This window comes from Kluyvera sp. (assembly GCF_047971185.1).
Taxonomy (GTDB): Bacteria; Pseudomonadota; Gammaproteobacteria; order Enterobacterales; family Enterobacteriaceae; genus Kluyvera.
In genome coordinates this window covers 1-57671 of sequence record NZ_JBKDZH010000046.1, presented here as the reverse complement: position 1 = coordinate 57671, position 57671 = coordinate 1, and the positions used below count along the sequence as shown (strand labels likewise).

Annotated in this window: 52 protein-coding genes and 1 riboswitch (1 of these 53 running past the window's edge); of the genes, 26 read left to right on the top strand and 26 right to left on the bottom strand. The window is 57.1% G+C overall.

What is annotated here, in order from left to right; translation table 11 throughout:
- Window positions 1-450: the 3' portion of a PKHD-type hydroxylase YbiX gene (ybiX, locus tag ACK5JN_RS12955; RefSeq protein WP_416870561.1), read on the top strand. Its footprint begins 228 nt before the window's first position; the window shows 450 of its 678 coding nt (coding positions 229-678); the start codon falls outside the window, past its left edge; the stop codon is at window positions 448-450.
- A 461-nt stretch (window positions 451-911) separates the two neighbouring features.
- Window positions 912-1172, top strand: coding sequence for a DUF1471 family protein YbiJ (gene ybiJ, locus ACK5JN_RS12950; protein ID WP_416870560.1), 261 nt, complete (start codon window positions 912-914; stop codon window positions 1170-1172).
- Window positions 1173-1384: 212 nt separating this feature from the next.
- Here the strand turns inward: ybiJ and ybiB are convergent, their stop codons facing one another.
- The 3 genes from ybiB to rhlE all read right to left on the bottom strand — a co-directional run bounded on the left by ybiB (window position 1385) and on the right by rhlE (window position 5992).
- Window positions 1385-2353, bottom strand: coding sequence for a DNA-binding protein YbiB (ybiB, locus tag ACK5JN_RS12945; protein WP_416870559.1), 969 nt, complete (start codon window positions 2351-2353; stop codon window positions 1385-1387).
- A gap of 42 nt (window positions 2354-2395) precedes the next feature.
- Window positions 2396-4534 (bottom strand): ATP-dependent DNA helicase DinG, encoded by a 2139-nt coding sequence (gene dinG / locus ACK5JN_RS12940; protein ID WP_416870558.1) that lies wholly within the window; start codon window positions 4532-4534, stop codon window positions 2396-2398.
- A 96-nt stretch (window positions 4535-4630) separates the two neighbouring features.
- Window positions 4631-5992 carry an ATP-dependent RNA helicase RhlE gene (gene rhlE, locus ACK5JN_RS12935; RefSeq protein ID WP_416870557.1) on the bottom strand — a complete coding sequence of 454 codons (1362 nt, stop codon included), beginning with the start codon at window positions 5990-5992 and terminating at the stop codon, window positions 4631-4633.
- Window positions 5993-6220: 228 nt separating this feature from the next.
- Here rhlE and cecR point away from each other — a divergent pair, with 228 nt between their 5' ends.
- The 5 genes from cecR (at window position 6221) to ACK5JN_RS12910 (ending at window position 11936) form a co-directional block, all read left to right on the top strand.
- Window positions 6221-6898: a transcriptional regulator CecR gene (gene cecR, locus ACK5JN_RS12930; RefSeq protein WP_416870556.1), complete on the top strand. Its 678-nt coding sequence runs from the start codon at window positions 6221-6223 to the stop codon at window positions 6896-6898.
- Window positions 6895-7890, top strand: a complete 996-nt coding sequence (gene hlyD, locus ACK5JN_RS12925; RefSeq protein ID WP_416870555.1) for a secretion protein HlyD — start codon at window positions 6895-6897, stop codon at window positions 7888-7890. Before cecR ends, hlyD begins: the two co-directional genes overlap by 4 nt.
- Window positions 7883-9622 carry an ATP-binding cassette domain-containing protein gene (locus ACK5JN_RS12920; protein WP_416870554.1) on the top strand — a complete coding sequence of 580 codons (1740 nt, stop codon included), beginning with the start codon at window positions 7883-7885 and terminating at the stop codon, window positions 9620-9622. Before hlyD ends, ACK5JN_RS12920 begins: the two co-directional genes overlap by 8 nt.
- The gene (locus tag ACK5JN_RS12915; protein WP_416870553.1) at window positions 9612-10745 is read left to right on the top strand and encodes an ABC transporter permease; all 1134 of its coding nucleotides are present in this window, start codon (window positions 9612-9614) and stop codon (window positions 10743-10745) included. Before ACK5JN_RS12920 ends, ACK5JN_RS12915 begins: the two co-directional genes overlap by 11 nt.
- 84 nt (window positions 10746-10829) lie before the next feature.
- Window positions 10830-11936 carry an ABC transporter permease gene (locus tag ACK5JN_RS12910; protein WP_416870552.1) on the top strand — a complete coding sequence of 369 codons (1107 nt, stop codon included), beginning with the start codon at window positions 10830-10832 and terminating at the stop codon, window positions 11934-11936.
- Here the strand turns inward: ACK5JN_RS12910 and ACK5JN_RS12905 are convergent.
- From ACK5JN_RS12905 to moaA, 9 genes are all read right to left on the bottom strand, one after another.
- The gene (locus tag ACK5JN_RS12905; RefSeq protein ID WP_416870551.1) at window positions 11898-12308 is read right to left on the bottom strand and encodes a YbhQ family protein; all 411 of its coding nucleotides are present in this window, start codon (window positions 12306-12308) and stop codon (window positions 11898-11900) included. The genes ACK5JN_RS12910 and ACK5JN_RS12905 overlap by 39 nt on opposite strands.
- A 138-nt stretch (window positions 12309-12446) precedes the next feature.
- Window positions 12447-13100 (bottom strand): Bax inhibitor-1 family protein, encoded by a 654-nt coding sequence (locus ACK5JN_RS12900; protein ID WP_416870550.1) that lies wholly within the window; start codon window positions 13098-13100, stop codon window positions 12447-12449.
- A gap of 513 nt (window positions 13101-13613) precedes the next feature.
- On the bottom strand, window positions 13614-14123 hold the full coding sequence (locus tag ACK5JN_RS12895; protein ID WP_416870549.1) for an SMI1/KNR4 family protein: 510 nt from the start codon (window positions 14121-14123) through the stop codon (window positions 13614-13616).
- A gap of 148 nt (window positions 14124-14271) precedes the next feature.
- Entirely contained in the window at window positions 14272-14976 is a 705-nt protein-coding gene (locus ACK5JN_RS12890; RefSeq protein ID WP_065355569.1) for a Bax inhibitor-1 family protein, read from the bottom strand.
- Between the two features lie 42 nt (window positions 14977-15018).
- A complete protein-coding gene (gene moaE, locus ACK5JN_RS12885; protein WP_064548441.1) occupies window positions 15019-15471 on the bottom strand; it encodes a molybdopterin synthase catalytic subunit MoaE in 453 nt (150 codons plus the stop codon).
- 1 nt (window position 15472) lies between these two features.
- The gene (moaD, locus tag ACK5JN_RS12880) at window positions 15473-15718 is read right to left on the bottom strand and encodes a molybdopterin synthase sulfur carrier subunit (protein WP_064548439.1); all 246 of its coding nucleotides are present in this window, start codon (window positions 15716-15718) and stop codon (window positions 15473-15475) included.
- On the bottom strand, window positions 15711-16196 hold the full coding sequence (gene moaC / locus ACK5JN_RS12875) for a cyclic pyranopterin monophosphate synthase MoaC (protein ID WP_416870548.1): 486 nt from the start codon (window positions 16194-16196) through the stop codon (window positions 15711-15713). The genes moaD and moaC overlap by 8 nt, the downstream gene beginning before the upstream one ends.
- A 3-nt stretch (window positions 16197-16199) precedes the next feature.
- Window positions 16200-16712, bottom strand: a complete 513-nt coding sequence (gene moaB / locus ACK5JN_RS12870; RefSeq protein ID WP_416870547.1) for a molybdenum cofactor biosynthesis protein B — start codon at window positions 16710-16712, stop codon at window positions 16200-16202.
- Between the two features lie 22 nt (window positions 16713-16734).
- Entirely contained in the window at window positions 16735-17724 is a 990-nt protein-coding gene (gene moaA, locus ACK5JN_RS12865) for a GTP 3',8-cyclase MoaA (protein ID WP_416870546.1), read from the bottom strand.
- Window positions 17712-17848, bottom strand: a riboswitch (molybdenum cofactor riboswitch). It overlaps the preceding gene by 13 nt.
- Window positions 17849-18089: 241 nt before the next feature.
- Between moaA and yvcK the strand changes: the two genes are divergently transcribed.
- From yvcK to pmrB, 4 genes are read left to right on the top strand one after another with little or no spacing between them, the layout of a single operon-like run.
- Complete coding sequence (gene yvcK, locus ACK5JN_RS12860) at window positions 18090-19013, top strand: uridine diphosphate-N-acetylglucosamine-binding protein YvcK (RefSeq protein ID WP_416870545.1); 924 nt, start codon at window positions 18090-18092, stop codon at window positions 19011-19013.
- 58 nt (window positions 19014-19071) lie between these two features.
- Window positions 19072-20703: a phosphoethanolamine transferase EptA gene (gene eptA / locus ACK5JN_RS12855; RefSeq protein ID WP_416870544.1), complete on the top strand. Its 1632-nt coding sequence runs from the start codon at window positions 19072-19074 to the stop codon at window positions 20701-20703.
- A 10-nt stretch (window positions 20704-20713) separates the two neighbouring features.
- On the top strand, window positions 20714-21385 hold the full coding sequence (pmrA, locus tag ACK5JN_RS12850; RefSeq protein ID WP_416870543.1) for a two-component system response regulator PmrA: 672 nt from the start codon (window positions 20714-20716) through the stop codon (window positions 21383-21385).
- A gap of 3 nt (window positions 21386-21388) precedes the next feature.
- A complete protein-coding gene (gene pmrB, locus ACK5JN_RS12845; protein WP_416870542.1) occupies window positions 21389-22468 on the top strand; it encodes a two-component system sensor histidine kinase PmrB in 1080 nt (359 codons plus the stop codon).
- A 260-nt stretch (window positions 22469-22728) separates the two neighbouring features.
- On the opposite strand, the gene uvrB is transcribed toward pmrB, so the two are convergent.
- The 5 genes from uvrB to bioB form a co-directional block, all read right to left on the bottom strand.
- Window positions 22729-24753 (bottom strand): excinuclease ABC subunit UvrB, encoded by a 2025-nt coding sequence (gene uvrB / locus ACK5JN_RS12840; protein ID WP_416870541.1) that lies wholly within the window; start codon window positions 24751-24753, stop codon window positions 22729-22731.
- 639 nt (window positions 24754-25392) lie between these two features.
- Window positions 25393-26070, bottom strand: coding sequence for a dethiobiotin synthase (bioD, locus tag ACK5JN_RS12835; RefSeq protein ID WP_416870540.1), 678 nt, complete (start codon window positions 26068-26070; stop codon window positions 25393-25395).
- On the bottom strand, window positions 26063-26818 hold the full coding sequence (bioC, locus tag ACK5JN_RS12830; RefSeq protein ID WP_416870539.1) for a malonyl-ACP O-methyltransferase BioC: 756 nt from the start codon (window positions 26816-26818) through the stop codon (window positions 26063-26065). The genes bioD and bioC overlap by 8 nt, the downstream gene beginning before the upstream one ends.
- The gene (gene bioF, locus ACK5JN_RS12825) at window positions 26802-27959 is read right to left on the bottom strand and encodes an 8-amino-7-oxononanoate synthase (protein WP_416870538.1); all 1158 of its coding nucleotides are present in this window, start codon (window positions 27957-27959) and stop codon (window positions 26802-26804) included. The genes bioC and bioF overlap by 17 nt, the downstream gene beginning before the upstream one ends.
- Window positions 27956-28996 (bottom strand): biotin synthase BioB, encoded by a 1041-nt coding sequence (bioB, locus tag ACK5JN_RS12820; protein WP_416870537.1) that lies wholly within the window; start codon window positions 28994-28996, stop codon window positions 27956-27958. Before bioB ends, bioF begins: the two co-directional genes overlap by 4 nt.
- Before the next feature lie 84 nt (window positions 28997-29080).
- Here bioB and bioA point away from each other — a divergent pair, with 84 nt between their 5' ends.
- The 6 genes from bioA to ACK5JN_RS12790 all read left to right on the top strand — a co-directional run bounded on the left by bioA (window position 29081) and on the right by ACK5JN_RS12790 (window position 36757).
- Entirely contained in the window at window positions 29081-30370 is a 1290-nt protein-coding gene (gene bioA, locus ACK5JN_RS12815) for an adenosylmethionine--8-amino-7-oxononanoate transaminase (RefSeq protein WP_416870536.1), read from the top strand.
- Between the two features lie 70 nt (window positions 30371-30440).
- On the top strand, window positions 30441-30917 hold the full coding sequence (locus tag ACK5JN_RS12810) for a kinase inhibitor (protein WP_416870535.1): 477 nt from the start codon (window positions 30441-30443) through the stop codon (window positions 30915-30917).
- 443 nt (window positions 30918-31360) lie between these two features.
- On the top strand, window positions 31361-33337 hold the full coding sequence (locus ACK5JN_RS12805) for a PTS mannitol transporter subunit IICBA (RefSeq protein ID WP_416870534.1): 1977 nt from the start codon (window positions 31361-31363) through the stop codon (window positions 33335-33337).
- A gap of 54 nt (window positions 33338-33391) precedes the next feature.
- On the top strand, window positions 33392-34549 hold the full coding sequence (locus tag ACK5JN_RS12800) for a mannitol-1-phosphate 5-dehydrogenase (protein ID WP_416870533.1): 1158 nt from the start codon (window positions 33392-33394) through the stop codon (window positions 34547-34549).
- A 166-nt stretch (window positions 34550-34715) separates the two neighbouring features.
- The gene (locus ACK5JN_RS12795) at window positions 34716-35273 is read left to right on the top strand and encodes an MltR family transcriptional regulator (protein WP_416870654.1); all 558 of its coding nucleotides are present in this window, start codon (window positions 34716-34718) and stop codon (window positions 35271-35273) included.
- Between the two features lie 200 nt (window positions 35274-35473).
- Window positions 35474-36757, top strand: coding sequence for a putative acyl-CoA thioester hydrolase (locus tag ACK5JN_RS12790; protein ID WP_416870532.1), 1284 nt, complete (start codon window positions 35474-35476; stop codon window positions 36755-36757).
- A 137-nt stretch (window positions 36758-36894) separates the two neighbouring features.
- On the opposite strand, the gene pgl is transcribed toward ACK5JN_RS12790, so the two are convergent.
- A complete protein-coding gene (gene pgl / locus ACK5JN_RS12785; RefSeq protein WP_416870531.1) occupies window positions 36895-37890 on the bottom strand; it encodes a 6-phosphogluconolactonase in 996 nt (331 codons plus the stop codon).
- Window positions 37891-38007: 117 nt separating this feature from the next.
- On the opposite strand from pgl, the gene ACK5JN_RS12780 reads away from it, so the two are divergent.
- On the top strand, window positions 38008-38826 hold the full coding sequence (locus ACK5JN_RS12780) for a pyridoxal phosphatase (RefSeq protein ID WP_416870530.1): 819 nt from the start codon (window positions 38008-38010) through the stop codon (window positions 38824-38826).
- Here the strand turns inward: ACK5JN_RS12780 and modC are convergent, their stop codons facing one another.
- From modC to ACK5JN_RS12760, 4 genes are all read right to left on the bottom strand, one after another.
- Window positions 38827-39885 carry a molybdenum ABC transporter ATP-binding protein ModC gene (gene modC / locus ACK5JN_RS12775; RefSeq protein WP_416870529.1) on the bottom strand — a complete coding sequence of 353 codons (1059 nt, stop codon included), beginning with the start codon at window positions 39883-39885 and terminating at the stop codon, window positions 38827-38829.
- Window positions 39886-39888: 3 nt separating this feature from the next.
- Entirely contained in the window at window positions 39889-40578 is a 690-nt protein-coding gene (gene modB, locus ACK5JN_RS12770) for a molybdate ABC transporter permease subunit (RefSeq protein ID WP_416870528.1), read from the bottom strand.
- On the bottom strand, window positions 40578-41351 hold the full coding sequence (gene modA, locus ACK5JN_RS12765) for a molybdate ABC transporter substrate-binding protein (RefSeq protein ID WP_416870527.1): 774 nt from the start codon (window positions 41349-41351) through the stop codon (window positions 40578-40580). Before modA ends, modB begins: the two co-directional genes overlap by 1 nt.
- A 177-nt stretch (window positions 41352-41528) precedes the next feature.
- Window positions 41529-41678 (bottom strand): AcrZ family multidrug efflux pump-associated protein, encoded by a 150-nt coding sequence (locus ACK5JN_RS12760; protein WP_064548379.1) that lies wholly within the window; start codon window positions 41676-41678, stop codon window positions 41529-41531.
- 130 nt (window positions 41679-41808) lie between these two features.
- Between ACK5JN_RS12760 and modE the strand changes: the two genes are divergently transcribed.
- From modE to gpmA, 7 genes are all read left to right on the top strand, one after another.
- On the top strand, window positions 41809-42597 hold the full coding sequence (modE, locus tag ACK5JN_RS12755) for a molybdenum-dependent transcriptional regulator (RefSeq protein WP_416870526.1): 789 nt from the start codon (window positions 41809-41811) through the stop codon (window positions 42595-42597).
- 67 nt (window positions 42598-42664) lie between these two features.
- Window positions 42665-44134, top strand: coding sequence for a molybdate ABC transporter ATP-binding protein ModF (gene modF, locus ACK5JN_RS12750; RefSeq protein WP_416870525.1), 1470 nt, complete (start codon window positions 42665-42667; stop codon window positions 44132-44134).
- Window positions 44135-44375: 241 nt separating this feature from the next.
- Window positions 44376-45392: a UDP-glucose 4-epimerase GalE gene (gene galE / locus ACK5JN_RS12745; RefSeq protein WP_416870524.1), complete on the top strand. Its 1017-nt coding sequence runs from the start codon at window positions 44376-44378 to the stop codon at window positions 45390-45392.
- Window positions 45393-45402: 10 nt separating this feature from the next.
- Entirely contained in the window at window positions 45403-46449 is a 1047-nt protein-coding gene (gene galT, locus ACK5JN_RS12740; RefSeq protein WP_416870523.1) for a galactose-1-phosphate uridylyltransferase, read from the top strand.
- Between the two features lie 2 nt (window positions 46450-46451).
- On the top strand, window positions 46452-47600 hold the full coding sequence (galK, locus tag ACK5JN_RS12735; RefSeq protein ID WP_416870522.1) for a galactokinase: 1149 nt from the start codon (window positions 46452-46454) through the stop codon (window positions 47598-47600).
- Window positions 47594-48634: a galactose-1-epimerase gene (gene galM / locus ACK5JN_RS12730; protein ID WP_416870521.1), complete on the top strand. Its 1041-nt coding sequence runs from the start codon at window positions 47594-47596 to the stop codon at window positions 48632-48634. The genes galK and galM overlap by 7 nt, the downstream gene beginning before the upstream one ends.
- A gap of 275 nt (window positions 48635-48909) precedes the next feature.
- Entirely contained in the window at window positions 48910-49662 is a 753-nt protein-coding gene (gpmA, locus tag ACK5JN_RS12725; RefSeq protein WP_020884954.1) for a 2,3-diphosphoglycerate-dependent phosphoglycerate mutase, read from the top strand.
- 14 nt (window positions 49663-49676) lie between these two features.
- On the opposite strand, the gene ACK5JN_RS12720 is transcribed toward gpmA, so the two are convergent.
- Window positions 49677-53252 carry a restriction endonuclease gene (locus ACK5JN_RS12720; RefSeq protein ID WP_416870520.1) on the bottom strand — a complete coding sequence of 1192 codons (3576 nt, stop codon included), beginning with the start codon at window positions 53250-53252 and terminating at the stop codon, window positions 49677-49679.
- Between the two features lie 129 nt (window positions 53253-53381).
- Window positions 53382-54434 carry a 3-deoxy-7-phosphoheptulonate synthase AroG gene (aroG, locus tag ACK5JN_RS12715; protein WP_416870519.1) on the bottom strand — a complete coding sequence of 351 codons (1053 nt, stop codon included), beginning with the start codon at window positions 54432-54434 and terminating at the stop codon, window positions 53382-53384.
- 334 nt (window positions 54435-54768) lie between these two features.
- Between aroG and zitB the strand changes: the two genes are divergently transcribed.
- On the top strand, window positions 54769-55713 hold the full coding sequence (gene zitB / locus ACK5JN_RS12710; RefSeq protein ID WP_416870518.1) for a CDF family zinc transporter ZitB: 945 nt from the start codon (window positions 54769-54771) through the stop codon (window positions 55711-55713).
- On the opposite strand, the gene pnuC is transcribed toward zitB, so the two are convergent.
- The gene (gene pnuC / locus ACK5JN_RS12705) at window positions 55710-56429 is read right to left on the bottom strand and encodes a nicotinamide riboside transporter PnuC (protein WP_416870517.1); all 720 of its coding nucleotides are present in this window, start codon (window positions 56427-56429) and stop codon (window positions 55710-55712) included. The genes zitB and pnuC overlap by 4 nt on opposite strands.
- Before the next feature lie 24 nt (window positions 56430-56453).
- Window positions 56454-57497, bottom strand: a complete 1044-nt coding sequence (gene nadA / locus ACK5JN_RS12700) for a quinolinate synthase NadA (RefSeq protein ID WP_416870653.1) — start codon at window positions 57495-57497, stop codon at window positions 56454-56456.
- Window positions 57498-57671: the final 174 nt, after the last annotated feature.

Below are 57671 nucleotides of genomic sequence, written 5' to 3'. Positions count from 1 at the left end.
AAGACGATCTCAAGCCCGCTGTTCAACCGCTATCAGCAGCAGGAAACCTACGGTTTTCACGTCGACGGCGCGGTACGCCAGCATCCCCATAGCGGCTGGATGCGCACCGATCTATCGGCGACGCTATTTTTGTCTGCCCCGGAAAGTTATGACGGCGGCGAACTGACGATTAACGACACCTATGGGCAGCATGCGGTAAAGCTCCCGGCTGGCGACTTGGTGCTCTACCCCTCCAGCAGCCTGCACTGCGTCACGCCGGTGACGCGCGGCGTACGCGTGGCGTCATTTATGTGGATTCAGTCGATGATCCGCGACGATAAGCGCCGCGCGATGCTATTCGAGCTCGACCGTAATATTCAATCGCTCAAGAGCCGTCACGGTGAGTCGGAAGAGGCGCTTTCGCTGCTCAATCTGTACCACAACCTGCTGCGCGAATGGTCTGAGATCTAAAACCCGCGAATATTTCTCAAAATATATGAAAAAGATGGGCGAAAGAAAACAGACGCAGCGCTAATGCTCGCCGCTTCGCTTCCGCCCGTTAAACAAGCAAGATAAAAGCTTACGGTAAACACGCGAATCAGGATATAATCCCAATCAATCGCGGAATTTACAGGTTTTATTACAAATCTATACCGCAACATACAGAGCAATCGGTTATCTTTACGAGTACACTTTTCTGGAAAAAAAGTGGCAAATTGTGCCTTCGCGTCCCCCTCTTCCGACTGATTCAGCGCAAACCCATTCATACCGTGAATAATTTATTAATAATCAATAAATTAATAATCATTCAATTTTTTTGATTGTGGTCATCAATTCTCTTCGATTTATTCCGTCGAATAAAAACGTGATACTTATCACATCGACGAAGACATCGTCCCCCTGAACAGAACCACCTGCGAGAGATGAATATTATGAAAAACGTTAAATATGCTGTTGCTGCCATCGCCCTGTCTGCCCTGTCTTTTGGTGCTTTCGCTGCACAACCTGTCACTCAGGCTCAGGCGCAGGGTATGAATGAAATCGGTACTGTGTCCGTAGACGGCGCAAGCACCCTGGATGGTCTGGAAGCTAAGCTGGCGCAGAAAGCGGCCGATGCTGGCGCTACCGGCTACGCCATCACTTCTGCTAACACCAACAACAAAGTTAGCGGTACTGCGGTTATCTACAAATAATCGCCACCCTCTGTTATACCCCGTGAGCTGACCTCTCGCGGGTGCTCCAACCCTCATTGAACTTGTTGATACCCTTTTTTGCCCGGCTGCCACGCCGGGCTTTTTTTTGCGTAGAATTTAGGAGGACGGAGAAATAGCGTATTGGCACGGTGTGCCCCCTCTCCCTTTTTAGGGGAGAGAGGACTGAGCGGTGGGTTTTTTAAGCCGGGGGGCTAATAAGCCTGCGCGATGCGGGCCAGGCCCGCTTCGATGGAACTAACTTCCCCGGTCGCCAGCAGACAGCAGGCGATCTGAATCTTCAGCGACTGCGGCACCGGCTCGACGCCCGCCACGCAGCGTTCAATCCACAGCGCGGTCGTTTGCGGATCTTTACCCGCGGGCAGCACCACCGTTTCATCCGCCTGCTCGCTCTGGCGCGCGTTCACCACCCGCGCCCCTTCGCCGTCAATCAGGGTAATTTGCGGGCAGCGCAGCGGGTTGGCATACACCTCACCTTCCGTGCCGTGCATCAGCAGGCTGCGCCCGCCGATATCGCCAAAGAACTTCGCGACTTTGCCCACGTATTCCGGGTGCGAGACACTGGACAGACGCAGCGCCGCATCCTCGGCAAAAGGCGTCGCCAGCTTGGCTAGCGTATGCGCGCTGTTGCGTACCCCAAGCTGCCAGCGCAGGTTAAGCTGACGCTCCAGCGGCGGGCAAAGCGCGCCAACCGGGATATAGACCGGCTGATGGCCGTCGAGCTTCGCCTGCGCCTGCCCGGCGTGGCGGGTAGGCTCAATGCCCATCAGCTCAAAAATGGTTTCGGTAATCACGCGCGTCGGATCTTCACTGACCCCGTGTACTACCACCGGGAAGCCCAGCTTATGCAGCAGCATCGCCAATAGCGGCGTCAGGTTGGCCTGCTTGCGCGCCCCGTTATAGCTCGGGATCACGATCGGCATTGGTTTGCCAACCGGTGGCGTCAGGCGCATCATTTTCTGCTGCATCGCTTCATAAAAGCCGAGCATTTCCGCTTCGCCTTCGCCTTTAATGCGCATAGAGAGCAAAATCGCGCCCATTTCCAGATCCGCAACGTCACCATCAAGCATTCGGGTGTACAGGCCGCGCGCGGTGTCCTGATCAAGGTCGCGGGCATGATTTTTACCACGTCCGATTTCTTTGATGATTTTGCGATAATCCATTTTCTGCTCCTTTGCTCGTCGTCGTGCACAACGCAGGCCAGGCTACCGTTTTTTACGGCGTGGCGCTTTGGCTTTCTTTTTGACTTCCGGCACTTCCGGACGTTCGATCGGGAAAACCGGTAACGCATTCAGTAAACGCTGACCGTAGTTTTTGGTCAACAACCGTTTATCGTAGATGACCACCTCGCCCCAGCAGCCATGGCTACGAATCAGGCGCCCGACCTGCTGAATCAGGTTAAACGACGCGCTGGGTAAACTCTGCACCTCAAACGGGTAGCGGTTAAGACTCTTGAGCCACTCGCCTTCGGTAATCACCACCGGGCTGTCGATGGGCGGAAAGGCGATTTTATGAATATGTACCTGACTGAGGAGATCGCCTTTCAGATCCAGCCCCTCTGCGAAAGATTGTAGCCCAACCAGCACGCTGTATTCACCGTTCTCTACCCGCTTGCGGTGAAGCTCGACCAGCCGATAGCGCGGCTGATCGCCCTGCACCAGCAGCATCAGCCGCAGGTCGGTTACGCACTCGAGGAAGCGCTGCATTGCGCGACCGCTGGCAAACAGCACCAGCATGCCGTGATGTTTTTTACGCTCAACCTGCTCGCGGAAATAGGCCGCCATTTCGGCGATATGCTGCTCTTCGTTCTCCATCAGCGGCTCGTACTGCATCTGTGGAATAACGATTTTTCCCTGCTCGACGTGGTTAAACGGCGAGTCCAGCGCCACAAACCGATCGCCGGCTTTTTCTTTCAGCCCGCTCATCTCCTGCAGGCGCGAGAAGCTGTTGAGCGAGCGTAGCGTGGCCGACGTCACTACGATATGCGGCACGCTGCGCCACAGCAGACGCTCAAGCTGATCGCTCACGCGAATACCGACACAGTGGAACCAGACGTGCATCTGCCCGTCGCGCACGTCGCGGGTCGCCCACTTGGTGACCGGCGCGCCCGACGCCTGAGAAAGCGACGCCAACCGCCACAGCTTGCTCTGAGACTCAAACATGCCCAGCGCGCGGTTCATTTGTAAAATCACGCGATGCAAACGCACAATATCGTGGCTGCCGGTTTTCTCGCTGAGATCGTTTAAGAACAGCTCCGCCAGCCCGCGCAGCATTTCGGTAAGCTTCGCCAGGCGCTGGCAAATCTCCATCACTTCGTCGGGCAGCTCGCCCATCGGGAAACGGTGCTCGGCTTCCTGGGTGGCGGGCAGATACAGATTAAGAATGTTATTCAGCGAAGCGATAAGCTCATACAGCTCTTCGCAGTGCGCGGTCAGCCGCTCCGGCAGCGCCAGCGGCGGCGTGGTTTTCGGGCGGAACTGCTCCATGCAGGTCGCCACCAGCTTGCTGAACAGATCGAGCTGGAGCCGATACCACGGCGCGGTAATCTCGGCGCTCATCTCCAGCGCGTCGCGAGCGACGTCCGGCAGGTGATGGCCTTCATCGAGCACCAGCAGCAGGTTTTTCGGCTCTGGCAGCACCGCTTCGCTCTCCATCGCCGCCATCACCAGCGCGTGGTTAGCCACCACCACTTCCGCTTCCTGAATTTCGCGGCGGGCGACAAAGAATGGGCATTCGCGATAATAGTGACAGTTGCGGTTCAGACAGCTGGCTTTATCGGTGCTGAGCCGCCGCCAGAGATCGTCGTTAATGGCAATATCGGTATGGTCGCGCAGGCCGTCCCACTTGTAACCGTCAAGATCGCCCTTCAGCTTTGCGCAGCGCTTTTGTTCTTCCTGGCTGCTCGGCGTCAGCTCATCATCCAGAAACGCGAGCAGATCCTGCTGATTTGGCTCGGTGCTGGCCAGCGCCGCGAGGTTGCGCGGGCACACATAGCGGCCACGACCGAAGGCGGCGGTGAAACGAAGGTCGGGAATGATTTTGCGCAGCAGCGGCAGGTCTTTACTGTAGATCTGATCCTGCAACGCCACGTTGGCGGTGCTGACCACCAGCGTTTTTTGCTCTTCACGGGCAATGGCGATGCCGGGAATCAGGTAGGACAAGGTTTTCCCGACGCCGGTCGGCGCTTCAATCGCCAGATGCCGCCCCTCTTCCCCGGCCAGCGTTTTGGCGACGTCCGCAATCATCTGCCGCTGCGGCGCGCGGGGGATAAAATCGGGGATCTGTTCCTGAAGCGCCTTGTACCAGGCGGCGATTTGCGCTTTCAGCGCAGCGGTCAAAGCCATGAGAAAACCTGAGATACTGTATAAACAGCCACTATTGTGGCATTTTCTGTACGCGGTCGCAAAAAAGAAAGCCCGGCTTTCGGCCGGGCTCGCAATTTACTGTGCTGCTGCGGGTTTACGCGGGCGGCGAGGCGGGCGTGGCTTATCGCCAGCCGGTTTTCCCTCCGCGCTGCGCGGTTTGGCTTTCGGCGCGCCGCCGTCGTTACGACGCGGCGGCTGCTGGCCGCGACCCGCCCCCTGGGCTTGCCCCTGACCGCGGCCACGACCACCGCCGCCGCGCTGCTGACGACCGTTCTGAATCGGCTCCGCTTTAATTGACGGGTCCGGCTCATAGCCCGGCAGCGCAATACGCGGAATTTCTTTCTTCAGCAGGCGCTCGATATCGCGCAGCAGCTTATGTTCATCAACGCACACCAACGACAGCGCTTCGCCGGTCGCCGCCGCACGGCCGGTACGGCCAATACGGTGCACATAGTCTTCCGGCACGTTCGGCAGCTCGTAGTTCACCACGTGCGGCAGCTCTTCGATATCGAGGCCGCGTGCGGCAATGTCGGTGGCCACCAGCACGCGAATATCGCCGGATTTAAAGTCGGCCAGCGCACGCGTACGCGCGCCCTGCGATTTATTACCGTGAATGGCGGCGCTGCGGATGCCGTCTTTATTCAGTTGCTCCGCCAGATGGTTCGCGCCGTGCTTGGTGCGGGTGAACACCAGCACCTGCTGCCAGTTGCCCTCGCCAATCATCTGCGACAGCAGCTCGCGCTTACGCTTTTTATCCACCATATGAACGTGCTGCGTCACCTGCTCGGAGGCGGTGTTACGGCGCGCCACTTCAATTTCCAGCGGGTTGTGCAGCAGTTTTTCCGCCAGACCTTTAATGTCGTCGGAGAAGGTAGCGGAGAACAGCAGGTTCTGACGCTTAGCCGGCAGCCTGGTCAGCACCCGGCGAATATCGTGGATGAAGCCCATATCAAGCATACGGTCCGCTTCATCGAGCACCAGAATTTCCACCTGATCGAGCTTAACAGCGTTCTGGTGTTCCAGATCCAGCAGACGACCCGGCGTGGCCACCAGCACGTCAACGCCGCCGCGCAGCTTCATCATCTGCGGGTTGATGCTCACGCCGCCGAACACCACCAGCGAGCGGATGTTCAGGTATTTGCTGTAATCACGGACGTTTTCGCCAATCTGCGCCGCCAGCTCACGAGTGGGGGTGAGGATCAGCGCGCGCACCGGGCGACGGCCCTTCACGTGCGGCTCGCGGGAAACCAACAGCTGCAGCAGCGGCAGCGTAAAACCAGCGGTTTTACCGGTGCCGGTTTGCGCGCTGGCCATCAGATCGCGGCCCTGCAGTACCGCAGGGATCGCCTGCTGCTGGATGGGGGTGGGTTCGCGGTAGCCTTGCTCAGCAACGGCACGCAGAATATCGGGGTTCAGTCCGAGGGAATCAAAAGACATAAGTACTCCACACCCACCCCGACCGCATGCGGTGTAGTTTTCGAGGGGATAAAAAAACAGGTAATGACAAAAACCACAATGTCATGAAGGGGCGGAGTGTAGCAGTTTTTGTGATACACCGCATAAATTATCCCCTTACGGCGGGAAAACAAGATTATTCACCAGACTGGACAAGCTCAAAATAGCGGCATAATCTTAATCAATCGTTTGATTAATTTTGGCGGTGCCATGATAACCACACCGATAACCAGCAAAGGCGAGCAGGCCAAAAGCCAGCTGATTGCCGCCGGGCTCGCCCAGTTTGGCGAGTACGGGCTGCACGCCACCACCCGCGATATTGCCGCCCAGGCGGGGCAGAATATCGCCGCCATTACCTACTATTTTGGCTCAAAAGAAGATTTATACCAGGCCTGCGCCCAATGGATCGCCGACTTTATCGGCGAGAACTTTCGCCAGCACGCCGAGGCCGCCGAGGCGCTGTTTGCCGCGCCGCAGCCGGATAGAGCCGCCATGCGCGCGCTAATCCTTCACGCCTGCCAGAATATGATCCTGCTGCTGACCCAGGACGACACCCTCAATCTCAGCAAATTTATCTCGCGCGAGCAGCTGTCGCCGACCGCCGCCTATCAGCGGATTCACGATCAGGTGATCGCCCCGCTGCACGCGCACCTGACCCGGCTGATTGCCGCCTATACCGGCTGCGATGCCAACAGCACGCAAATGATTCTCCACACTCACGCCCTGCTCGGCGAGGTGCTGGCGTTTCGCCTCGGGCGGGAAACCATCCTGATGCGCACCGGCTGGACGGGGTTCGACGCCGATAAAGCCGAGCAAATTTTCCAGGTAGTCACCTGCCATATCGATCTGATTTTGCAAGGATTAACCCAAAGGAGTCTGACGTCATGAAAAAACCGGTGGTCCTTATTCTGGCGGTGGTCATCATCGTCGCGCTGATTGGCGGCGGCACGTGGTGGTATCAGAGTCAGCAAAACAACGGGCTGACGCTGTACGGCAACGTGGATATTCGCACCGTGAATATGAGTTTCCGCGTCGGCGGCCGCCTGCAATCTCTGACGGTCGATGAAGGCGATGCCATCAAGCAGGGCCAGACGCTCGGCCAGCTGGATCGGGCGCCGTATGAAAACGCGCTGATGCAGGCCAAAGCCAACGTGGCGACGGCGCAGGCGCAGTACGATCTGATGATGGCCGGCTACCGGGCGGAAGAAATTGCCCAGGCCGCCGCCTCGGTCAAACAGGCACAGGCGGCCTACGACTATGCGCAAAGCTATTTACAGCGCCAGCAGGGGCTGTGGAATCGCAAACTGCTGTCGGCCAACGATCTGGAAAACGCCCGTTCGTCCCGCGACCAGGCGCTGGCGACATTGAAATCCGCGCAGGATAAACTCAGCCAGTACCGTGCGGGCAATCGTCCGCAGGAAATTGCCCAGGCGAAGGCCAATCTGGAACAGGCGCAGGCACAGTTGGCGCAGTCCACCCTCGATTTGCATGACACCGTGCTGACCGCCCCTTCCGACGGCACCCTGCTCACCCGCGCGGTTGAGCCGGGCAGCATGCTGAGCGCGGGCAGCACCGTGCTGACGCTCTCCCTCACCCGCCCGGTATGGGTTCGCGCCTATGTGGATGAGAAAAACCTCAGCCAGGCGCAGCCGGGCAGGGAAATTCTGCTCTACACCGATGGGCGTCCGGATAAGCCGTACCACGGCAAAATTGGCTTCGTCTCCCCCACCGCCGAGTTCACGCCAAAAACGGTAGAGACCACGGACCTGCGTACCGATCTGGTTTATCGCCTGCGCATTATCGTCACCGACGCCGACGACAGCCTGCGTCAGGGGATGCCGGTGACGCTGCAGTTTAACGACGAGCCGCGCCATGAGTGACGAGCAGATTCAACTCCGCGGGCTGATCAAACGCTTCGCCGGGATGGATAAACCGGCGGTCGCCCGGCTGGACTGCACCATCAATGGCGGCTACGTAACCGGGCTTGTCGGCCCGGACGGCGCGGGGAAAACCACCCTGATGCGTATGCTCGCCGGGCTGCTGAAGCCGGACGAAGGCAGCGCCAGCGTGCTGGGGCTGGACCCGATTGCCGACGATAGCGCGCTGCATTCGGTGCTGGGCTATATGCCGCAGAAATTCGGCCTGTATGAAGATTTAACGGTCATGGAGAACCTCAATCTCTACGCCGACCTGCGCAGCGTCACCGGCGAGGCGCGGGAGAATACCTTTGCCCGGCTGCTGGAGTTCACCGCGCTGGGGCCGTTTACCGGGCGTCTGGCAGGAAAACTCTCCGGCGGGATGAAGCAGAAGCTGGGGCTGGCCTGCACGCTGGTCGGCGAGCCGAAGGTTTTACTGCTAGATGAACCGGGCGTCGGCGTTGACCCCATCTCGCGGCGCGAGTTGTGGGAGATGGTGCACGAGCTGGCGGGCGACGGCATGTTGATCCTGTGGAGCACCTCTTACCTCGATGAGGCCGAGCAGTGCCAGGACGTGCTGCTGATGAACGAAGGCGAACTGCTGTATCAGGGTGAACCCACCGCCCTCACCCGTACCATGGCTGGACGCAGCTTTTTGATGCACAGCCCGGCGGAAAATAACCGCAAGCTGCTGCAAAGGGCGCTGAAACAGGAGATGGTCAGCGACGGCATGATTCAGGGGCGTTCGGTGCGCGTGATCCTCAAAAAATCGGCCAGCGTCGAGGATTTAACCGGTGCGCCGGGGATGCCCGAGCTGGAGATCGCGGAGACCACGCCGCGCTTTGAAGATGCCTTTATCGACCTGCTGGGCGGCGCGGGCACGTCGGAGTCGCCGCTGGGGGCGATTCTGCACACCGTCGACGGTTCGCCGGATGAAACGGTGATTGAAGCCAGACAGCTGACCAAGAAATTTGGCGATTTCGCCGCCACCGATCATGTCAACTTCGCCGTCAAGCGCGGCGAGATCTTCGGCCTGCTGGGGCCAAACGGCGCGGGGAAATCCACCACCTTTAAGATGATGTGCGGGCTGCTGGTGCCCACCTCCGGCAACGCGCTGGTGCTGAATATGGACCTGAAAGTCGGTTCGGGTAAGGCGCGCCAGCACCTGGGCTATATGGCGCAGAAGTTTTCGCTGTACGGCAACCTCACCGTCGAGCAAAACCTGCGCTTCTTCTCCGGCGTGTACGGCCTGCGCGGCCGGGCGCAGAATGACAAAATCGACAGCATGAGCAACGCGTTCGGCCTGAAGGCGATTGCCCGCCATACCACCGACGCCCTGCCGCTGGGCTTCAAGCAGCGGCTGGCGCTGGCCTGCTCGCTGATGCACGAGCCGGATATTCTGTTTCTTGACGAACCGACCTCGGGCGTCGACCCCCTCACTCGTCGCGAGTTCTGGCTGCATATCAACAGCATGGTGGAAAAAGGGGTGACGGTGATGGTGACCACCCACTTTATGGACGAGGCGGAATACTGCGACCGTATCGGGCTGGTCTATCGCGGCAAGCTGATTGCCAGCGGCACGCCGGACGATTTAAAAGCTCAGGCGGCGGATGACCAGCAGCCGGATCCGACCATGGAGCAGGCGTTTATTACGCTAATCAACGACTGGGATAAGGAGCATGCCGATGAGCGCTAGAATGCTGTCCTGGCGGCGGGTGCGCGCGCTGTGCGTGAAGGAGACGCGGCAGATCGTTCGCGACCCCAGCAGTTGGCTGATTGCGGTGGTGATCCCGCTGCTGCTGCTGTTTATCTTCGGCTACGGTATTAACCTCGACTCCAGCAAGCTGCGGGTCGGCGTGCTGCTCGAGCAGCAGAGCCAGGAAGCGCTGGATTTCACCCATACCCTGACCGGCTCCCCTTATATCGACGCCACCATCAGCGATAACCGTCAGCAGCTAATTGAGATGATGCAGGCCGGGCGCATTCGCGGGCTGGTGGTGGTGCCGGTAGATTTTGACCGCAAGATGGCCCGACCCGGCGACGACGCGCCGATTCAGGTGATTACCGACGGCAGCGAGCCCAATACCGCTAACTTCGTGCAGGGCTACGTCGAGGGCATCTGGCAAATCTGGCAGCAGCAGCGCGCGGAGGACAACGGTCAACAGTTTGAGCCGCTGATCGACGTGCAGACCCGCTACTGGTTTAACCCGGCGGCCATCAGCCAGCACTTTATTATTCCCGGCGCGATCACCATCATCATGACGGTGATTGGCGCGATTCTCACCTCGCTGGTGATTGCCCGCGAGTGGGAGCGCGGCACGATGGAGGCGCTGCTTTCTACCGAGGTGACCCGCGTCGAACTGCTGTTGTGCAAGCTGATTCCCTACTATTTCCTCGGCATGCTGGCGATGCTGCTGTGTATGCTGGTGTCGGTGTTTATTCTCGGCGTACCGTATCGCGGCTCGCTGCTGATCCTGTTTTTCATCACCAGCCTGTTTTTGCTCAGCACGCTGGGGATGGGGCTGCTGATTTCGACCATCACCCGTAACCAGTTTAACGCCGCCCAGGTAGCGCTGAACGCGGCGTTTCTGCCGTCGATTATGCTGTCCGGATTTATTTTCCAGATAGACAGTATGCCCGCGGCCATCCGGGTGGTGACCTATATCATCCCGGCGCGCTATTTCGTCAGCACCCTGCAAAGCCTGTTTCTGGCGGGCAATATTCCGGTGGTGTTGATGGTGAATACGCTGTTTTTGATCGCCTCGGCGGTGATGTTTATTGGCCTGACGTGGATGAAGACCAAACGTCGGTTGGATTGATTGCTTTTCCCGGGGTCGCTGCGCTCGCCCGGGCTACATTCGTGCCCTGGTAGCGCAGCGACCTCGGGACAACGGAGAACTAACATGCTGTACCGCTTATGGACGCTTATCCGCAAAGAGCTACAGTCGCTGCTGCGCGAGCCGCAAACTCGCGCCATTCTGATTATGCCGGTGCTGATTCAGGTGCTGCTGTTCCCGTTCGCCGCCACGCTGGAGGTGACCAACGCCACCATCGCCGTCTATAACGAAGACAACGGCAAGCACGCCGTCGAGCTGACCCAGCGCTTCGCCCGCGCCAAAGCCTTTACCCACGTGCTGCTGCTGAAAAGCCCGCAGGAGATCCAGCCGACGCTCGATACCCAGAAGGCGCTGCTGCTGGTACGTTTCCCGGCCGACTTTTCGCGCAATCTCGACACCTTCCAGACCGCGCCCATGCAGCTGATACTCGACGGGCGCAACTCTAACAGCGCGCAGATTGCCGCTAACTACCTGCAACAGATCGTCAAAAACTACCAGCAGGAGCTGATGGAAGGCAAAGCGAAGCCGAACAACAGCGAACTGGTGGTGCGTAACTGGTACAACCCGAATCTCGACTACAAGTGGTTTGTGGTGCCGTCGCTGATCGCCATGATCACCACTATCGGGGTGATGATCGTCACCTCGCTGTCGGTAGCCCGCGAGCGCGAGCAGGGCACGCTCGATCAGCTGCTGGTGTCGCCGCTCGCCACCTGGCAGATTTTCGTTGGCAAGGCGGTGCCCGCGCTGATCGTCGCCACCTTCCAGGCCACTATCGTGCTGGCCATCGGCATCTGGGCCTATCAGAGTCCCTTCGCCGGTTCGCTGGCGCTGTTCTACTTCACGATGGTGATTTACGGGCTGTCGCTGGTGGGATTCGGGCTGCTGATTTCTGCGCTGTGCTCTACCCAGCAGCAGGCGTTTATCGGCGTGTTTGTCTTTATGATGCCGGCGATTCTGCTGTCCGGCTACGTGTCGCCGGTTGAGAACATGCCGGTATGGCTCCAGCACTTAACGTGGATTAACCCAATCCGCCACTTTACCGATATTACCAAGCAGATTTATTTGAAGGATGCGAGCTTGTCGATTGTCTGGGGGAGTTTGTGGCCGCTACTGTTCATAGCGGCCACGACGGGATCAGTGGCGTACGCGATGTTTCGCCGCAAGATCGCCTGAGGATTTGTCTTTTACCAGCAGCGAGAACACGGCTGGACCGGCAAGGATAGCCAGCCCGGCCAGCGCCAGCAGGTAGTTGTTGTGCAGCACGCGAGACAGCAGCCACAGGGCAATCATCGCCGCGCCAAAATACCAGGTGGTGGTCAGTTCCTCCAGCACGTCGGCGACCTCGCGCCAGCGCTGCTCATGGTGACGCTGTAGAGCCAGCATCAATAAAACGGTGACGGCGTACAATACGCACAGTCCTAAGCCAACACGCACCAACGCGCCGCTCATCCAGCCCATCACCAGCACGGCGACGACCAGCAAATGCAACATAATCTGCCAGCAACTTAGCCCCGTTGCGACACGAACTCGTTGTTGCCACTTCATGGCTTCTCTCCTGAAGAATTTTATTTGCTTATTCAGAGTACCCGAGTGTACGGAAAATTCCGTAAATGTGGTGCTTTTTGTGACATTGGTGTCACTATTTCGCTCAGGAAGAGAGCGATTTGTTTGTTTTTAGCGCAATCAAGGTATCCAGAAACCGGATAAAATATTCATTACGCCCATTATCAGCCGACGGAAAAAGGCAATCACGCCAAGATAGATCGTCATCGCACCCAGAACGATGCAGCGAGGAAGGGTGTAAAATTCGGCAGCGTACAGTTTACGTGCGTAGCCGTGCAGCGTCTCTTTTTCACAACCGGCCGTGACCGCCCATAGCACGGCGGTGAATAAGCTGTAAAACCAGCGCGATGGTCGGCTATCCAGCAGGCTGTTTACGCCAATTGCAATCAACGTGCCGCAGACGATCATGATGATAATTTGCCTGACGCTGCCTGGATTCATATCAACACACCAGCACAGGCAGGCGCTGACGGCAAACATCGCGCCGGTAATCCCCAGTACGACTACAACTCCCTGCCATGTAAAGATATTTCCCGAAAAAATGCCCGCCAGCGCAATAAATGCCAGATAAAAAACAACCGCTGCGGCCGTGCTTAATCGATGGAGTGGTTCCATTAAATAGTAGCCACCCACGATCAGTAGTAAAAACGCGCCAAAAATCGCGACGGGATGGAGTTCAAGCGCAAAAGCCTCGCAGTAGATGACCGTTGCCCACGTCACTGCTGCCGTTGCCCATAAACCGGCGGCGGTGAGCAGCCAGACGCCGATCATCATTCTGGCGGGGATAACGGTGATTTGATGCTGCCGGATGGCGGAGAAGATGGGCATAAGGGGCTTCCGTGTCGATTTGGCTGATGGCTTAATCTGGCACGGTTGCCCATCGGCAAGCTGCTTTTAATGTGCGTTTGGCATCTGAATGAAATCCGAAAAAAATCCCGGAACTAGTCCGGGATCGTTCAGAAAAATCAGTTATGTTAAATACAGCGTTAGAAATCGCAGATAGACAACCATCGGCCCGCAGTTGAAATACGCCGAAATACCCGCTAAGTTGTGTTGAAAACATCATACTCCATATGGCAAATATTATTTGCGGCTACTGAAAATCATTTTATCGATTAAATCAGGATTAAGACAAAATAATGAAAAAAGAGGCAACTACGTCTTTCAGAAAGTATATCCGGAAACTTTCTAGCATTAAGTTCAACATCAGTTGCTCTTCCATTATGCATAGTGACAATGTACTAGCAATGAGTTAGATAAACTTCCCCCCTGTAAAACTGCTGTATTCTAAAGGCATTGCGTGACAATACTTATATCTCCCCCTACATTCCTCATTATCAGTTTATAAAATCCATTAAAACTATTGGATAATTTATAAATATTTCCTTCTTCATTACCTTCAGGGTAATCATAGCAATGTTCAAAGTGAATATGAGCTCTATCCCAGTAATAGACAGCATCATCATCCTGATTACCGCTAAAGAGAAAAAAATTGCCACCAGGGTCCCCAGCGATAATTAGCGGATTTTGGAAAGCCATAATATCATCTCTAAACCTATTAATATTATCAAGATCAAACTCAACATTCCTGGCTCTAACGCCATAAATCTCTTGAATACTAATTTCTTTAGAATCTACTTTGCTGAATGGTATAACGCAATAGGAATCGCCATTAATAAACATGCCGTTTGATTGTGATAGAAAATCGATGTAACTATCAGGCACCCAAGAATTGTACTTCCCTAAAGTATTCTTAATATCTTCCTTATCAAAAGCACATGACATTTGAATTGACATAAAATCATATCTCCGAACATTTAATTCATTGTTCTAGATTCTAACATTTTCTCCCTGATTTATTTGATGAAAAAGAAACTTTTCTTCTTAATTAATTCCGAAAAAAATCCCGGAACCAGTCCGGGATTTTTTAACTCACTTAGCCTACCTAGCGCCGGTTACCAAAAATCCGCAGCAGCATCAGGAACAGGTTGATAAAGTCGAGGTACAGCGTCAGCGCGCCGAGAATGGCGTATTTGCGCAGGTTCGACGAGTCGCGCACGTCAATCTGCTCGCCGATGTTTTTCAGCTTCTGGGTGTCGTAGGCGGTCAGGCCGACGAAGATCACCACGCCGATATAGGTAATGGCCCACATCAACGCGTCGCTTTTCAGCCAGAAGTTGACCAGCGAGGCCAGCACGATACCAATCAGCCCCATAAACAGCATGCTGCCGAGGCCGCTTAAATCACGTTTGGTGGTGTAGCCGTACAGGCTCATGATGCCGAACATCCCGCCGGTGACCACGAAGGTGCTGGCGATAGATGAATAGGTGTAGACGATAAAAATGCTGGATAGCGTCAGCCCGGTAAGCGCCGAGTAGAGCATAAACAGCGTCGTGGCCATGCCGGCGCTTAAACGCTGCACCATGCCGGAAAGCACGAACACCAGCGCCAGCTGGGCGATGATCAGGCCGAAAAAGGTGATTTTGCTGGAGAAAACAAACATCATCACCGCCGGCGTGTTCGCCGCGTACCACGCAATAAACGCGGTCAGCAGCAGCCCGCAGGTCATCCAGCCGTAAACCTGCGCCATATAGGTTTGCAGACCGCTACGGGCCTGCACGATTGAATCAGAGCGAGGGAATCGATCCATGACGTTCTCCTGAATTGATGAAAGCCTGAAGTAAGTGTAACGCTACCAACGCTCGGCTGCCTGTTTATCGCTGTCGCGCGCTTCCACCCAGCGCTCGCCTTCCGGCGTGGCTTCACGCTTCCAGAACGGCGCGCGGGTCTTTAGATAGTCCATGATAAATTCACCGGCGTCAAAGGCGCTGCCGCGATGGGCGCTGGTGACGCCGACGAAAACAATCTCCTCGCCCGGCCACATCTCGCCGATGCGGTGAATCACGGTGACGCGGCCCAGCGGCCAGCGTTCACGGGCGGCGTCGACGATTTCCGCCAGCGCTTTTTCGGTCATACCCGGGTAGTGCTCAAGGCTCAGCGCCTTCACGCTATCGCCAAGATTATGGTTACGCACTTTGCCGGTAAACGTCACCACCGCGCCATCTTCATCGCGTTCAGCCAGCCAGGGATATTCATCGCCAACGCTAAAGCGTTCATGGCGAACGATAATACGGGTTTCGCTCATGTTACCCTCCCGTCACCGGCGGGAAAAACGCCACTTCATCACCATCGGTAACCGGGTGATCGAAGCTGACCAGCGTCTGGTTCACCGCCGCCAGCAGCTTGCCCTCTTCAAGGGCCAACGACCAGCGCCCTTCCTGCGCGGCCAGATGCTGACGCACGGCTTCCACATTGGCAAATTCAGGCGCCAGCGCCAGCGAGTCCACGCCCACCAGCTCACGAACCTGAGCAAAAAACAGCACATTAATCATGAGTATCCGCCTTGAAATCACCCGATTTACCGCCGCTTTTCGCCAGCAGGCGAACCGGGCCAATCACCATATCTTTTTGTACCGCTTTACACATGTCGTAGATGGTCAACGCAGCGACCGACGCGGCGGTCAGCGCCTCCATCTCAACCCCGGTTTTACCGGTCAGTCGGCACAGCGATTCAATACGCACCCGGTTATGCTCCGGCTGCGCCTGTAAATTCACTTCTACCTTGCTGAGCATCAGCGGGTGGCACAGAGGAATCAGCTCCCAGGTGCGCTTGGCGGCCTGAATACCGGCAATACGCGCCGTGGCAAACACGTCGCCCTTGTGGTGGCTACCGTCGATGATCATCGCCAGCGTTTCCGGCAGCATGGTGACAAACGCTTCAGCGCGCGCTTCGCGGACGGTTTCCGCCTTGGCGGAGACATCCACCATATGGGCTTCACCCGCCGCGTTGATATGGGTTAGTTGCGACATCGGTTATTTCTTCAGATGAGGGTGGAAGTTACACGGACGCGTACGGGCATCCAGCTGCGGGGCGATAATGTTGTCCCACGCGGTACGGCAGGCTTTGGTCGAGCCGGGCATGGCGAAGATCAGCGTGCGGTTGGCCATACCGGCGACGGCGCGCGATTGCAGCGTGGCGGTGCCAATCTCTTCAAACGACAGCATGCGGAACACTTCGCCAAAGCCTTCGATTTCACGGTCAAACAGCGGCAGCAGGGCTTCCGGGGCCTGATCGCCGTCGGTCAGGCCGGTGCCGCCGGTAATCAACACCACCTGCACGTCGTCGCGGGCAATCCAGGCGGAAACCTGGGCGCGGATCTGGTAGCGGTTCTCTTTCACAATCGCCTTATCGACGATCTGGTGACCTGCCTCAAGGGCGGAGTCGCGCAGGAAATGGCCTGAGGTGTCATCCTCTTCGCCGCGGCGGCTGGAAACGGTAAGAATAGCAATGCGTGTCGGGATAAATTCAGCGCTCACCTGACTCATTTGATAGCTCCTTGATGACCAATCATCCACCAATATAGGATAAATTCTGGGTAATTCCGGTATTGCCCTGATGCAGGAAGTGGGTCTGTTTTTTATGGGTTAAGGCTTCGGCAATGCGGTCTTCCAGCGCCTGCTGCTGGGCGTCTTCGGCCAGCAGTTCGCGCAGGTCTACGCCGCCGTCGCCAAACAGGCACAGATGCAGCTTCCCAACGGACGATACGCGCAGACGGTTACAGCTGGCGCAGAAGTCTTTCTCATACGGCATGATTAAGCCGATTTCCCCTTCGTAGTCGGGGTGGCAGAAGACCTGCGCCGGGCCGTCGCTGCGCTGACGGATCTGATGGATCCAGCCGCGTTTGAGCAGCTCGTCGCGCAGCACCATGCCTGAGATATGGTGCTTACGGAACAGCTCGCTGCCCTCGCCGGTTTCCATCAGTTCAATAAAGCGGAGTTGAATGCGGCGCGGTTTGATCCACGCCAGAAAGGTGTCGAGCTGGTGATGGTTGACGTCGCGCATCAGCACGGTGTTAACCTTCACTTTTTCAAAGCCGGCGGTAAAGGCGGCATCGATGCCGTCCATCACCTGGCGGAATTTATCCTGCCCCGTGATCGCGTAAAACTGGCGCGCGTCGAGGCTATCGACGCTAACGTTGAGCGCCGTTAACCCGGCATCACGCCAGGCCGCAACGTCACGCGCCATGCGGTAACCGTTGGTGGTTACCGCAATCTGGCGGATAGAGGCATTTTCTTTCACTGCGGCAATGACGTCGGTAAAGTCGCGGCGCAGCGACGGTTCGCCGCCGGTCAGGCGCACTTTTTCCGTCCCCAGCGCCGAGAAGGCGCGCGTCACCCGACGAATTTCGTCCAGCGACAAAAAGCCGTTGTTGGTGACCCCGTTGGGCTGGTAGCCGTTCGGCAGGCAGTAGGTGCAACGGAAGTTGCAGACGTCGGTAATCGACAGACGCAGATAGAAGAACCTGCGCGCAAACGCATCAGTGAGTTGTGAAGCCATAGACACCTTTCCAGATACGGGAGGCGAGATCATTTCTTCCTTCGCCCTGGCGACAGTGGAAACCGTCGCGGCCAAAGCGCCCTATTTTTCAACTTAGGCGCAGAGGCTAGAGTGTTTTGTTCAGCCAGAAGTATACCGCGTGCTGAACCAGGTTATGCCGAATAGTAGCGCGAGAATAACAGTTTCGCCATTTTCGCTTTCGCTGTATAAACTTATATATAGCGACATGATCGTGCACTTTCCCTACAGAATACGTAAAAATCACGTTTTTGCATTGATATACATCATTTTGCCCGGGACAGAGCATCGTCTTTTAGTGGTAGTTAAGATAATGTAAGCCCATTTTCAGGACATAAGGAAGTTCTATGCGCAATCGCACTTTTGCCGATCTCGACCGCGTTGTGGCGCTGGGCGGCGGGCACGGCCTTGGACGCGTGATGTCATCCCTGTCATCGCTCGGCTCGCGCCTTACCGGTATCGTCACCACCACCGATAACGGCGGGTCTACCGGGCGTATTCGTCGTTCAGAAGGCGGCATCGCCTGGGGCGACATGCGTAACTGCCTCAACCAATTAATTACCGAACCGAGCGTGGCGTCGACCATGTTTGAGTATCGTTTTGGCGGTAACGGTGAACTTTCCGGGCATAACCTCGGAAATCTGATGTTAAAGGCTCTCGATCACCTGAGCGTGCGGCCTTTGGAGGCCATCAATTTAATCAGAAATCTGTTAAAGGTTGAGGCGTCTTTGATTCCGATGTCTGAACAGCCGGTCGATCTGATGGCGATCGACAGCGAGGGGCATGAAATTTACGGCGAAGTGAATATCGATCAGCTGAAGCAACCGCCGCAGGAGCTGATGCTGACGCCGTCGGTCTCCGCCACGCGTGAAGCGGTGCAGGCCATCGCCGAGGCGGATTTAATCCTCATTGGCCCCGGCAGTTTCTACACCAGCCTGCTGCCGATCCTGCTGCTGCCGGAAATTGCTCAGGCCATGCGCCGCACGCCCGCGTCGATGGTGTACATCGAAAACCTCGGCCGCGAGCACAGCCCTGCGGGCAACCTGACGCTCAACGACCGTCTTAACCTGCTGGAGCACGCTATTGGCAAATCGGTGATTGATGCCGTCGTTGTCGGTCCGAAAGCAGACATTAGCGGCGTCGCGGGAAAAGCGATTATCCAGCAGCCGCTGGAGGCCAGCGATATACCGTATCGCCACGATCGCACCCTGCTGCGCGCAGCGCTGGAAGAGGCGCTTCAGGCCATTGGCCAGGTTCCCTTAAAATCTTAAGGTTGTCTTAAAATACCTCAGGCAGCATAGCGAGCATCAATCTTATTAGGTTACCGTTATGCTTCACCTGTTACGTCAACGTCCAACCGTCAGTCGACTGACCTACATTGTGCTGTTCGCGCTCTATATTGCGCTGGCGCTGAACGTCGTTTTTTATCGCCAGGCGTTTAGCCTGCTACCGGTAAACAGCCTGCACAACGCGCTGGTCTTCCTGACCATGCCGTTCGTCGCTTTTGCGGTGATGGCCATTTGCCTGACGCTCGCCTCCGTTATTCGGCTTGAGAAAGTTCTCGTCACGCTATTTATTTTGCTGGGCGCCAGCGCGCAATATTTCATGATGAACTTCGGCATTATTGTCGACCGTTCCATGGTGACCAATATTTTTGATACCACGGCGGCAGAAAGCTATGCCCTGCTCTCCGGACAAATGATCGTCGTGCTGGGCTTTACCGCCCTGCTGTTTATTGCGCTGGCGTGGTGGATTAAAATTAAACCGGCAGCCAGCCTGTGGCGCGGTACTTTAATGCGCGTAGGCACCGTGCTGGTTTCAGCCCTGATTATCGTGCTGGTTGCCGGCCTGTTCTATAAGGATTACGCCTCGCTGTTCCGCAATAATAAAGAGCTGGTGAAATCACTGAACCCCTCAAACAGTATTGTGGCGCTCAACTCCTGGTATTTTCATCACGAGATGGACAATCTGCCGCTGGTAAAAATTGGCGAAGATGCGCAGCAAAAAGCGGCCATGAAAAACGGCCCGCGTAAAAATCTGACCATTATTGTTCTCGGGGAAACCTCGCGCGCCGCGGATTTCTCGCTGGGCGGTTACGATCGCGATACTAATCCGCGCTTAGCCAACGATAACGTGGTCTATTTCCCGAAAACGACCTCCTGCGGTACCGCCACCGCGGTTTCCGTGCCCTGCATGTTCTCCAATATGCCGCGCGCGCGTTACGATGAGTCTCTGGCGCACCATCAGGAGGGCCTGCTGGATATTATTCAGCGCGCGGGGATTCAGGTGCTGTGGAATGATAACGACGGTGGATGCAAAGGTGCCTGTGTCCGCGTGCCGCACCAGGATATGACCGCCATGAAGTTACCCGGCCAATGCATTGACGGCGAGTGCTATGACGAGGTGCTGTTCCACGATTTAGAAAAAACCATCGATAGCCTGCAGGGCGATGGCGTGATTGTGCTGCACACCATCGGCAGCCACGGCCCGACCTATTACAACCGTTACCCGCCGCAGTTCCGCCGCTTTACGCCAACCTGCGATACCAGCGAAATTCAGTCGTGTTCTCAGGAGCAGCTGAAAAATAGTTACGACAACACCATTCTGTACGTCGATTATATTGTGGATAAAGCGATTAAACTGTTACAGGCCAAACAGGATAAATTCACCACCAGCCTGGTTTATCTTTCCGACCACGGTGAGTCGTTGGGTGAAAATGGCGTTTATCTGCACGGTCTGCCGTATTCTATTGCGCCAGAAACGCAAAAACATGTGCCAATGCTGTTATGGTTATCCGATGATTACCAAAAACGTTACGGCGTAAATTACGCTTGCCTGCAACAACAGGCTAAAAAGAATGACTACTCGCAGGATAATCTGTTCTCAACCGTGCTGGGGATGACCGGCGTAGAGACCAGGGAATATCACGCAGCGGATGATATATTAGCCACCTGCAAATAGAGGCGAACGGATGAAAATATTAGTCGTTGAAGATGACACCCTATTGTTACAGGGGCTCATTCTGGCCATGCAGAGCGAAGGATACGCCTGCGACGGTGTCGCCACCGCGCATCAGGCCGCACTGAGCCTCGCCAACGGGCATTATAGCCTGGTGGTGCTGGACCTCGGTTTGCCGGATGAGGACGGGCTGCACTTCCTGCAGCGTATGCGCCAGGAAAAAATGAGCACCCCGGTACTGATCCTCACTGCCCGCGATACCCTGGAAGATCGCGTCAGCGGTCTGGACACCGGCGCCGACGACTATCTGGTCAAGCCGTTCGCGCTGGAAGAGCTGAACGCCCGCATCCGCGCGCTGCTGCGGCGGAACCTGAACCAGGGGGATAACGAGGTCACGGTGGAAAACCTGCGCCTGAACGTCACCCGCCGCCAGGTGTGGCTGGATGACCAGCTGCTTGACCTGACGCCAAAAGAGTACGCCCTGCTCTCGCGCCTGATGCTCAAAGCCGGTAGCCCGGTACACCGCGAGATCCTCTACAACGATATCTATAACTGGGATAACGAACCGGCAACCAACACGCTGGAAGTGCATATCCACAACCTGCGCGACAAAGTCGGCAAAGCCCGAATTCGCACGGTACGCGGGTTTGGCTATCAGCTGGTCAACACCCTTAAGGCAGAGTAACGCATGGCGCTTTTCTCCGTTCGTCAATGGCCGATGCGCCACCAGCTGCTGCTGGCGATTGGCCTGATTCTGGTGGTATTCCAGCTCATCAGCGTGTTCTGGCTCTGGCATGAGAGCAAAGAGCAGATCGAGCTGGAAGTGGCGATGCTGATGCATAACCATAATAACGTCAAACACATTCGCCACGAGGTACGGGAAGCGATCGCCAGCCTGCTGGTGCCAAGCCTGGTGATCATCGGCCTGGCGCTGTACCTGTGTCTACAGGCGGTTAAACGCATCACCCGCCCGCTGGCCGACCTGCAAAAAGAGCTGGATGCGCGTACGCCGGGAAATTTGCAGCCCATCTTTCTCCTGCAGACCACCGTGGAGGTTGAAGCCGTCACCCGCGCCATCAACCAGCTGGTCGAAAACCTGACGCAAACGCTGGATCGCGAACGTCTGTTCACCGCCGACGTGGCGCACGAACTACGCACGCCGCTGGCGGGGCTGAAGCTGCATCTGGAGCTGCTGGAGAAAACCCAGAAACTGAACCTTGCGCCGCTGATTCAGCGCTTAGATCAGATGACCGAAAGCGTGGCGCAGCTGCTGCTGCTGGCGCGCGTCGGCCAGTCGTTCTCGGCGGGAAGCTACCAGCAGGTTAACCTGCTGAGCGACGTGATTGAGCCGCTGAAAGGCGAGCTAGAGACGATGCTGGCGGCGCGGGAACAAACCCTCGCCGTTAACGAGCCGACGCCGACGGTGACGGTTTCCGGTGATGCCACGCTGCTGCGCCTGCTGGTAAGGAATCTGGTGGAAAACGCGCATCGCTATAGCCCGGCGTCATCGACCATCACGCTGTCTCTGGCGGTGGCAAATAAGCCGATGCTGATTGTGGAGGATGAAGGGCCTGGCATTGATGAGTCGAAGGTCGGCGAGCTTAGCCAGGCGTTTGTGCGCATGGACAGCCGCTACGGCGGTATTGGCCTGGGGCTGAGCATCGTCACGCGCATCGCTCAGCTGCATGAGGCGGCATTCTTCCTGCAAAACCGCGACGCCGCAGCCGGGACGCGAGCATGGGTCGAGTTTCAGCCAACGAAGCGCTAAGGCGCTTCAGAAGGTCAGCATCCAGTGGCTCAGGAAGCCGGCAACAATGGCAACGGAAATAAGTAAGGTCAACAGCTGCTGGAAATTCAGATTCGACATAATGCAACCCTCAATGATTTTACCGATAGTATCAGTTGAATTTATTAAGTGAACCTTAAGGCTGACCCACCGCGCGTGATGTCAGCCACATTTCCAGAGAAATGGCGGCGCTGCCGGGCAAAGCGACGCCAGGCAGCGCCGCCGCACACCGCCGACGGCAATCAGGAGGCGGCGATAAACAGCTCTCGCAGCTGATGCAGGCGGTCGCGAATTTCTGCCGCTTCTTCAAACTCAAGGTTCTGTGCGTGCTTCAGCATCTGCGCCTCCAGCGTTTGAATCTGCTGCTGAAGCGCCTTCGGCGTCAGCGCCTGAACGTCCGGCTCAACGATCGTCGCGGCGGAACGCGACTTGCCGCGGCCCTTCGCTCGGGTTTTCGCCAGCCCTTCGCCCATCGCCAGGATATCGACAACGTCTTTCACCAGCCCCTGCGGCACAATGCCGTGCTCTTCGTTGTAGCGCTCCTGCTTCTCGCGACGGCGCTCGGTTTCGCCAATGGCCTTCGCCATCGAGGGGGTAATCTTGTCGCCGTACAGAATCGCCTTGCCGTTGATGTTACGCGCGGCGCGGCCAATGGTCTGAATCAGCGAACGCTCGGAACGCAGGAAGCCCTCTTTATCGGCGTCGAGAATCGCCACCAGAGAGACTTCCGGCATGTCCAGACCTTCACGCAGTAAGTTGATGCCCACCAGCACGTCAAACTCGCCCAGACGTAAATCGCGGATGATCTCCATACGTTCCACGGTGTCGATGTCGGAGTGCAGGTAACGAACCCGCTCGCCGTGTTCTTCAAGGTATTCGGTCAGGTCTTCGGCCATCCGTTTGGTCAGGGTGGTGACCAGCACGCGTTCGTTGATCGCCGAGCGTTTGCGGATTTCCGACAGCAGGTCGTCGACCTGCGTCGACACCGGGCGCACTTCGATAATCGGATCGAGCAGCCCGGTTGGACGCACCACCTGATCGATCACTTCGCCGCCGGATTTCTCCAGCTCGTAGTTGCCCGGCGTTGCCGAAACGTAGATGGTCTGCGGCGCCAGCGCCTCAAACTCTTCAAACTTCAGCGGACGGTTGTCGAGCGCCGACGGCAGGCGGAAGCCGTACTCCACCAGCGTCTCTTTACGCGCCCGGTCGCCGCGGTACATGCCGCCGATTTGCGGAATGGTCACGTGCGATTCATCAATCACCAGCAGGCCATCGGCCGGCAGGTAGTCAAACAGCGTCGGCGGCGGCTCGCCCGGCCCGCGCCCGGAGAGGAAGCGCGAGTAGTTTTCAATGCCCGAGCAGTAGCCAAGCTCGTTCATCATTTCAAGATCGAACTGGGTACGCTGGCTCAGGCGCTGCTCTTCGAGCAGCTTATTGTTGGCCAGCAGCACCTTGCGGCGGTCCGCCAGCTCCTCTTTGATCTCTTCCATCGCCTGTACGATACGCTCGCGCGGGGTCACGTAGTGAGATTTGGGGTAGATGGTAAAGCGCTGGATGGTCGACTCAACGTGCCCGGTCAGCGGATCAAACAGCGAGAGACGCTCGACTTCTTCGTCGAACAGCTCGACGCGCAGGGCCAGGTCATCCGACTCTGCCGGGAAAATGTCGATCACCTCGCCGCGTACGCGGAAGGTGGCGCGCTGGAACGCCTGATCGTTACGGGTATACTGCAGCTCCGCCAGACGCCGCAGGATCGAACGCTGGTCGATAATCATGCCGACCGTCAGGTGCAGCATCATTTTCAGATAGAGATCCGGATCGCCCAGGCCGTAAATCGCGGATACCGAAGCCACCACCACCACGTCGCGGCGTTCGAGCAGCGCTTTGGTGGCCGACAGACGCATCTGCTCGATGTGTTCGTTCACCGAAGCATCTTTTTCGATAAAGGTGTCGGAGCTGGGAACATAGGCTTCCGGCTGGTAGTAATCGTAGTAGGAGACGAAATACTCCACCGCGTTTTCCGGGAAGAACGCCTTCATTTCGCCGTACAGCTGCGCGGCCAGCGTTTTATTCGGCGCCAGCACCATCGTCGGGCGCTGGAGGTCGGCAATCACGTTGGCCACGGTAAAGGTCTTCCCCGAGCCGGTTACGCCCAGCAGCGTCTGGTGCGCCAGGCCGTCCTCCAGCCCCTCTTTCAGGCGTGAAATAGCAACCGGCTGATCGCCGGAAGGACTGAACGCGGAATGTAACTTAAAGGGTTTACTCATGGGCAACGCTACCTGATAACGGATGGGCCGGGCTGGAGATTAATTCTACTCGTCGTCTGGCGAATTGCCAATAAAAAATACTGGATATAAAAACAGTAATGCACTATCGTCGTTCGGGTAAATCACGCTGCGCTAAGCGCAATAGGCGGAAATTTATCCTCTGACGACATAAAACACCAGCGGTACCGGGTTATCCCCAGAACTTTTTCTCTTTTAACATTTGTCAATATCGGTCATGAAAGTTTTATGGCAATCCCCAGCACTTTTTATGACGCCATTGCTTTTATTTATCTTACTGATTATTAAAGGAAAGACAGAAAAGCCGCCTTTCGCATCAATTCAGGCGCAGGCCGCATGTTCTCTCGTTTACCGCTAGTTTTCTAACTCTAATACACAGGGTTATCCACAGGAATAGTGGATAACTGCCGCTAGCCCCTATCCCCCGCCACCCGGCGGTTTGCGCAACTTCGTGTCAACGTCAGGACAAAAAAATATTTTCTCTCCAATTTTGATATGCATCAGCGAAAAAGCGCGCCCGTTTTATCCATAACAGCGCGCGTTTCCCTTACGTTTTCTGCGGCTTAGCGCTTACGAATGAAGACAGACGATGACGCAAAAATCAGCGTGAGGCAGAGAGATTTAGAGCACGCTCAGATCGAGATAGCCGCCAAGCGGCTGCGCGTCGACCGCCTCACCGAGCCACGGAATTTCGCCCAGGCAAGGCGCTGGCAGCATTCGCTGGAGGGTGCTGAGATACTCGGCGTGACGGCGACCCGGCGGCGTCACGTCATTGGCAATCCAGCCCGCCAGACGCAGCCCGGCCTGCTGTACCGCCTGAGCGGTTAACACAGCGTGATTGATGCAGCCAAGCTTCACGCCCACCACCAGAATCACCGGCAGCTGCTCGTCGCGGACCCAGTCGGCAAGCGTCAGCGTGGGCGACAGCGGCGTAAACCAGCCGCCCGCCCCCTCCACCAGCACCCAGTCCGCCTGCTCCTCCAGGGCGCGCAGCCCGGCAGACAGGACGCTGGCCTCAATGGGCCGCCGTTCGTCGGCGCTAACGATATGCGGCGAGGTGGGTTCGGCAAAGGTGTACGGATTCACCTCTTCATAGCGCAGCGGCAGCACGCTATTGCGCTGTAGCGCCAGCGCGTCGCTGTTGCGCAACCCTTCGTCGGTCATTTCGCTGCCCGACGCCACCGGCTTGTAGCCCGCGGTGCGTCTGCCAAGCAGGCGAGCGGCCTGCAGCAGCGCGATGCTGGCGACGGTTTTCCCCACTTCCGTATCGGTTCCGGTTACATAAAAACGTTCAGTCACGTGTGATGATTCCTGTGAAAAGATGGTAGGTCAGCGGGTAGGTACCCGCCTGCAACGGCCACGCCAGCTGTAGCTGCTGGAGCCTGCCGCGCGTGAGCGGCTGGCGGCTGCGCCCCTGATGCAGGTGCGTCGCGCCGATGCCCTTCAGCGAGCGCATGGCGCTTAACGCGTCGGGAAAAGGCAAGGTGATGGTGGTGGCCGCGCCATGCCCGGCATACGCCGCCAGCGCCTCGCGCAGCGTCGGCTCGGGCAGGAAACGGTTGGCGTGCGGGTGGCTGTCAATCGCCTGCCAGGCCTGATTCAGCTCCGGCAACGATCCCGCCGTCAGCGTGGTAAACGCCAGCGTGCCGCCGGGGGCGAGCTGCCGATAAAGCCCCGCCAGCGCCGCCTGCAGATCGCTGCACCACTGAATCGCCAGATTGCTCCACACCAGATCGAAGCCGCCGCCGCTCAGAGGAATGGCTTCGATATCCGCCAGCAGGTAGTCATCCGCCACCTGCTGTACACGCGCCTGTTGCAGCATTTCCGCGCTGAGATCCAGCGCCGTAACGTGACTGCCCCGTTCGCGCCAGTAGCGGCTGTAGCTGCCCGGTCCGCACCCGGCGTCCAGCACGCGGGAAAACGCCCGCGCCGGCAGCTGGGACAGCAGCTGCGCGGCGCTGAGGCGCTGTAACGCATCGTGTTGTTGATACGACGCGGCCGCGCGGCCAAAGGCCGCCGCGACCGCCTGTTTATCCACGCTCGCCATGCAATACCTCCAGCAACTGCACAATATCCTGCGCGTCATGCGCGGCGGTCAGCGTCAGGCGCAAACGCGCGCTACCCACAGGTACCGTCGGCGGACGAATAGCCGTCGCCCAGCAGCCCCGCTCGCGCAGGCGCTCAGCCAGCCGTAGCGTGTGCCCGTTATCACCCACAATCAGCGGCTGGATGGCGCTCTGCGAATCGGTCAGCGCATAGGCCAGCCCGCGCGCGCCGCGGCGGAAATCAGCGATATGCTGCGCCAGTTTCTCCCGCCGCTGCTGGCCGTCATCGCTGCGGATCACCGCCAGCGCCGCCTGCAGCGCCTGCGCCTGGGCGGGCGGCATGGCGGTGCTGTAAATCAGATGGCGGGCGAACTGGACGAAGTAGTCAGCCACCGCCTGGCTGCACAATACCGCCGCCCCGCTCAGGCCAAAGGCTTTGCCGAAGGTGACAACCAGCAGCTCCGGCTTCACGCCTTGCTGATAACAGCTGCCGCGGCCGTTTTCGCCCACCACGCCGATGCCGTGCGCGTCGTCGACCATCAGCCATGCCCCGGCGTGACGCGCCTCGGCGGCCACCTCGGCCAGCGGCGCACCATCGCCATCCATGCTGAACACCCCTTCCGTCACCACCAGCTGTTGCCCGGCGACAGGTGCCGCCAGTAGCCGGGCCAGATGCTGGCTGTCGTTATGCTGAAAACGCCGCAGCTGCGCGGGGCTTAGACTTGCCGCTTCCAGCAGCGAGGCGTGGCTCAGACGATCGGCGACGATGCGGTCCTCGCGGGCGGCCAGCGCCGCAATCACCGCCTGATTGGCGGCAAAGCCGGAGATAAACAGCAGCGCACGGTCGTAGCCCAGCCAGTCAGCCAGCTGTTCCTCCAGCCGCTGATGCGCCTGATGGTAGCCGGTGACGTGGCCGGAGCCGCCGCTGCCAACGCCGTAGCGTTCGGCGCCATCCTGCCAGGCGCGAATCACCTGCGGATGCTGGCTGAGCCCCAGATAGTCATTGCTGGAAAAATTGCGGTAGCGACGCTCACCGCACGTCAGCCAGCGCCCCGCGCCCTGCGCCAGCGGCTGGCGCTGACGAAAAGCCTGCGCCTCGCGGCGTTCGGCAACGGCGTGGTCTATTCGCTGCTGCCAGCTCATACCGCCGCCGCGTTGTAGTAATCCTCAGTGTCCGGCGTCATCAGCACCTGCTCCAGGCGCTGCTGCTGCTCGTTGTCTCCGGCGGTGACCGTGGTCTGCTGCGGGTTCAGCCCCAGCTTACGGAACAGCTGTAAATCTTTGTCCTCTTCCGGGTTCGGCGTGGTGAGTAGCTTGCAACCGTAGAAAATGGAGTTGGCCCCGGCCATAAAGCACATCGCCTGCGTCTGCTCGTTCATCTGCTCGCGACCAGCTGAAAGGCGCACGTGCGAGGTCGGCATCATGATGCGCGCTACGGCAATCGTGCGAATAAAATCAAAGGCATCCACGTCTTCGTTATCGGCCAGCGGCGTACCTTTGACCTTCACCAGCATGTTGATCGGCACGCTTTCCGGCGGGGTCGGCAGATTGGCTAGCTGCAGCAGCAGGCCCGCGCGGTCGGTCACCGTTTCCCCCAGTCCGACGATCCCGCCCGAGCACACTTTAATGCCGGCGTCGCGTACTTTATCCAGCGTGTCCAGGCGCTCCTGGTAGCTACGGGTGGTAATGATGTTGCCGTAGAATTCCGGCGAGGTATCGAGGTTGTGGTTGTAGTAGTCCAGCCCCGCTGACGCCAGACGCGCGGCCTGGCTGTCGGAGAGCGTGCCCAGCGTCATACAGGCTTCCAGCCCCATCTCTTTGACGCCCTGCACCATTTGCTCAAGGTACGGCATATCGCGCTCGTGCGGGTTTTTCCACGCCGCCCCCATGCAGAAGCGCGTTGAGCCTGCGAGCTTCGCTTTGCGGGCGGAATCCAGCACCTGCTCCACTTCCATCAGGCGCTCGCTCTCCAGCCCGGTTTTGTAGCGTGAACTCTGCGGGCAGTATTTACAGTCTTCCGGGCAGGCGCCGGTTTTAATCGACAGCAGCGTACTGACCTGCACCTGCTGAGGATCGAAATGTTGACGATGAACCTGCTGCGCTTCAAACAGCAGCTCCAGCAGGGGTTTTTCGAAAAGTTCGGTGACCTGCGACATTGTCCAGCGTAAAGGGTGAGCCATTGGCTTCTCCGGGGGTTTTGTTAATTTTCGGTTCGGTTTATACTTGTAAACCTAAAACTTTTCAAAATGGTTTACAAGTCGATTATGACAACGGACGATCTCGCCTTCGATAGCCGCCATATCTGGCATCCCTACACTTCCATGACCGCCCCGCTGCCGGTGTATCCGGTGGTTTCCGCCGCAGGCTGCGAGCTGCAGCTTGCCAACGGCGAGCGTCTGGTGGACGGCATGTCCTCCTGGTGGGCGGCGATCCACGGCTACAATCACCCGCGGCTGAACGCGGCGATGAAAGCGCAGATTGACCAGATGTCGCACGTGATGTTTGGCGGTATCACCCATCCGGCTGCGGTGGCGCTGTGCCGCAAGCTGGTGGCGATGACCCCGGCGCCGCTGGAGTGCGTTTTCCTGGCCGATTCCGGCTCGGTGGCGGTAGAAGTGGCGATGAAGATGGCACTGCAGTACTGGCAGGCAAAGGGCGAGCCGCGTCGGCGTTTCCTCACCTTCCGCAACGGCTACCACGGAGACACCTTCGGCGCGATGTCGGTGTGCGACCCGGACAACTCGATGCACAGCCTGTGGCAGGGCTATCTGCCGGAGAACCTGTTCGCGCCCGCGCCGCACAGCCGCTTTGACGGCGAATTTGACGAGTACGATATGGTGGCGTTTGCCCGCCTGATGGCCGCGCATCGTCATGAGATTGCGGCGGTGATCCTCGAACCTGTCGTCCAGGGCGCGGGGGGCATGCGGATGTATCATCCGGAGTGGCTCAAGCGCATCCGCAAAATGTGCGATCGCGAGGGGATTCTGCTGATTGCCGACGAGATTGCCACCGGCTTTGGCCGCACCGGCAAGCTGTTCGCCTGCGAACACGCGGAAATCAGCCCCGACATTCTGTGCCTTGGCAAGGCGCTGACCGGCGGCACCATGACGCTGTCGGCCACCCTCACCACCCGTGAAGTGGCGGAAACCATCAGCAACGGCGAGGCGGGCTGTTTTATGCACGGGCCGACGTTTATGGGCAACCCGCTGGCCTGCGCGGTGGCGACGGAAAGTCTGGCGCTGCTGGAAAGCGGCGAGTGGCAAACACAGGTGGCGGCCATCGAACGGCAGCTGAAGCGCGAGCTGGCCCCCGCCGCCGATGCGCCGCTGGTTGCCGATGTGCGCGTGCTGGGCGCGATTGGCGTGGTGGAAACGCGCTATCCGGTCAACATGGCGCAGCTACAGCGCTTCTTTGTCGAGCAAGGGGTCTGGATCCGGCCGTTTGGCCGCCTGATCTACCTGATGCCGCCCTACCTCATCACCCCGCAGCAGCTCACGCGCCTGACCCGCGCGGTGTGCCTCGCGGTTGAACAGGAAACATTTTTTATCCAATAAGCAGCGGTAATCTGCGGCGGTAACCGCTACACTCCTTTGTTAATCAGTGGATTAACAAAGGAGGCAGTTGATGAAATTAGTCAGCCACGATCTGCGTGACGGCGAGAAGCTCCCCCCGTCACAGGTTTTCAACGGTATGGGTTACGAGGGCGGCAATACCTCCCCGCATCTGGCATGGGATGACGTTCCCGCCGGAACCAAAAGCTTTGTCGTGACCTGCTACGACCCGGATGCGCCAACCGGCTCCGGCTGGTGGCACTGGATTGTCGCCAACATTCCGGCCGACGTCCGCGAACTGCCTACCGGCGCGGGCTCCGGTCTGGTCGGCCTGCCGGCAAGCACGCTGCAAACCCGCACCGACTTCGGCAAAGCGGGCTACGGCGGCGCGGCGCCGCCAAAAGGTGAAACTCACCGCTATATCTTTACCGTACACGCGCTGGACGTCGATAAGATCGACGTTGATGAAGGCGCCAGCGGGGCGATGGTCGGCTTTAACGTGCATTTCCACAGCCTCGGCAGCGCGAGCATTACCGCCCTGTTCAGCTAATCCTCCGCCGTACGTATTACGCCCCGCAGGGAAACCTCGCGGGGCTTTTTATTGCAATGTAATTTTCTAACGAAAAAACGGCGGACAGGAAAAGCGGAAAGGTGAAGCGAGGGGCATGTAAAAATACCTTGTGAATAAGGTCACAATTTGAAAACAAACACGCCAACATAAAAAGTGATTTTAATCACAAAAAATGGCGAGAGAAGCGCGATATTTTAACGTTGTAGCAGAGTTACAGCTCTTTTATGTGATCACGATCACCAAAACACCCCATCAAGCCCGGTAGGTATAGTGATCACCATCACAAATACCCCTCGGGGTACGCGAGACGAAAACGGCGTGATAGAGTCGATTTTGCATACAGAACGACTGGCTGGTTTTTGGCGAAACCAGCACGACTATTACGCGCGCAGCCTCTGACGCGCACCACGAGGGGTGTTTTTATGTTATCACCAGATATCAAGGTCAAGGTACAGAATTTTGGCCGTTTCCTCAGCAATATGGTCATGCCCAATATTGGCGCATTCATTGCCTGGGGTTTAATTACCGCACTGTTTATTCCCACCGGCTGGTTGCCGAATGAGACGCTGGCCAAGCTGGTCGGCCCAATGATCACCTATCTGCTGCCGCTGCTGATCGGCTACACCGGCGGCCGTCTGGTCGGCGGCGAGCGCGGCGGCGTGGTGGGGGCCATCACCACCATGGGGGTGATTGTCGGCGCCGATATGCCGATGTTTATGGGCGCGATGATCGCCGGTCCGCTCGGCGGCTGGGCGATTAAGCGCTTCGACCGGTGGGTCGACGGCAAAATCAAAAGCGGCTTTGAGATGCTGGTCAACAACTTCTCTGCCGGGATTATCGGCATGCTGCTGGCGATGCTCTCCTTCCTGGCTATCGGCCCGATGGTTGAACTGCTGTCGAAAGCGCTGGCGACCGGCGTTAACGTGATGGTGCAGAACAACCTGCTGCCGCTGACCTCTATCTTTGTCGAACCGGCAAAAATCCTGTTCCTTAATAACGCCATCAACCACGGTATCTTCTCGCCGCTCGGCATTCAGCAGGCCACGGAAACCGGCAAGTCTATCTTCTTCCTGATTGAAGCTAACCCGGGCCCGGGCCTCGGCATCCTGCTGGCGTACATGTTCTTTGGCAAAGGCAGCGCCAGGCAGTCTGCGGGCGGCGCGGCGATTATTCACTTCTTCGGCGGCATTCACGAAATCTACTTCCCGTACGTGCTGATGAACCCGCGCCTGATTCTGGCGGTGATCCTCGGCGGGATGACCGGCGTCTTTACCCTGACCCTGTTTAACGCAGGCCTGGTGTCACCGGCGTCGCCGGGTTCTATCTTTGCCGTGCTGCTGATGACGCCGAAAGCGTCGCTGATTGGCGTCGTGCTGTCGATTCTCGCCTCAACGCTGGTCTCCTTCCTCACCGCGTCGATGCTGCTGAAACGCGTTCGCGTGGGTGATGAAGAGAGCAACGGCCTGGCGGAAGCCACCCGTCGGATGCAGAGCCTGAAGCAGCAGTCCAAATCAGGCGCGAAGCCGTCCGGCGAGCAGCCGCAGCCGGCACCGGCGCTGGATCTGGCGAAAGATCTGCACCACGTGCGTAACATCATCGTCGCCTGCGACGCCGGAATGGGCTCCAGCGCCCTCGGCGCGGGCGTTCTGCGTAAAAAGGTGAAAGATGCCGGTCTCAGCCATATTTCGGTGACCAACTGCGCCATCAACAGCCTGCCGGACAATGTGGACCTGGTGATTACCCATCAGGATCTCACCGAACGCGCCATGCGCTTTGCGCCGCAGGCGATGCATATGTCGCTGAGCAACTTCCTCGATAGCGGCCTGTACACCGACTTAACCACCCGTCTGCTAGCGGCAAAACTGCCGCCCGCGGCGAACGACAGCCGCCTGATTAACCAGACGATTATCGCCGCCAACGACGACGCGTACGCCGCAGGCGAACGCGAGGAGAACCTGTTCAAGCTCAGCGCCGATAATATTTTCCTCAACTTAACCGCCGATAATAAAGAGCAGGCCATTCGCTTTGCCGGTGAAAAGCTGGTCTCCGGCGGCTACGTCGAGCCGGATTACGTTGACGCCATGCTGGCGCGTGAAGCGCTGACCACCACTTACCTTGGAGAATCCATCGCCGTTCCTCACGGCACCGTAGAAGCCAAAGACCGCGTGCTGCGCACCGGGATTGTCATTTGCCAGTACCCGGAAGGGGTCCGTTTCGGCGATGAGCCGGACGACGTTGCCCGACTGGTGATCGGCATTGCCGCCCGCAACAACGAGCACGTGCAGGTTATCGCCCGCCTGGCCAACGCGCTGGATGATAAGGACGTGATTGAACGTCTGACGCAGACCACCAGCGTGCAGGAGATTTTGCAGCTCCTGTCCGGCGAACAAGCAGCCTAAGGTGATGGGGGCGCTGCCCCCTGATACGGAAAAATTTTTCGAGGAAATAAGCGAATGAAAGCAATTCATTTTGGCGCAGGGAATATTGGTCGCGGCTTTATTGGCAAACTGCTGGCGGACGCCCAGGCGGAGCTGACCTTTGCCGACGTTAACCAGCCGCTGGTCGATCAGCTGGCGCATCAGCAGCACTATCAGGTCAACGTGGTCGGCGAAAATGCTCACGTTGAGCAGGTCAATCGCGTCAGCGCTGTCTACAGCAACAGCCCGGACGCCATCGCGCAGATTGCGCAGGCCGATATCATTACCACCGCCGTTGGCCCGCAGGTGTTGAGCAAAATCGCCAGCACGCTGGCCGAGGGATTAATCGCCCGTCACGCGCGCGGTAACCACCAGCCGATGAACATCATCGCCTGTGAAAATATGGTGCGCGGCACCAGCCAGCTTAAGCAGCACGTGCTGCAAGCGATCCCCGCGGAGCTTCACGGCTGGGTAGAGGAGCACGTCGGGTTCGTCGATTCGGCGGTCGACCGTATCGTACCGCCGGGCACCGCGGCGAACGACGATCCGCTGGACGTTACCGTCGAGACCTTTAGCGAGTGGATTGTCGACCGCACCCAGTTTAAGGGTACGCTGCCGGACATCGCCGGGATGGAACCCACCAGCAATCTGATGGCCTATATTGAGCGTAAGCTGTTTACCCTCAATACCGGTCACGCGATTACCGCCTATCTCGGTCAGCTGGCGGGCTATCAGACTATCCGCGAGGCCATTCTCGACCCGGCCATCCGTGAAACGGTCAAAAAAGCCATGCAGGAGAGCGGCGCGGTGCTGATTCAGCGTTACGCCTTCGATCCGCAGCAGCATGCTGCCTATATCGATAAGATTCTGACCCGCTTTGAGAACCCTTATCTGCACGATGACGTGGAGCGCGTTGGCCGCCAGCCGCTGCGTAAACTGAGCGATAGCGATCGCTTAATCAAGCCGCTGCGCGGCACGCTGGAATACGGTCTGCCCAATGGCCATCTGATCATCGGCATCGCCGCCGCGCTGCACTATCGCAGCAGTCAGGATCCACAGGCGCAAGAAATGGCAAACCTGCTGGCGGAAAATGGGGTAACAAACACGGTCACTGCGGTTTGTGGCCTGCAGGACCAGCCAGCACTTGTCGCCCAGATCGTGAATGTGTATAACGCCATGCAACACAAAGAATGATGTAACACCCATAGCTGGGCGCGGCGGCCAACGACCGCCGCGCCCGATGAAGAAGGGTAAGATGAAATTGAATCTCCTGCGCAAACATGCGCAAGCAGCACCGGAAAACCAGCGTCCGAAGGAAACGGCTCCAGAGCAGCCACCAGTAGCGGAAAGCACAACCAGGATGATGGCCATGATGGACGACGCATACTTGACCCAAAATCAGGCGGCGGAAAATCGCATCCTGGAGCGGCTTAACGCCCGACAGACGCTGACGGGGTTTATTCAAACCGCCGTTGGATTACTGTCGGAAGCGGTTGACCAGCTGATTCTGCAAGCCTTCCGCAAAGACGATTACGCCGTGAAGTACGCGGTGGAACCGCTGCTGGAAGGCAGCGGCCCGCTGGCTAACCTGCCGGTTCGGCTGAAGCTGATTTACGCGCTGGGCGTGATTAGCCGCGATGAATATGAAGACGTCGAACTGCTACTGGCGCTGAACAACGAGCTGGCGCACGAGAACAAAATCTACAGCTTTACCGATGACGAAATTCTGGGGCCTATCAACATGCTGCACTGCATGACGGCGCTGCCGCCCCCGCCGACGCTGCATCTGCCGGAAGACGTGGTCGACGACGCCCTGAGAACCATGCAGGAGCAGCGCTACCAGCAGATGGTGCGTTCCACGCTGGTGCTCAGCATTACCGATTTAGTGACCAGCCTGGCGCACAAGAAAGCGTTTTAATGGGTGATACTCCACGGCGGATGGATAAGGCCATTGAATGGCACTCTCCTTCGCCATTCGTTCTGTCTTTCTTTCCGCTTGCATAAGTTGTCAAAAAAACAGGCGATTTTTTTGTCAGCACATCTTCCCGTTTCGCTCAACTTAGTATAAAAAGGCTGCTTTTACAGGATTCTCATTTCACTTAATTAGCCTGGAGCAACATGAACACTTTCTCGGTTTCTCGTCTGGCGCTGGCATTGGCTTTTGGCGTGACACTGACTGCTTGCAGCTCAACCCCAGCGGACCAGCAACCTTCTGACCAGACCGCGCCTGGTACCGCCTCCCGTCCGGTACTGTCGGCGGATGAAGCGCAGAACTTTACCGCCGCGCGTTATTTCTCGTCGTTAGATCCTAACGCTGCCGCCTGGTCTCCGTCTTCCATCGCCGTGCCGGCAAAAGCCGACTTCGTGGTTGGCCCGGCCGGTACGCAGGGCGTAACGCACACCAGCATTCAGGCCGCCGTGGATGCCGCTATCGCGCGTCACAGCAGCTCACGTCTGTATATCGCCGTGCTGCCGGGTGAGTATCAGGGCACCGTGTACGTTCCGGCCGCTCCGGGTAGCCTGACCATCTACGGTACCGGCGAGAAAGCGATTGACGTCAAAGTGGGCCTGGCGATTGATTCCGAAATCGATCCGGCAAGCTGGCGTAAACTGGTTAACCCAGGCGGCAAATACATGCCGGGCAAACCGGCGTGGTACATGTTCGATAGCTGCCAGAGCAAGCGCAGCGCCACCATCGGCGTGATGTGCTCCGCCGTCGTCTGGTCGCAGAACAATGGGTTACAGCTGCAAAATCTGACCATCGAAAACAACCTGGGCGACAGCGTTGACGCAGGCACTCACCAGGCGGTGGCTCTGCGCACCGATGGCGATAAAACCCAGCTGAACAACGTCAATATCCTGGGCCGTCAGAATACCTTCTTCGTGACCAACAGCGGCGTTGATAACCGTCTGCAAAACAACCGCCAGACCCGTACGCTGGTCAGCAACAGCTACCTCGAAGGCGATGTGGATATCGTGTCCGGTCGCGGCGCGGTGGTGTTCGACAACACCGACTTCCGCGTAGTGAATTCCCGTACGCAGCAGGAAGGCTACGTCTTCGCTCCGGCCACCCAGTCCAATATCTTCTACGGCTTCCTGGCGACCAACAGCCGCTTCACCGCCGCCGGTGACGGCGTGGCGCAGCTGGGCCGTTCGCTGGACGTGGACGGCAACACCAACGGTCAGGTAGTGATTCGCGATAGCGTGATTAACGAAGGCTTTAATTCCGCAAAACCGTGGGCCGACGCCGCCGTGTCTAAACGCCCGTTCAGCGGCAACACCGGCGCGCAGGACGAGAAAGGCCAGCTGAAACGCGATCTTAACGACCGCAACTTCAACCGCATGTGGGAATACAACAACCGCGGCGTGGGAAGTCACGTGGTGGCTGAGCCGAAGCAGTAACGCGTGATTAGATGTGAAAAAAGCCCATGATTCCATGGGCTTTTTTATCGCACAGGCCTGATAAATTTAGCGTCATCATGCCTGAGCGCGCAGGTTGCCGGATGGCGGCGTAAACGCCTTATCCGGCCTACTATTAATTAATGCGCGTTAACCACCACCCACATCGGGCCCTGGCCTACCGCGTAACGCCCTTTCTCCTGCAGCAGCCCCTGCTCACCGGCAATTTCATACACCGCGATATGGTGTGATTTCTGCCCGGCGGCAATCAGGTATTTACCGCTATGGTCGATGTTGAAGCCGCGCGGCTGGGTTTCCGTCGGCTGGAACCCTTCCAGCGACAGCACGCTGCCGTCTTCGGAGACGCTGAACACGGTGATCAGGCTGGAGGTGCGGTCACAGGCATACAGGTGACGCCCGTCCGGCGTAATGTGGATATCGGCCGCCCAACGGGTGTCGGTGAAATCGGCAGGCATCATATCCAGCGTCTGCACGCATTCAATCTTGCCGTGCGGGTCTTTCAGCTCCCACACATCAACCGAGCTGTTCAGTTCATTGACGCAGTAGCCGTACTGTGCATTCGGATGGAACACCATATGGCGCGGGCCAGCGCCTTCAACGGTGGTCACTTCCGCCGGGGTTTGCGCGGAGAGGAAACCGTCGTCGCTCAGGGTAAACAGGCAGATACGATCCTGCTTCAGCGCCGGTACCCACAGGGTGCGGTTATCCGGAGAGATGTTCGCCGAGTGGCAGCCGTCCAGGCCATCCGCCACCGTCACGGTATCACGCGGCAGGCCGTCCTGCAGGCGAATCACCGCCACGTTAGCCTGGTTGTAAGAGGCGCTGAAGATAAAGTTGCCTTTACGGTCGGTGGAAATATGCGTCGGGCTGCCCGGCAGCGGCGCTTCAGCTTCATAGGTCAGCGCGCCGTCGTCCGGCGCGATACGGTAGGCCAGCACGCGGAACTCAGGGCGCACGCCAACGTACAGATAACGTTTATCAGGGCTGATGACCATCGGCTGCACCTGACCCGGAACATCCACCACCTGTACCAGCTTCAGGCTGCCATCGTGGTTCAGCGACCAGACGTGGATCTGCTGGCTTTCCGGGCTGGCGGTATAAACGGTCTGTTTCATGAATACTCCTTTCTGAAAACACATAATATGCGGCTATTTATCACACCATTTTGCCGTACAGGTATCTCGGTGTACCATCCTGCACAGCGAATTTTCTCTTCAACTCGAGACAAGACTATGACTGCACGTGTGATTGCCCTGGATCTGGACGGAACGCTCCTGACGCCAAAGAAAACCCTACTCCCCTCTTCTCTGGAAGCGCTGAACCGCGCCCGCGAGGCAGGTTACCAATTAATGATCGTCACCGGTCGTCATCACGTTGCCATTCATCCTTTTTATCAGGCACTGGCGCTGGATACACCTGCAATTTGTTGTAATGGCACCTACTTGTATGATTATCAAGCGAAAAAAGTACTGGATGCCGATCCGATGCCGGTCGAAAAGGCCCAGCAGCTGATTTCCCTGCTGGATGAGCACCAGGTTCACGGCCTGATGTACGTCGACGATACCATGATGTATCAGCACCCCACCGGCCACGTCATTCGCACCAGCAACTGGGCGCAGAGCCTGCCGGAAGCCCAGCGTCCGTCCTTTACCCAGGTGGATTCGCTGGCGCAGGCGGCGCGTGAGGTTAACAACGTGTGGAAATTCGCCCTGACCGATGAAGACGGCGAGAAGCTGCAAAACTTTGCGAAACACGTTGAGCAGACGCTGCAGCTTGAGTGCGAATGGTCGTGGCACGATCAGGTCGATATCGCGCGCCAGGGCAACAGCAAAGGCAAACGCCTGACGCAGTTCATCACCGCGCAGGGCTGGTCCATGCAGGACGTGGTCGCGTTTGGCGATAACTTCAACGATATCAGCATGCTGGAAGCGGCCGGGACCGGCGTGGCGATGGGGAATGCGGATGATGCGGTGAAAGCGCGCGCCAACGTGGTGATCGGCGATAACACCACCGATGCCATCGCCGAATTTATCTATACCCGCCTGCTGTAATCAGGCGGTAATCGATACGCTCTTAATCTGCGCAAACAGCCACTGTCCTGGCTTCACCGCCAGGTCATCGCGCGCCCACGGGCTGATACGCGCCCACAGCGTGCGGCCGCTGACCTCTAGCTGCACTTCAACCTGGCCGTTATCGTCGTAGCACTGGAGCACTTTGGCGTGCAGCACGTTACGGATGCTGGAGTGCTGCGGCGGCTGGAGCACCAGCGAGACGTCGGTAGCCTGAATGCGCACGCGCACCGCGCTTTGTAGCGGCTTATCCAGTTTGTTAACCCACAGATGCTGGTCGCCCAGCGCCAGCGCGGTCATCGCATAGTGTGGGTGGTGTTCCAGCAGCGTCACGCGCAGAATGCTGCTCTGCTGATCCTGCGGCAGCCACGGGTGCATCACGCTGCTGCCCCACACCTCTTCCAGATTGCCGAACGCTTTCACCTGCCCGCCTTCCAGCACCAGTACTTTATCGGCCAGATGCAGGATCTCATCCAGCGAGTGGCTGACGTAGAGCATAGGAATGTTAATTTCGCGCGCCAGGCGCTGAAGATACGGCAGCAGTTCGCGCTTGCGCGGGATATCCAGCGACGCCAGCGGCTCGTCGAGCAGCAGCAGCTCCGGCGCGGTCAGCAGCGCGCGACCGATCGCCACCCGCTGTTTTTCACCGCCGGACAGGCTACCCGGCAGACGGTCGAGCAGCGGTTCAATGCCGAGCAGCGACACCAGCTTGTCAAACTGATCGGCCATACTTTTCGCCATACCATAGCGCAGGTTGCCGCGCACCTTATAATGCGGGAACAGACGCGCGTCCTGGAACACATAGCCGATGCGGCGATTCTCCGGCGCCAGGCAGATCCCCTGCTCGACGTCGTTCAGCACGCGGCCGTTGAGCACAATGCGCCCCTGCTGCGGTTTAGTTAGCCCGCTGATGGCGTTAATCAGCGAGGTTTTGCCCGCCCCTGAAACACCGAATACGGCGGTGATCCCGGAGGCCGGCAGCGATTCATTGATTTCCAGACAGTGCGTGCCCAGCGTCTGGCTAAAGTTCAGTTCCAGCATGGTTTACGCTCCCATCCTGCGGCGGCTAACGCCCGCCAGCCATTCGGAAATCATCAGCGAAATCAGCGCCAGAACGATAGAGATCAGGCACAGACGCGCCGCGGCGCTTTCGCCGCCGGGAGTCTGAATCAGGGTGTACATCGCCGACGGAATGGTGCGGGTTTCGCCGGGAATATTGGAGACAAAGGTAATGGTCGCGCCGAACTCGCCGAGCGAACGGGCAAACGCCAGCACGGTGCCGACGATAATTCCCGGCAGCATCAGCGGCAGCGTAATGGTGCAGAACACCCGCCAGCGCCCTGCGCCAAGGGTTCGCGCCGCCTGCTCGAGCTTGATGTCGACGCCTTCCAGCGCCAGGCGAATCGCCCTGACCATTAGCGGGAACGACATCACCGCCGCGGCAATCACCGCCCCGCGCCAGCTAAAGGCGAAAGTCAGCCCAAACCAGTCGTACAGCCAGCTGCCGATAAAACCACGACGGCCCATCGCCACCAGCAGTAAATAGCCCACTACCACCGGCGGGAGCACCAGCGGCAGGTGGATAAGGCCATCCAGCAGCGCCTTTCCGGGGAAATTGCGGCGCACCAGCAGCCAGGCAAAAAAGATCCCAAACGGCAAACTCAACAGGACGGCCAGGGAAGAGACTTTCAGGCTTAGCAGTACCGCCTGCCATTCGGGATCGGTCAATATCATTAGTGAGTCGTAAATCCGTAACGTTTAAAGATTTCCGCCGCCTGCGGCCCTTTCAGGTAATCATAGAATGCCGAGACGGTTGCGTTTTTGTGGCCATCAGTAATGGCAATCGGGTATTCCACCTTCTGATGCGAATCTTCCGGGAAGGTGCCCACGACTTTAACACCTTTGCTGGCAACCGCGTCAGAACCGTACACGATACCCAGCGGCGCTTCGTTGCGTTCAACCAGCGCCAGCGCGCCGCGCACGTCTTCCGCCGGGGCCAGTTTCGGCGCCAGGGTTTCCCATGCGCCCAGCTTCTGCAGCGCTTCTTTCGCATAGATGCCCGCCGGTACGTGGTCCGGGTCGCCTACCGCCAGACGGCCGCCCTTCAGCAGGCTGGTCCAGTTAGTTTTCGCATCCACGGTGATGTCGCCCTGTTCGCTGGCCTTCGGCGCAACCACGACCAGGCTGTTACCCAGCAGCGTTTCACGGGTGGCGGTGTCGATGGCTTTTTTATCTACCGCGTAGTCCATCCATTTCTGGTCAGCGGAGATAAACAGATCCGCCGGCGCACCGGCTTCAATCTGGCGAGCCAGCGTAGAAGAAGAGGCAAATGAGGAGACAACATCAACGTTCTTTTCTTTTTTATACGCTTTCGCAATATCCTGCATCGCATTAGTCAGCGACGCCGCGGCAAAAACGGTAATTTTCGCGTCCTGCGCCAGCGCGTGACCCGCAACGGAGAGGGTTAAGGTCGCCCCTGCAAATAAACGTAACCATGTACCTGTCATTTAAAACTCCTGTGCCAAACGTTATATACACAAAGATATAGCGAGGATTATAGGGGTTTTCTGAAATTAATGCATCATGGATACATGAATGATTGTCGTGTTTACAAGATATTATCGGCAGAAGTGCCGGAAACTTAATAGCAAAACGCCCGGAGAGCCCGGGCGTTTCTGAGGAAATCAGTGGTTTTGCTGGCTGCTGTCTTTGTGACCGACGCCGGAGAAGATGTTGAACACTTCACCCAGACCGTAAATCAACCCCAGGATGATAGCCATCACTACGGGTACCATGATTACGGCAAATACCAGACTTTTCAACAACTCTAACATGGTTTACTCCATACAATGTGATGTTGCTATTGTAACCGGATATCGCAGAAATACACTCCCTTTTGTGCGGTGTGCTTTGCGCTTGCTAACATTTGGGTCAAAATACCCTTTTATTTGCCAGGATACTCTTATGCAGGCTGAAATCCTTCTTACCCTCAAGCTCCAGCAGCGCCTGTTCGCCGATCCGCGACGCATCTCGCTCCTCAAACAGATAGCACAAACTGGCTCCATCAGCCAGGGGGCTAAAAATGCGGGCATCAGCTATAAGAGCGCATGGGATGCGATTAACGAGATGAATCAGCTGAGCGAACAGTCGCTGGTTGATCGCGCCACCGGCGGTAAAGGCGGCGGCGGCGCGGTAGTGACCCGCTACGGCCAGCGCCTGATTCAGCTTTACGATCTGCTGGCGCAGATCCAGCAAAAAGCCTTCGACGTTCTCAGCGACGACGACGCGCTGCCGCTCGACAGCCTGCTGGCCGCCATCTCCCGCTTCTCGCTGCAAACCAGCGCCCGAAACCAATGGTTTGGTACGGTAACCCGCCGCGACCACCAGCAGGTGCAACAGCACGTCGACATTCTGTTGGCCGACGGCACGACCCGGCTGAAGGTGGCGATTACCGCACAAAGCGGCGAGCGCCTGGGTCTGGATGAAGGCAAAGAAGTGCTGGTGCTGCTGAAAGCGCCGTGGGTAAACGTCACTCCAGACCCGGCGGTAGCCGCCGAGGCCGACAATCAGCTCGCCTGCCGCATCAGCCACATCCAGCGCGGCGCGGAGCAGTGCGAGGTCCTGATGGCGCTGCCGGACGGGCAAACCCTGTGCGCCACCCTGCCGCTGCACGAGGCGCAGACGCTGGAGGAAGGTGCTGACGTCACAGCATACTTTAACGCCGATCGCATCATTCTTGCCACGTTGTGCTGATGGCATTGACATTGCGCTGAGGAAGACGTATCCCTGATGCATATTGCTGCAAAAAACGGGATACCACATGTCATCATTGCAAATTTCGCAAGGCACGTTTCGTCTTAGCGATACTAAAACGTTAAACATTGCGCAGCTGGCGCTGCGCGCTGGCGAAAGCTGGGCTTTCGTGGGCAGCAACGGCAGCGGGAAATCCGCGCTGGCCCGCGCGCTGGCGGGCGAACTGCCACTGCTTACCGGCCGCCGCGATAGCCAGTTCACCCGCATTACCCGTCTCTCCTTCGAGCAGCTGCAGAAGCTGGTCAGCGATGAGTGGCAGCGCAATAACACCGATATGCTCAGCCCCGACGAAGACGATACCGGGCGCACCGCCGCGCAGATTATTCAGGATGAAGTCAAAGACGCCGCGCTGTGCGCACGGCTCGCCGGGCAGTTTGGCATCAGCCACCTGCTGGACCGACGCTTCAAATACCTGTCGACCGGCGAAACCCGTAAAACCCTGCTCTGCCAGGCGCTGATGGCGCAGCCGGATCTGCTGATCCTCGACGAACCCTTTGACGGCCTCGACGTCGCCTCGCGCCGCCAGCTGGCCGATCATCTGGCGACGCTGCACGAGGCGGGCTACACGCTGGTGCTGGTGCTCAACCGCTTTGATGATATCCCGGACTTTGTGCCGTTTGCCGGCGTGCTGGCTGACTGTACGCTGACCGAAGTCGGCGAGAAAAAAACGCTGCTGGAGCAAACGCTTATCGCCCAGCTGGCGCACAGCGAGAAGCTCTCCGGCATGACGCTTCCCGAGCCGGACTCCCCTTCCGCCCGCCTCTCTCTGCCCGATGACCAGCCGCGTATCGTGCTGCGCGACGGCGTGGTGTCGTATAATGACAGGCCGATTATTAACCACCTCAGCTGGACGGTAGCGCCGGGAGAACACTGGCAAATCGTCGGCCCCAACGGCGCCGGTAAATCAACGCTGCTGAGCCTGGTCACCGGCGATCATCCGCAGGGCTACAGCAACGATCTGACGCTGTTTGGCCGCCGCCGCGGCAGCGGCGAAACCATCTGGGATATCAAAAAACACATCGGCTACGTCAGCAGCAGCCTGCACCTGGACTACCGCGTCAGCACCACGCTGCGCAACGTAGTGCTCTCCGGCTATTTCGATTCGATAGGCATTTATCAGGCAGTCTCCGACAAGCAGCGCAAGCTGGTCGACGAATGGCTGGCGATCCTCGGGATGGACGCCCGCACCGCCGACGCCCCGTTCCATAGCCTCTCCTGGGGCCAGCAGCGGCTGGCGCTGATCGTCCGCGCGCTGGTGAAACACCCGACGCTGCTGATCCTCGACGAGCCGTTACAAGGGCTGGATCCGCTTAACCGCCAGGTGGTACGCCGGTTTATCGACGTGCTGATTGGCGAGGGCAAAACGCAGCTGCTGTTTGTCTCGCACCACGCGGAAGATGCGCCTGAATGCATCACCCACCGCCTGGAGTTTGTCGCCGACGGCGATGGCTATCGTTACGAAATTGGCCCACGTTGATTTTCCCCTAACGCTCGGCCAGGCTTCCCCCTTCATCGCCCGGCCGAGCGTTAGCCACGCCGGGTAAACCCATCTATTTTCAGATTTCTGCCTTAAAATCAGTCTATTAAATTGATTATTAATACATTTATTCAGTTTTCTTTTCTTGTGTAAACGATTCCACTAATTTAGCCCATGTCACACTTTTGCCCATTCTGTTATGATAAGGTTATTCCATGCCATAAGCTTAACGGAGCTAAAAATGAAAGTATTGGTTACAGGTGGTAGCGGTTACATAGGGAGCCACACATGCGTACAGCTGCTGCAGCAGGGTCACGACGTCGTTATTCTCGACAATCTGTGCAACAGCAAGCGTAGCGTCCTGCCGGTTATTGCCCGCCTGGGCGGTAAAGAAGCCACCTTCGTCGAAGGCGATATCCGTAACGAAGCGCTGATGACCGAGATCCTGCGCGATCGCGCCATTGACGCGGTGATCCACTTCGCAGGCCTGAAAGCCGTGGGCGAATCGGTACAGAAACCGCTGGAGTACTACGACAACAACGTCAACGGTACCCTGCGTCTGATTGCCGCCATGCGCGCCGCCAACGTCAAAAACTTCATCTTCAGCTCCTCGGCCACCGTCTACGGCGACCAGCCAAAAATCCCGTACGCGGAAAGTTTCCCGACCGGTACCCCGCAAAGCCCGTATGGCAAAAGCAAACTGATGGTTGAGCAGATCCTCACCGACCTGCAAAAAGCGCAGCCGGACTGGAGCATCGCGCTGCTGCGCTACTTCAACCCGGTTGGCGCGCATCAGTCTGGCGATATGGGCGAAGACCCGCAGGGTATTCCGAACAACCTGATGCCGTACATCGCACAGGTGGCGGTGGGCCGTCGCGAATCGCTGGCCATTTTCGGTAACGACTATCCGACGCCAGACGGCACCGGCGTGCGCGACTACATCCACGTGATGGACCTCGCCGACGGCCACGTTGCCGCCATGGAAAAGCTGGCCAACAAAGCCGGCGTACATATTTATAACCTCGGTGCCGGCGTCGGCAGCAGCGTGCTTGATGTGGTCAACGCGTTCAGCAAAGCCTGCGGCAAACCGATTAACTACCACTTCGCTCCGCGTCGTGACGGCGATCTCCCGGCCTACTGGGCCGATGCAAGCAAAGCCGACAAAGAGCTGAACTGGCACGTCACCCGTAACCTCGATGAAATGGCGCAGGACACCTGGAACTGGCAGTCCCGTCATCCTCAGGGATATCCCGATTAAGGATTCTGTAATGACGCAATTTAACCCCGTCGACCATCCGCATCGCCGTTTTAATCCATTAACCGGCCAGTGGATCCTTGTTTCACCGCATCGTGCAAAGCGCCCATGGCAAGGGGCGCAAGAGACACCGTCAAAACAGACGCTGCCCGCCCACGATCCGGATTGCTTTTTATGCCCGGGTAATACCCGGGTGACGGGCGATAAAAACCCCGACTACACCAGCACATACGTTTTTACCAACGACTTCGCGGCGTTGATGACCGATACCCCGGACGCGCCGGAAAGCGACGATCCGCTGATGCGCTGCCAGAGCGCGCGCGGCACCAGCCGCGTCATCTGCTTCTCGCCGGACCACAGCAAAACGCTGCCGGAGCTAAGCCTCGACGCGCTGCAATCGGTGGTCAAAACCTGGCAGGAACAGACCGCCGAGCTGGGCCAGCAGTATCCGTGGGTTCAGGTATTTGAAAACAAAGGCGCGGCGATGGGCTGCTCCAACCCGCACCCGCACGGCCAGGTATGGGCCAACAGCTTCCTGCCAAACGAAATCGAGCGTGAAGATCGCCTGATGCGCGAATACTACCGCGAGCAGGGTTCTGCCATGCTGGTTGACTACGTAAACCGCGAGCTGGCCGACGGCAGCCGTACGGTGGTGGAAACGGAGCACTGGCTGGCGGTGGTGCCATACTGGGCGGCCTGGCCGTTCGAAACGCTGCTGTTGCCGAAAGCGCACGTGCTGCGCATCACCGATTTAACCGATGCCCAGCGTGAAGACTTAGCGCTGGCGCTGAAAAAGCTGACCAGCCGTTACGACAACCTGTTCCAGTGCTCCTTCCCCTACTCGATGGGCTGGCACGGCGCGCCGTTCAACGGAGAAGACAACGCCCACTGGCAGCTGCACGCGCACTTCTATCCGCCGCTGCTGCGCTCGGCCACGGTGCGTAAATTTATGGTCGGGTACGAAATGCTGGCAGAGACCCAGCGTGACCTGACGGCAGAACAAGCGGCTGAGCGCCTGCGCGCGGTCAGCGACATCCACTTTCGCGAGTCCGGAGAATAACAATGAGTCTGAAAGAGAACACCCAAACCCTGTTTGCTGAGAAATTCGGCTACCCTGCCACCCACGTTATTCAGGCGCCGGGCCGCGTTAACCTGATTGGCGAACATACCGACTACAACGACGGCTTCGTGCTGCCGTGCGCCATCGATTATCAAACGGTGATCAGCTGTGCGCCGCGCGACGACCGTCTGGTACGCGTGATCGCCGCCGACTACGACAACCAGAGCGACGAGTTCTCGCTGGATGCGCCGATTGTCACCCACGACACGCAGCAGTGGTCTAACTACGTTCGCGGCGTGGTGAAGCATCTGCAAAAGCGTAACAACGCCTTTGGCGGCGCGGATCTGGTGATCAGCGGCAACGTGCCGCAGGGCGCGGGCTTAAGCTCATCTGCCTCGCTGGAAGTGGCGGTCGGTACCGTCTTCCAGCAGCTGTATCATCTGCCGCTCGACGGCGCGCAGATTGCGCTCAACGGCCAGGAAGCGGAAAACCAGTTTGTCGGCTGCAACTGCGGCATTATGGACCAGCTGATCTCCGCGCTCGGCAAGAAAGACCACGCGCTGCTGATCGACTGCCGTACGCTGGGCACCAAAGCCGTCTCCATGCCGGAAGGCGTGGCGGTGGTGATCATCAACAGTAACTTCAAACGCACCCTGGTCGGCAGCGAGTACAACACCCGCCGCGAACAGTGTGAAACCGGCGCGCGCTTCTTCCAGCGCCAGGCGTTGCGCGATGTCACCGTTGAAGAGTTCAGCGCCGTCGCCGATAAGCTTGACCCGATTGTGGCCAAACGCGTTCGTCACGTGCTGACCGAAAACGCCCGTACCGTCGAAGCCGCCAGCGCGCTGGAGAAAGGCGATCTGCTGCGTATGGGTCAGCTGATGGCGGAATCCCACGCGTCGATGCGCGACGATTTCGAAATTACCGTGCCGCAGATTGATACGCTGGTCGAGATCGTCAAAGCGACCATCGGCGACCAGGGCGGCGTGCGCATGACCGGCGGCGGCTTTGGCGGCTGCATCGTGGCGCTGATGCCGGAAGCGCTGGTCCCGGCGGTGAAACAGGCGGTTGCCGAGCAGTATGAAGCGAAAACCGGCATCAAAGAGACCTTCTACGTGTGCAAACCGTCACAAGGAGCTGGCCAGTGTTAAGAGAAACGCCCGCGCTGGCCGCCGATGGCCAGCCGTACCGTATCATTACGCTGCGTAACGGCAACAACGTTGTCGTCACGCTGATGGACTGGGGCGCCACGCTACTGTCGGCGCGTATTCCGCTAAAAGACGGCAGCGTCCGCGAGGCGCTGCTGGGCTGCGCCTCGCCGGAACAGTATACCGAACAGGCCGCGTTCCTTGGCGCATCGATTGGCCGCTACGCCAACCGTATCGCCAGCAGCCAGTTCCCGCTGGCCGGTGAGACGGTTCACGTCGCGCCAAGCCAGGGCGAACACCAGCTGCACGGCGGGCCGGAAGGCTTCGATAAGCGCCGCTGGGCAATCGCCAGACAAAATGACGCTGAGGTGGTGTTTACGCTGACCTCGCCGGATGGCGACCAGGGCTACCCAGGCGAGCTGAAGGCCACGGCCACCTATCGCCTGACCGACGACAACCGCATCTCGATTGAATATCGTGCCACGGTCGATAAAGCCTGCCCGGTGAATTTGACCAACCACGTCTATTTCAACCTCGACGGCGAGCAGACCGACGTGCGCAACCATACGCTACAGCTGCTGGCGGATGACTATCTGCCGGTGGATGAGAGCGGTATCCCGCATGACGGCCTGAAATCGGTCGCCGGCACCAGCTTTGATTTCCGTCAGCCGAAAGCGGTGGCGCAGGACTTCTTAAGCGATGACGACCAGAAAAAGGTCAACGGCTACGATCACGCGTTCCTGCTCCAGGCGAAAGGGAATGCGGATGAAGTCGCGGCCAACGTCTGGTCACAGGACAAGAAGCTGCAAATGGCGGTCTATACCTCGGCCCCGGCGATTCAGTTCTACTCGGGGAATTTCCTCGACGGCACCCTCTCCCGGACCGCCCAGCCTTACGCAACGTGGCAAGGGCTGGCGCTGGAGAGCGAATTCCTGCCGGATAGCCCGAACCACCCTGAGTGGCCGCAGCCGGACTGCGTGCTGCAACCAGGGCAAGAGTACGTTAGCCTGACGGAATATCAGTTTATCGCGCTGTAATTTCCGCCCCTCCCCGGGGTCGGCGTGAACGCCTCGCCCGGGCTACCTGAAAATGTAGCCCGGCCGAGCGCAGCGACGCCGGGCCCCCACGCCGAAGTTTTAAGCATTTCGCTGAAAATAGCGCCATCCACAGACAAAATAATAACGCCGAATTCACATGTAGCTTACACTGCGGCACTATTTTCGCTATGGTTATGCATAAGCGTTGCCGCTGAGGCAATCACGGCAATATAATGAGAATTGTTATCATTCAATAAAGCTTGAGGAGTGAGAGTATGGCTGTAACTAAGCTGGTACTGGTTCGTCACGGTGAAAGTCAGTGGAACAACGAAAACCGCTTCACCGGTTGGTATGACGTTGATCTGTCCGAGAAAGGCGTTAGCGAAGCAAAAGCAGCGGGCAAGCTGCTGAAGGCTGAAGGCTTCAGCTTCGACTTTGCTTATACCTCTGTGCTGAAACGTGCCATCCACACCCTGTGGAACGTACTGGATGAACTGGATCAGGCCTGGCTGCCGGTTGAGAAATCCTGGAAACTGAACGAGCGTCACTACGGTGCGCTGCAGGGTCTGAACAAAGCCGAAACCGCTGAAAAATACGGTGACGAGCAGGTTAAACAGTGGCGTCGCGGCTTCGCGGTAACCCCGCCAGAGCTGACCAAAGACGACGAGCGCTACCCGGGCCACGACCCGCGTTATGCGAAGCTGACCGATGCAGAACTGCCGACCACCGAGAGCCTGGCGCTGACTATCGATCGCGTGGTGCCTTATTGGAATGAAACCATTCTGCCGCGCCTGAAAAGCGGTGAGCGCGTGATCATCGCCGCTCACGGTAACTCCCTGCGTGCGCTGGTGAAATACCTGGACAACATGGGCGAAGATGAAATCCTCGAACTGAACATCCCTACTGGCGTACCGCTGGTGTATGAATTCGACGAGAACTTTAAGCCTATCAAACACTACTATCTGGGCAACGCAGACGAAATCGCCGCGAAAGCCGCTGCGGTAGCGAACCAGGGTAAAGCGAAGTAATAAACCCGCCCTCTCTACGGAGAGGGCGCTTCATCTCTGGTAACCTCAATCCATAGCTGGAAAATGCGTAAAATATGAGGCTCAGTAACTCTGTTTGCATAATCGGTGTAAGCATCTAAATGGCGTGCTGAAAGCAACGTGGCAAACTCTCCGGCTTTATCTTCGAACATTTGCGCATTAATCGAATCCCATGGCATTTCAACCATATTTTTTAAGAATGCATCGGCCACCTCATCATCCCATTTTGACGCCATGAGCATAAGCAGTGTTTGATGCCACATATGGAAACTAAGCAATGAAGGAATCAGGCTAATCGTTAGCGCTTTCGTCAGCAGATGTGCTCTTCCAACCAACAATTTAGCCAAATAATTATTAATGACCGGTTCAGACTGACTTGAGATCGCTAGCTCCAGCAGTTCTATTGCCCGCGCGTCGGTAAGCGCATTCACCATCTGGCGTTGATAATTGTCGATCTCAGCAAACGCCTTGCAATCCAGCAAAATGATCTTATTGATGATACCAACATCAATATCATCTGCATATTTCGCAATCGTCGCGATGACATGACTTAACGATAAAGCATACATGACATCGTCTTCTGCGAATTTATCTCTCTTTTCCTGAGGGAAAAACGATTCCAGATAACCATTTAACCACTGGCTTATCCGCGTTCGGTCTGCGCATTTATCAATAAGTCGTATCAGCTCAACCTCAACGCCAGCTAAATTATGCCCATGTGTAATATTACGTTCATAAAAAGCAATAAAATCAGCACAAAGTGGCAATAGTACTGAGGTTGGAGAAGTATTGAAGAATGACAGGGCATACATAATCGTATCCATTTTGTCATTCTTAATAGCATCAAGGGCGACATCAGCAAATGAAGTGAGCTGATGCGTACTGGCGATATTCCATAAATAGGCATAAACAATAAAGTCAGCACGCTGTTTACTCTGTTGGCAGGCAGCAAATAGGCGTGATTCATGCACGGAAAGACCAGGCCAGCGCTTTAAAACCCCCACCCGGCTTTCAAGATAACTATGACCAAGACTCTTGAAAAGCTTGTCATCATCCAGACAGGCAATCAAAACGTTTAGTTCCTCTTCGAAATCGATCGCTTCCCCCAGCTCAAACAGCGTCTTCTTCAAAATAAATCTGAACGTTTCCTGAGGCATCAGAGATTGATATAAAACGGCTATCAAGCTGGTAGGAGCAATGTCCCTGATAGCAAATAAGGCAGAGTATAAATCCTTATACGATCGAGTTCCGGCCACGATCGCCTCTAGCAGAGGCAGGTCAGAGTCATCGCCGTAAAGCCTGAGGGTATCTGAAGCGAGACAGGTTAACACTCGCGCGTCAGCTTGCCAGCGACGTAACGTCTTTCTCGCAAGGGCCGTAATGACAGCCACTGGTCCACTCCACCAAATCTGATACTCCCCTCCTGAGATTTTGGTCGCAAATTGCATTCCTCCCGATGAGTCATCAAGCGCATACTGAAGTACAGCAATATCCCCCGAACGGGCCAACGCCACCAACCTCTGACCTTCATGCTGATGATCACGCAACCCCTGCTTAGAACGTAAACGAGCCACTGCCTTTTCCGTGCCGAGCATACCTAATGCAACCATTGCCGCACTACGTACCATTATTTCCGGGCTTTGCTCTTGTTCCAGTAGCCAGGCTTCCGCTGCAGCAAGCATTGGGGCACCAAGAGCTTTGGCAATCGTAGCCCCACAGATTAAATCCTGCTTCAGAATAAAATTCAGAAATCCCAAGGCTTCGGGTGGCGAAATCAGCTCGCCCACAAAATGCCATGCATCTCTTCCTATCCCTTTAACGATCCGACGGTCCAGTTCACGCCAGTTCTTCTCAAGCCTCTGTGCCAGTAAATAATCAAGCAAGATATTGTGTTCTGTGAAGATATAACGACTGTCTACTTTTTTAAGCACTTCAAACTTAGTAATAAAATCGGTAAACATCACCAGAGACGGGAAGGTAAAGAAAATGCCATCTCCATGGAGCGCCAAGTTAACTTTACTGGCCAACTCACTAAGTTTGTCTTGTTCAAGTACGTAAGCCCCAAATCCAATCCGTATTTCGTAGACAATCACAGCCATCACTGAGACGATAGTGAAGTTATCCAACTTATTGAGGTCCGTATCGGCTGATGTAATCCGACTACGACTTTGGAAAATTTTTTCCTTCAATATCGAGTCTAACATTACTGAAAAAGCTTTCGGTAATGTAGAGTGTATCTGGAAGAAATCCAGCGCATTGGTTAGGCCGAAGGGGGAGCGTAAAAAAGCGGTTTGCGGCTGCTGTATGATTAATCTCATTTCGTCATGAAAGACGTACAATAACGCCTCCGGGAGAACCGCATGCGCAATATTGATAATCTGCCTGTAAGTCAGAGGTTCTATACGCAGGATAAGATTGATGCCATTAATTGTGACGGGAATGCGCAATCCAGTATCTCTAACAGTAATAATACAGGGATACTCTGCTGAAATTGCTTGCAATTCATTGATGAAAGCACTGACATCTGACTCCTGCATTTCATCCAAACCATCGAATAAAAAAACAAAGCGCGACGGCAAAGATCGCCAGCTTCCCCAACTTATACCCAGGCTGGACTCAATGGCTTTATCCAGCCCACCGCGACTATAGGTATTGAGTGCAACGATAACAGGAAGATAGTCGCTCCTCTCCTCCAGAAGATGGAAACGAATATACTGCTGAAAAACAGTCTTACCACTGCCACCAGGGCAGGCAATTAGTATCTTCCCCGGTGCTGAAAAGAACATTGAGGAGCGATGAATAAAATCTGAGTAAGAATACTTGGTGGCCGCATTATCGTAATGAGCCTGATTATCCGTGCGGATATTCTCCGGCGTCTGACTTTGACTCAACGATAAATCGGTATACCCGGAAGGAGCCTTGCTGATACGAGCTCGATACTTATGAATATCAAAGTTAGCGCGCGGATATTCACGCACAACAATGTCAACGGCAAAAAAGCGATCCAACACAGGAATAATCTCTTGCCAGACTCTGGTCAACTCATTGTCGAAATCGACCGCCGACCAGACAATGATTCGTGCGGTGTCAATGTAATCACAAACTATTTCTACGGGATTTGATCCCAACTTTTTTAATGCATTGCTCTGCGTAACATAGCCTTTTGAAAGCACTTCCTCACATTTTTTTTTCAGATCGCTAAAACCATTCTGGCGCATCATTGCCCTTGTCGTTTTAGCGACATCTCCCGTCGTAACGATAAAATGCTGTTCAGGGGTATCATTCTGTAAAATACCATTGAGAGCGATTTTTACGACTTCATCCGCCAGAGTGTCCGTACCGAGTGCCGCGGCATAGCGTTTACACTGAATACAAATAATTCCCTGAGTCTGGTTATCTCTGGCCGTACAGTCAAAGCCTCCATCAGTGGATTTTTGTCTACCCGCCTCAAGAGTGAAACCCATTTTCCTGCCAATTTCGCTCATTGCAACATAGACAAAATCCTCGAATTTATCGGGAGTCATCTGGGACAAAGGCAGAGGCTGGCCTCTAAATAAATTCGGTTTTTGCATGGGTAACACTCAGCATATTAGTTAGAGTAACTCATTGATTCTACAATTAGAGGATAGTCAAAGATACATAGCCTCCCGGCAAAAATAAAAAAACCGGCACATGGCCGGTTTCGGGGAATAACGCAGACATTAACCGCGACGCGCTTTCACCGCATTCGCCAGCTGGCGCAGAATAGCGTCGGTATCATCCCAGTTAATGCAGGCGTCGGTGATGCTTTTGCCATACACCAGCGGCTCACCGCTGTCCGGGTTCTGATTGCCTTCCACCAGATGACTTTCGATCATCACGCCCATAATGGCTTTCTCGCCGCCCGCGATCTGCTGGCAGACGTCCGCGCCCACTTCCATCTGTTTTTTGTACTGCTTAGAGGAGTTTGCATGGCTGAAGTCGATCATGATTTGCGCAGGCAGGCCCGCTTTCGCCAGACCGTCCTTCACCGCCGCCACATGGGAAGCGCTGTAGTTTGGCTCTTTACCACCGCGCAGGATGATATGGCAATCGCCATTACCGCTGGTGTTAACAATGGCAGAGTGGCCCCACTTGGTCACTGACAGGAAGCAGTGCGGCGCGCCGGCGGCGTTAATTGCATCGATGGCCACTTTAATCGTGCCGTCGGTACCGTTTTTGAAGCCAACCGGGCAGGAGAGACCGGAAGCCAGTTCGCGGTGCACCTGAGATTCGGTAGTACGTGCGCCGATAGCACCCCAGCTCATCAGGTCAGCCAGGTACTGCGGGGTGATCATATCGAGGAACTCGCCCGCCGCCGGCAGGCCGGTGTCGTTGATGTCCAGCAGCAGCTTACGGGCAATGCGCAGGCCGTCGTTAATCTGGAAGCTGTTATCCATGTGCGGATCGTTAATCAGCCCTTTCCAGCCCACGGTGGTGCGCGGCTTTTCAAAATAGACGCGCATGACGATTTCCAGCTCGCCGTTCAGCTCTTGACGAATTTTCAGCAGGCGCTGAGCGTACTCTTTCGCCGCCACAGGATCGTGAATGGAGCACGGACCGATCACCACCAGCAGGCGATCGTCTTCGCCTTTCAGGATCTGATGGATCGCTTTACGCGCCTGAGACACGGTGTTCGCGGCGTTTTCGGTAGCGGGGAATTTCTCAAGGAGTGCGACTGGCGGTAATAACTCGTTGATCTCTTTAATGCGTATATCGTCGTTCTGATAATTCATGACTGTTCCAGTGTTGCCATACTTATTCAAGTGAGTGCAATCCCTTCAATCTATATCGCAACTCAAAAAGTGTAAACTGGCTTTTACACTTTAGCCGGATAATAGCTGAAAAAACCCTACAAATTAGAATTTAATAGCAAATAACCGGCTTAATATCGCGATAATGCAAAATATAAAACCACATACAATAATAAAAACAATATATTTCATAATCACCTCACCGCCAATGCACTATTTTTATCCAGCGCCCGTCACGACGTATTTCTGTGCGCAAAAAGCAAAGATCTGCAATGATGTCAGATAGTCACATTCAACATACGGAAGGAAGAGCGTCATGGCGCACAGGCACGATTCACATTCTCACGCCACCCAGGATGATAGTAACGCCCGCCGTCTACTGCTGGCGTTTGGCGTCACCGCCGGCTTTATGGTCGTGGAAGCGATTGGCGGTCTGGTCTCCGGTTCGCTGGCGCTGCTGGCGGACGCCGGGCATATGCTGACCGACTCCGCCGCCCTGCTGTTTGCGCTGCTGGCGGTGCACTTTGCCCGCCGCCCGCCGAGCACGCGCCATACCTTCGGCTGGCTGCGTCTTACCACCCTCGCCGCCTTCGTCAACGCTATCGCGCTGCTGTTTATTATTATTTTGATCGTCTGGGAGGCGGTGCAGCGCTTCAACCATCCGCAGCCGGTGGCTGGCGTGACGATGATGGTGATTGCCGTCGCCGGGCTGCTGGCCAACGTGCTGGCGTTCTGGATCCTGCATCGGGGCAGTGAAGAAAAGAACCTCAACGTGCGCGCCGCCGCGCTGCATGTGATGGGCGATCTGCTCGGCTCAGTCGGGGCGATTATTGCGGCGCTGGTGATCATGACCACCGGCTGGACGCCCATCGACCCGATTCTGTCGGTGCTGGTTTCCTGCCTGGTGCTGCGCAGCGCATGGTCGCTGCTGAAAGAGAGTGTTAACGAGCTGCTGGAAGGCGCGCCGCAGTCTATCGACGTGGCGGCTCTCAAACGCACTATGCGCCGTTCTCTGCCGGAGGTGCGCGACGTGCACCACGTTCACGTCTGGCTGGTAGGCGAGAAGCCGCTGATGACCTTACACGTGCAGGTGGTTCCGCCGCACGACCACGATGCGCTGCTTGAGCGGATCCATCACTTCCTCGAAGAGCATTATCAGATCGACCACGCGACGGTGCAGATGGAATACCAGCCCTGTAGCGGCCCGGAATGCCACCTCAATGAGGCGCATACCGAACACGGGCATCATCACCACCACTAATGAGATAGCGCGCGAGAGCCGCGCTCACGCGCGCTATTCATCCACATACGGCTGCCGTTCAGGGCAATAAACGTCAGAATCAGATACTCCAGCGCCATCGCGTACACGCCCTGTAGCGTAAAGATAGCCACGCTGATGACGTTAATAATCACCCACAGCAGCCAGTTTTCGACGTATTTGCGGGTCATCAGCACCATCGCGGCAATCGACAGCACCATCATGCATGAATCCCAGAACGGAAACGCATCCGGCTGCAGCGTCGGCATCACCACGTTCATGCCAAGCCCTTGCATCACGTTCACGGCAACGCGCGTCAGCACGGCGAACACCGGGTCGATATACAGCGTCATCAGCGCAATAGCGACCACGCAGGCGGCCAGCCAGGCCAGCGCCTTAGGCAGCGGCAGCCAGCGAATTTGCAGCTCGGCTTCATGCTGGCTGTTCTGCCGTGACCAGGCATACCAGCCGTACAGGTTGGCGGCGAAGAAGAACAGCTGTAACAGCAGGCTGGCGTATAGCTGGATCTGGAAAAAGATAATCGCAAACAGCGTAACGTTGATCAGGCCGAACAGATAGTTGACGATCTTCTCAAGGCTGGCCAGCCAGATACACAGCAGGCCGGCAATGGTGCCTACGGCTTCAATCCACGACAGATCGTAGCCGCCCGCCCCGATCGGGATATGGACCAGAATGTTTTGCGTGCTAAAAAAATCCATTTCAACTCCAGCGTGTTAGACAGGTTATCCTCGTAGTGTAGCCGCAAAATCCAGCATGCGGTTCAACGGAATAAGCGCGCCTTTACGCAGCGACTCGTCAACGTGAATTTCATGCGCCGCGCCGCCGTTCTCGAGGCTCTCTGCAATGGCTTTCAGGCCGTTCATTGCCATCCACGGGCAGTGAGCGCAGGTACGGCAGGTTGCGCCTTCGCCGGCGGTCGGCGCTTCAAACAGCTCTTTATCCGGTACCGCCTGCTGCATTTTGTAGAAAATGCCGCGATCGGTCGCCACGATGAGCTGCTGGTGCGGCAGATTTTTGGCGGCGTTGATCAGCTGGCTGGTTGAACCTACCGCATCGGCCATATCGACAATCGCCTGCGGCGACTCCGGGTGCACCAGCACCGCCGCCTGCGGATAGAGCGCTTTCATGCGGCTGAGCGCCTGCGTTTTGAACTCGTCATGGACGATACAGGCCCCCTGCCAGCACAGCACGTCAGCTCCCGTTTGCTTTTGCACGTAGCGGCCAAGGTGGCGATCCGGCGCCCAGATAATTTTTTCGCCCAGGCTATCAAGATGTTCAATCAGTTCAACGGCGATGCTGGAGGTGACCACCCAGTCGGCGCGTGCTTTCACCGCGGCAGAGGTATTGGCGTAGACCACCACGGTACGATCCGGATGCGCATCGCAGAAGGCATTGAACTCCTCAATCGGGCAGCCGAGATCCAGCGAGCATTCCGCATTGAGCGTCGGCATCAGAATGGTTTTTTCCGGGCTGAGGATTTTTGCCGTCTCGCCCATAAAGCGCACACCGGCCACCAGCAGCGTGGAAGCCGGATGCTTCGCGCCGAAACGCGCCATCTCCAGCGAATCAGAAATACAGCCGCCGGTCTCTTCAGCCAGCTGCTGAATCTCGGGATCGGTGTAGTAGTGCGCCACCATCACCGCGTTGCGTTCTTTCAGCAAGCGCTTGATTTTCTCGCGATAAAATTGCTTTTCATCGTCGCGCAGCGGCGTTGGCTTGGGTGGAAACGGGTAAATCGCTGCTTCAGGATCGAACATCACGCTCATCATGCTTCTCGTTTTACTGGCTTAACGAAACAGGCGGATATCAGGCGGAGAGTCGCCGTAACCGCGGCAATATGTTTTATATGCTAAACAAGATAGCCGATTGCGAGGGAAATGTCGTGATGAATTTTCGAGGACGGTGCCCTCCCGGCGTCGCTTTGCTCGGCCGGGCTACGC

Bases quoted from the DNA above. Each gene is read 5' to 3' on its own strand.
- ACK5JN_RS12795 (WP_416870654.1), top strand. From the start codon at position 34,716: ATGATGGCCATGATGGACGACGCATACTTGACCCAAAATCAGGCGGCG.
- modE (WP_416870526.1), top strand. From the start codon at position 41,809: ATGCAGGCTGAAATCCTTCTTACCCTCAAGCTCCAGCAGCGCCTGTTC.
- nadA (WP_416870653.1), bottom strand. From the start codon at position 57,497: ATGAGCGTGATGTTCGATCCTGAAGCAGCGATTTACCCGTTTCCACCC.
- zitB (WP_416870518.1), top strand. From the start codon at position 54,769: ATGGCGCACAGGCACGATTCACATTCTCACGCCACCCAGGATGATAGT.
- galT (WP_416870523.1), top strand. From the start codon at position 45,403: ATGACGCAATTTAACCCCGTCGACCATCCGCATCGCCGTTTTAATCCA.
- ACK5JN_RS12780 (WP_416870530.1), top strand. From the start codon at position 38,008: ATGACTGCACGTGTGATTGCCCTGGATCTGGACGGAACGCTCCTGACG.
- ACK5JN_RS12895 (WP_416870549.1), bottom strand. From the start codon at position 14,123: ATGTCAATTCAAATGTCATGTGCTTTTGATAAGGAAGATATTAAGAAT.
- ACK5JN_RS12900 (WP_416870550.1), bottom strand. From the start codon at position 13,100: ATGATGATCGGCGTCTGGCTGCTCACCGCCGCCGGTTTATGGGCAACG.
- uvrB (WP_416870541.1), bottom strand. From the start codon at position 24,753: ATGAGTAAACCCTTTAAGTTACATTCCGCGTTCAGTCCTTCCGGCGAT.
- bioC (WP_416870539.1), bottom strand. From the start codon at position 26,818: ATGGCGAGCGTGGATAAACAGGCGGTCGCGGCGGCCTTTGGCCGCGCG.
- ACK5JN_RS12800 (WP_416870533.1), top strand. From the start codon at position 33,392: ATGAAAGCAATTCATTTTGGCGCAGGGAATATTGGTCGCGGCTTTATT.
- pgl (WP_416870531.1), bottom strand. From the start codon at position 37,890: ATGAAACAGACCGTTTATACCGCCAGCCCGGAAAGCCAGCAGATCCAC.
- modC (WP_416870529.1), bottom strand. From the start codon at position 39,885: ATGCTGGAACTGAACTTTAGCCAGACGCTGGGCACGCACTGTCTGGAA.
- modF (WP_416870525.1), top strand. From the start codon at position 42,665: ATGTCATCATTGCAAATTTCGCAAGGCACGTTTCGTCTTAGCGATACT.
- modB (WP_416870528.1), bottom strand. From the start codon at position 40,578: ATGATATTGACCGATCCCGAATGGCAGGCGGTACTGCTAAGCCTGAAA.
- eptA (WP_416870544.1), top strand. From the start codon at position 19,072: ATGCTTCACCTGTTACGTCAACGTCCAACCGTCAGTCGACTGACCTAC.
- bioB (WP_416870537.1), bottom strand. From the start codon at position 28,996: ATGGCTCACCCTTTACGCTGGACAATGTCGCAGGTCACCGAACTTTTC.
- bioF (WP_416870538.1), bottom strand. From the start codon at position 27,959: ATGAGCTGGCAGCAGCGAATAGACCACGCCGTTGCCGAACGCCGCGAG.
- moaD (WP_064548439.1), bottom strand. From the start codon at position 15,718: ATGATTAATGTGCTGTTTTTTGCTCAGGTTCGTGAGCTGGTGGGCGTG.
- galE (WP_416870524.1), top strand. From the start codon at position 44,376: ATGAAAGTATTGGTTACAGGTGGTAGCGGTTACATAGGGAGCCACACA.
- moaC (WP_416870548.1), bottom strand. From the start codon at position 16,196: ATGTCGCAACTAACCCATATCAACGCGGCGGGTGAAGCCCATATGGTG.
- ACK5JN_RS12720 (WP_416870520.1), bottom strand. From the start codon at position 53,252: ATGCAAAAACCGAATTTATTTAGAGGCCAGCCTCTGCCTTTGTCCCAG.
- aroG (WP_416870519.1), bottom strand. From the start codon at position 54,434: ATGAATTATCAGAACGACGATATACGCATTAAAGAGATCAACGAGTTA.
- ACK5JN_RS12915 (WP_416870553.1), top strand. From the start codon at position 9,612: ATGAGCGCTAGAATGCTGTCCTGGCGGCGGGTGCGCGCGCTGTGCGTG.
- ACK5JN_RS12810 (WP_416870535.1), top strand. From the start codon at position 30,441: ATGAAATTAGTCAGCCACGATCTGCGTGACGGCGAGAAGCTCCCCCCG.
- pmrA (WP_416870543.1), top strand. From the start codon at position 20,714: ATGAAAATATTAGTCGTTGAAGATGACACCCTATTGTTACAGGGGCTC.
- galK (WP_416870522.1), top strand. From the start codon at position 46,452: ATGAGTCTGAAAGAGAACACCCAAACCCTGTTTGCTGAGAAATTCGGC.
- ACK5JN_RS12890 (WP_065355569.1), bottom strand. From the start codon at position 14,976: ATGGATCGATTCCCTCGCTCTGATTCAATCGTGCAGGCCCGTAGCGGT.
- ACK5JN_RS12920 (WP_416870554.1), top strand. From the start codon at position 7,883: ATGAGTGACGAGCAGATTCAACTCCGCGGGCTGATCAAACGCTTCGCC.
- ACK5JN_RS12905 (WP_416870551.1), bottom strand. From the start codon at position 12,308: ATGAAGTGGCAACAACGAGTTCGTGTCGCAACGGGGCTAAGTTGCTGG.
- ybiJ (WP_416870560.1), top strand. From the start codon at position 912: ATGAAAAACGTTAAATATGCTGTTGCTGCCATCGCCCTGTCTGCCCTG.
- dinG (WP_416870558.1), bottom strand. From the start codon at position 4,534: ATGGCTTTGACCGCTGCGCTGAAAGCGCAAATCGCCGCCTGGTACAAG.
- yvcK (WP_416870545.1), top strand. From the start codon at position 18,090: ATGCGCAATCGCACTTTTGCCGATCTCGACCGCGTTGTGGCGCTGGGC.
- bioA (WP_416870536.1), top strand. From the start codon at position 29,081: ATGACAACGGACGATCTCGCCTTCGATAGCCGCCATATCTGGCATCCC.
- cecR (WP_416870556.1), top strand. From the start codon at position 6,221: ATGATAACCACACCGATAACCAGCAAAGGCGAGCAGGCCAAAAGCCAG.
- rhlE (WP_416870557.1), bottom strand. From the start codon at position 5,992: ATGTCTTTTGATTCCCTCGGACTGAACCCCGATATTCTGCGTGCCGTT.
- ACK5JN_RS12790 (WP_416870532.1), top strand. From the start codon at position 35,474: ATGAACACTTTCTCGGTTTCTCGTCTGGCGCTGGCATTGGCTTTTGGC.
- moaE (WP_064548441.1), bottom strand. From the start codon at position 15,471: ATGAGCGAAACCCGTATTATCGTTCGCCATGAACGCTTTAGCGTTGGC.
- ybiB (WP_416870559.1), bottom strand. From the start codon at position 2,353: ATGGATTATCGCAAAATCATCAAAGAAATCGGACGTGGTAAAAATCAT.
- ACK5JN_RS12805 (WP_416870534.1), top strand. From the start codon at position 31,361: ATGTTATCACCAGATATCAAGGTCAAGGTACAGAATTTTGGCCGTTTC.
- modA (WP_416870527.1), bottom strand. From the start codon at position 41,351: ATGACAGGTACATGGTTACGTTTATTTGCAGGGGCGACCTTAACCCTC.
- pmrB (WP_416870542.1), top strand. From the start codon at position 21,389: ATGGCGCTTTTCTCCGTTCGTCAATGGCCGATGCGCCACCAGCTGCTG.
- moaB (WP_416870547.1), bottom strand. From the start codon at position 16,712: ATGAGTCAGGTGAGCGCTGAATTTATCCCGACACGCATTGCTATTCTT.
- hlyD (WP_416870555.1), top strand. From the start codon at position 6,895: ATGAAAAAACCGGTGGTCCTTATTCTGGCGGTGGTCATCATCGTCGCG.
- moaA (WP_416870546.1), bottom strand. From the start codon at position 17,724: ATGGCTTCACAACTCACTGATGCGTTTGCGCGCAGGTTCTTCTATCTG.
- pnuC (WP_416870517.1), bottom strand. From the start codon at position 56,429: ATGGATTTTTTTAGCACGCAAAACATTCTGGTCCATATCCCGATCGGG.
- ACK5JN_RS12910 (WP_416870552.1), top strand. From the start codon at position 10,830: ATGCTGTACCGCTTATGGACGCTTATCCGCAAAGAGCTACAGTCGCTG.
- ACK5JN_RS12760 (WP_064548379.1), bottom strand. From the start codon at position 41,678: ATGTTAGAGTTGTTGAAAAGTCTGGTATTTGCCGTAATCATGGTACCC.
- gpmA (WP_020884954.1), top strand. From the start codon at position 48,910: ATGGCTGTAACTAAGCTGGTACTGGTTCGTCACGGTGAAAGTCAGTGG.